Raw genomic sequence first — 57,671 nt, 5'->3', positions numbered from 1 at the left:
CGCCGCGGAGATCGCCAAGGCGGGCAAGCTTCCCGAGACCGCCGCCGCGGGCGCAGCAGAGGTCATCACCAAGCTGTGGGACGCCTTCGTGGGCAAGGACGCCACCCTCGTGGAGGTGAACCCGCTCATCCTCACCTCGGACGGCCGGGTGATCGCCCTCGACGGCAAGGTGACCCTCGACGCGAACGCCGAGTTCCGCCAGGACCTCGACAGTCTCGCCGTGGCCGAGGAGGGCGACCCCCTTGAGGTGAAGGCCAAGGAGAAGGGCCTCAACTACGTCAAGCTCGACGGCCAGGTCGGCATCATCGGCAACGGCGCGGGCCTGGTCATGTCCACACTGGACGTGGTCGCCTACGCCGGTGAGGAGCACGGCGGTGTCAAGCCTGCCAACTTCCTCGACATCGGTGGCGGTGCCTCCGCCGAGGTGATGGCCAACGGTCTGGAGATCATCCTCGGCGACCCGGCCGTCGAGAGCGTGTTCGTCAACGTCTTCGGCGGCATCACCGCCTGTGACGCCGTGGCCAACGGCATCGTCCAGGCCCTGGAGCTGCTTGAGGGCCGCGGCGACGACGTCAGCAAGCCGCTGGTCGTGCGCCTGGACGGCAACAACGCCGAACTGGGCCGCCAGATCCTCACCGAGCGCGCCCACCCGGCCGTTCGACAGGTCGACACGATGGACGGCGCCGCCGCACAGGCCGCCGAGCTCGCGGCGAAGTAGGGGACGAAGAAACCATGGCTATCTTCCTGAACAAGGACAGCAAGGTGCTGGTCCAGGGCATGACCGGCTCTGAGGGCACCAAGCACACCCGCCGCATGCTCGCGTCGGGCACCAACGTCGTCGGCGGTGTGAACCCGCGCAAGGCCGGCCAGAAGGTCGACTTCGACGGCACCGAGGTACCCGTGTTCGGTTCCGTGGCCGAGGGCATGGCGGCCACCGGCGCCGACGTCACCGTGATCTTCGTTCCGCCGAAGTTCACCAAGAGCGCCGTCGTCGAGGCGATTGACGCCGAGATCGCTCTGGCCGTCGTCATCACCGAGGGCATCCCGGTGCACGACACCGCCTACTTCTGGTCCTACGCCGGATCCAAGGGCAACAAGACCCGCATCGTCGGTCCGAACTGCCCCGGCCTCATCACCCCGGGACAGTCCAACGCCGGCATCATCCCGGCCGACATCACCAAGCCCGGCCGCATCGGTCTGGTGTCCAAGTCCGGCACCCTGACCTACCAGATGATGTACGAGCTGCGTGACATCGGCTTCTCCACCTGCGTGGGTATCGGCGGCGACCCGATCATCGGCACCACCCACATCGACGCGCTCAAGGCGTTCCAGGACGACCCCGACACCGACGTCATCGTGATGATCGGGGAGATCGGCGGCGACGCCGAGGAGCGTGCGGCGGACTTCATCAAGGAGAACGTCACCAAGCCGGTCGTCGGCTACGTCGCGGGCTTCACCGCCCCCGAGGGCAAGACCATGGGCCACGCGGGCGCCATCGTGTCCGGCTCCTCGGGCACCGCGGCCGCCAAGAAGGAGGCCCTGGAGGCCGTCGGCGTCAAGGTCGGCAAGACCCCCAGCGAGACCGCCGAGCTGGCGCGCGCGCTGTTCTAGGAACAAAGCGCCCGTCCGGGCTCCGTGCTTGCCGCGGCTCCGCCCCGCCACCTCCTCCGGTGGCGGGGCGGAGCCGTCTCTGCCCTCAGCCGCTTTCGACGGAGCCCCGACCGCCCTCCCGGCGGTTGTGCAGGTACTGGCCGACGGCCGGTCCCAGGACGAGCATGCAGAAGAAGCCGAGGAAGACCAGGAAGCCCGTGACGTTGCCGCCGATCAGCGTGGGCAGGCCCCACACGAAGAACAGGAACCCGCCCCAGCCGGCCAGTCCACCGATGTTCACACCGCGCCCCTTCGGGCCGGTGCGCCCGGCGGGGGCCTTCGCGCCCTTCTCGGCTACCGTCCCCCCGTGCGGAGCGGTGATCGAGGCGGGGCGCAGGTGTTCGGGCAGGTCGGAGAAGAGCGGGAGCAGGTCGGCGGACGTGACCGCCCTCAGCGCGGCGTCGGAGCGCGACTCGTGTTCGGCCAGGTCCAGCCGCCCCTCCTCAAGCGCCTTCCGCAGGCCCTCCAGCGCCTCGTCGCGCTCGTCGTCGGACAGGCGGTATCCGTGGTCGGAGCTGGGACCAGCCATCGGCCTTCCCTTCAGGGGATCAGTACAGAGAGCGGGCTTCGGTGTCTAGGACGGCGCGTACCGCGGCGGGGTTCCACCGGCGACACACCCGGCCGGGACTCGGCCGAGCAAACCGGGGCCTGGCAGCATAAGCCGGGTGAGTACGCCAGGATCTCCCCCCGACCGCGGCCGACCCCGGGCGGGCCGTACACGGGTCGACACGCCCCGGGCCCGGACCCACGCCCCCCGCCCGATTTACACGACCGGCGGTATCGCCGCGGCCACCGCCTCGGGTAGCGGGCTGGCCGTGATCGTCACGCTCACGATCGCCGGGTGGGTGGCCGCGCCGCACGCCACGTTCGTGGAGGAGATCGACGAACTCCTCCGCGGTGCCGTGACCGCCTGGCTGGTGGGCCACCGCGTGGGGTTCACGGTGGAGGAGGCGCGGTACGGGCTGCTGCCCATCGGTCTGGTGCTCATCCCCGGCCTGCTGCTGTACCGTTCGGGCCGGTGGCTGGCCCGCACGTGCGAGATCGGACGCCTGCGGCACGTGTACCGGGCCGCTCTGGCGATCGCCGGTCCCTACGCGGCGATCGCGGGCACGCTGGCCCTCCTGGTCCGTACCGAGACCCTGGAGTCCGGCATGGTGTCCGCTCTGGTCATGGGCTTTGCCATCGCTTTCCTCGCGGGAGGGCTGGGGGCGCTGCGGCAGATGATGCTGGAGCGCAGGGTCACCGTCCGCGCCCTGATGGACCTCATACCAGGCAGGGCGCGCTCACTCGCGGTGGGTACGGCGGCGGCGACGGGATCGCTGCTTCTGGGTGGCCTGCTGCTGTTCCTCCTCGCGTTCGCCGTGAACCTGCCGGACGCGGTGGAGGCCACCCGCACCCTCGCCCCGGGGGCGGTGGGCGGCACGCTGTTGCTGCTCATCCAGATCGCCTATCTGCCGAACGCCGCGGTGTTCTCGGTCTGCTACGCGCTCGGCCCGGGGTTCGCGGTGGGCGAGGGGACCGTCGTGGCACCGACGGGAGTGTCGGTGGGGGAGCTGCCGCTGCTGCCCATGCTGGTCGTCCTGCCGGAGAACGGGGCCGCCCCCGCGGTGTCGCTGGCCGCCCTGGCACTCCCCTTCGCCGCGGGGGCGTTCGGAGGGGTGCTGACCCAGCGCAGCGCCCCCGACGTGGTCAGTGAGGCGGCCCCGCTGTGGGGGTTCGTGTGCGGTGTGGCCACGGGTCTCCTATGCGCCGTGCTGGGCTGGCTCGCGGGCGGTCCCATGGGGGCGGAGCGGCTCACCGACATCGGCCCGTCGGCTTGGCAGGTGGGGTTGGTCGCAGCCTTGGAGGTGGGTGTGGCGGCGGCGATCGCCGCCTGGATCGCCAACTGGTGGTACGCGCGCAAGATGCGCCTGGCCGCCACCGGGGCCGGTGGCGGCCAGGAGTCGGCCGAGGCCGAGCAGGGGTCTCCGGGACACGAGCAGTTGAAGCTGTTGGAGGAGGTGCCGGTGGGTGAGGGGTTGGCGACGGTGACGCCGCTGCACCCGCTCGAGGAGGAGTCCGGATCCGGTGAGCCGGAGCAGTCGGAGGCGGAGCGCTTCACGGAGCGGCTGCGGGCGCGGGAGAGGGTCCGCGAGGACCGGGCGGCGGAGCGCGTCGCGCGCAGGGAGGCCCGAAAGGAGTTGCGCGCCCACCGAAAGGAGGAGCGTGCGGCCCGTCGCGTGGCGAAGACCGCCCGGAAGGCGAGGGCGGCCCGGCGCAGCCAGCCCCTGGAAGAGCCCGAGGAGATGTACGGCATCACCTACGAGGCCGACCCGGACGAGATCGACAGCCCGCAGAGATGAGCTCCCACTCCGCCCCTCCTGACCCGGGCAGGGGCCCGCCGCACGCGGCTGACCCCGGCCCGGGTCAGCCTCCGGACGCGCCCCTGCTGCCCGGGGCGAAAATCGCGTTGACCAGTTCGGTGCACCACGCCAGCAGTTCCAGGTCGCGCAGCGGCCTGCCACCGATACCGCCGGCCTTGGGCACCGGGACGAGCAGTGTCCTCGTGGTGTCCTTGAGCACCGACTTCGGGTACATCCGGCGCAGCCGCAGCTCCTGTGATTCGCGCAGCTCCACCGGGGAGAACCGGATCTGCTGGCCCTGGAGCACCACATCGGTCAGCCCCGCCGATTTGGCCAGCACCCGGAACCGCGCCACCGCCATGAGGTTGTCCACCGGTTCGGGCGGTGTGCCGTACCGGTCGGTGAGCTCCTCGTAGGCGGCGAGGATGTCCTGTTCGTCGCTGACGCTGGCGATGTGCTTGTAGGACTGGAGCCGCAGCCTCTCGCCCGGCACGTAGTCGTGCGGGATGTGCGCGTTGATGGGCAGTTCCACGCGTGTCTCGACCTCTTCGGCGGTCTCCGGTCCGCCCTTGAGCTCGGCCACGGCCTCACCGACCATGCGCACGTACAGGTCGAAGCCCACGCCCGCGATGGTTCCGGACTGCTCCGACCCCAGGATGTTGCCCGCGCCGCGGATCTCCAGGTCCTTCATCGCCACGTACATGCCCGCTCCGGTCTCGGTGTGCTGGGCGACCGTGGCCAGGCGTTCGTAGGCGGTCTCGGTGAGCGGCCGCTCCGGCGGGTACAGGAAGTAGGCGTAGGCCCGCTCCCGGCCCCGGCCCACCCGGCCGCGCAACTGGTGGAGCTGGGACAGACCGTAGGTGTCGGCGCGGTCGATGATGAGGGTGTTGGCGTTGGGCACGTCCAGACCCGACTCGACGATGGTCGTGGAGACCAGCACGTCGAAGTTCTTCTCCCAGAAGTCGACCATCACCCGTTCGAGCTGCTGCTCGTTCATCTGCCCGTGGGCGAAGGCCACCCGGGCCTCGGGAACCAGGCGCTTGAGTGAGGCGGCCACCCGGTCGATCGAGGCCACCCGGTTGTGCACGAAGAACACCTGGCCCTCGCGCATCAGTTCGCGGCGGATCGCGGCGGCGATCTGCTTGTCCTCGTAGGGCCCCACGAAGGTGAGCACCGGGTGGCGCTCCTCCGGCGGGGTGAGGATGGTGGTCATCTCCCGGATGCCGGTCATCCCCATCTCCAGGGTGCGCGGGATCGGCGTGGCCGACATGGCCAGCACGTCGACCTGGGTGCGCAGCCGCTTGAGCGCCTCCTTGTGCTCGACGCCGAAGCGCTGCTCCTCGTCGATGATGACCAGCCCCAGGTCCTTGAACCGGGTCTGGTCGGACAGCAGCCGGTGCGTGCCGATGACGATGTCGACCTCGCCCGCGCGCAGCCCCTCCCGGGTCAGCTCCACCTCGCCGTCGGTCTGGAACCGCGACATCGGTTTCACGGTCACGGGGAAGGACGCGTACCGCTCGGTGAACGTGGACATGTGCTGTTGCACCAGGAGGGTGGTGGGTACCAGGACGGCGACCTGTTTGCCGTCCTGCACCGCCTTGAACGCGGCGCGCACCGCCACCTCGGTCTTGCCGTAGCCGACGTCGCCGCAGATCAGCCGGTCCATCGGGACCGACCGGGACATGTCCTTCTTGACCTCTTCGATCGCGGCGAGCTGGTCGGGCGTCTCGACGTAGGGGAAGGCGTCCTCCAGCTCCCGTTGCCAGGGGGTGTCTGGTCCGAAGGGGTGGCCCGGGGAGGCCTGCCTGGCCGAGTAGAGCCGGATGAGGTCCCCGGCGATCTCGCGGACCACCTTGCGGGCGCGGCTCTTGGTCTTGCTCCACTCGGCACCGCCCATCTTGGACAGGGTCGGTGCCTCGCCGCCGACGTAGCGGGTGACCTCGCTGAGCTGCTCGGTGGGCACGAACAGCCGGTCGCCGGGCTGGCCGCGTTTGGAGGGGGCGTACTCGATGAGCAGGTAGTCGCGGGTGGCGCCCTGGATCTTCCTGCTGACCATCTCCAGGTAGCGGCCCACGCCGTGCTGCTCGTGCACGACGTAGTCGCCGGGCTTGAGCTGGAGCGGGTCCACGGTGCCCCGGCGCCGACTGGGCATGCGGCGCATGTCGCGGGTGGAGGACCTCTGCCCGGCCAGGTCGGTCTCGGTGAGCACCACCGTGCGCACCGACCTCAGCAGGAAGCCGTGTTCGACCAGCCCCGTGGTGACCGTGGCGACGGCCGGAGCGGGGGGCTCGGACAGGTCGGTGGAGAGCGTGGCGCCCAGCCCCGTGTCCCGCAGCATCGCCACGAGCCGTTCGGCGGGCCCGTGCCCCTGGGTGACCATCACGACGCTCCAACTGTCGTGGAGCCAGCCCTTGACGTCGGCCAGGGCGCGCTCGGTGTCGCCCCGGTAGGACTCGGCTGGTGAGGCACCCACGATCACGGAGTCGTCCTCCTCGGCCCGCGCGGGGTCCCCGGAGTCGAAGGGGGTCAGCCCCCACCAGGGGAGCCCCAGCCCGTCGGCCGTGGAGCGCAGGTCGGCGATGGACATGTAGGCCGACGCGCCCAGGTCGATGGGGGCCTCGCCGCCGGAGGCGGCGTTGATCCAGGAGGCGTCGAGGAATTCGGCGCTGGTCGCCTCCAGCTCCACCGCGCGGGTTCGGATGCGCTCGGGGTCGCAGCCCACGATGAGGGCGTTCCCGGGCAGGTAGGAGAAGAACGGCTCCATCCGCTCGGAGAGGACCGGAGCGAACGCCTCCATACCCTCCACCGTCACGCCGTCGGCGATCTTGCCGAGGATCTCGGCGAGAGAGGGGTGCTCCTCGGCCAGGGCGCGGGCGCGTTCGCGCACGGCGTCGGTGAGCAGCAGTTCCCGGCAGGGCGGCGCGAACAGGCCGGAGGCCGCGTCGGTCCCCGGGCTGTCCTCCCTGGGGTGGATGGAGCGCTGGTCGGCGACCTGGAAGTACCGGATGTCCTCGACGCTGTCGCCCCAGAACTCCAGTCGGAGCGGGTGCTCCTCTGTGGGTGGGAAGACGTCGAGGATGCCGCCGCGCACCGCCATGTCGCCGCGTTTCTCGACCAGGTCCACCCGGGCGTAGCCGGTGTCGGCCAGGGCGTCGACGACCCCTTCCAGGGACACCTCGTCGCCCGGGCGGACGCGCACGGGTTCGAGGTCGCCGAGCCCGGCGACCAGCGGTTGCAGGACGCTGCGCACCGGGGCCACGACCACGCGCAGCGGGGACGTGAGCGGGTCGGAGGGGTCGGGGCGGGCCAGGCGGCGCAGGACGGCCAGGCGCTGGCCGACGGTGTCCGAACGCGGGGAGAGGCGCTCGTGGGGCAGGGTCTCCCAGGCGGGGAACTGCGCGACCGAGTCGGCGGGCAGCAGTGACCCGAGTGCGTCGGTGAGGTCGGCGGCCTCTCGTTCGGTGGCGGTGATCGCCAGGACCGTCCGCTCGGCGCCCACGGGGGCGTCGGCGGCGAGTGCGCCCACCATGAAGGGGCGCAGCGCGGCCGGGGCGACGAGGTCGGTGTGGGGATCGCGGCCGCCGCGGGCGGCATTGATCGCGTTGTGCAGGGCCGGGTCCCGGGAGACGTCGGCGAGAAGTCCAGTGAGGCTCATGGCACCAAGCGGAAGAGAGTGGTCCGGCTGCAGGCGTAAGGGTCGCGGCCTGCGTGGCGGAGGGCGGTGATCGGCACGGCCGCCCGTCCCCCTCAGCCTAGCGACTCCGCCGTCGCTGTGCGGGGGGCTGTGGACGACGCCTCGGGGCGCGGCCACCGTCCCCTCCGCGCCGAGGTGGTCGGCGCCTACGGGTGCAAACCTGTGGCGACCTGCTCCTATTCCGTGTGGCCGGACACGGGGCGGGCAGGCCCCGGGCGCGGGCATACGCTGGGTGCGACGTGGACCGCGACAGGGGAGGAAACGCGTGGTGAGTGCCAACGGGCTCGTGAACACGCAGGTCGGTCGGCCGGAAGCGCGGGTCATCACCCCGTCCCGGGACGAGCTCGCGCACCTGGAACTGATCCTCAACGGTGCCTGTCCCCTGCCCGGGTTCATGACCCGGCAGGAGGCGGAGGAGGCGCGCGGGGACGGCCGCCGGTGGCCGGTTCCGGTCACGTTGCGCGTCCCCTCCGAACTCGCCGGCCAGGAGCGGCTGGTCTTGGCGGACCCGGAGGGCTTCCCGCTGGCGGAGCTGGAGGTCGGCGAGAGGTGGCAGTCCGGGGGCGGGCACCGTGTGTCCGGCGAGGTGCGCCTGGTCAACCTGCCCATGGGCGGCGTGCTGCGCAAACTGCGTGCCACCCCGGCCGAGGTGCGCGGCCGGCGTGAGCTCGGGACCTGCGCGGACCGGCCCGTCCTGGCCGTGGTCACCGACCGCCCCCTGCACCACCGTGCCCTCCACCAGATCCGTGCCGAGGCCGAGGCGCTGGGGCAGGCGGAGCTGCTGGTGCTCATCGACGCGCCGTTGGAGGAGGAGGGGCTGGCACCGGCGGCGCTCGCGGCCGAGCCCCTGCTGCCGGCCCACACCCGGTTCGTCGTGTGCACGCTGCCGCGCTCCGAGGCGCGGTCGCGGGGTGCGCTCGGCGGCCGGTGGGACGCCCGCGACGTGGCCTTGGCCGCGCACGTGGCCTCCGCCTACGGGGCGACGCACCTGCTGGTGGAGGCGGGGGCGGCCGGTGCCGACACCGACGGTGCCGCGGCGTTCGACCCGCCGGTGGTGCTGGTGTCCCCCCAGCCCTGGTGCTACGACACGGACACGGCCGCGTGGCGGCCCGAGGCGGAGGCGGCGGAGGGGTCCCGCCGGGCCGAGCCCGGCGACACCGAGGTGGAGGAGGAGTTGGCGCACGGGAGGGCGCTGCCCTCATGGTTCACACCCGCGAGGGTGGGAGCCGAGTTGGCCCGGCTGCGTCCGGCGCGGACCCGGCGGGGGCTGACCCTGCTGTTCACGGGTCTGTCGGGGTCGGGCAAGTCGACCATCGCCGGGATGGTGCGGCAGGGGATCCGCAGGGCCGGGCGCACCGTCACGCTCCTGGACGGGGACGTGGTGCGGCTCATGCTCTCCAAGGGGCTCACCTTCTCGCGGGAGGACCGCGAGATGAACGTCCGCCGCATCGGTTACGTGGCCTCGGAGATCACCCGGCACGGCGGTGTGGCCGTGTGCGCGCCGATCGCCCCCTACGCCGCGAGCCGGGCCGAGGTCCGGTCCATGGTGGAGGAGTTCGGCGACTTCTTCCTCGTGCACGTGGCGACGCCGCTGGAGGTGTGCGAGGCCCGCGACCGCAAGGGCCTGTACGCCAAGGCCAGGGCAGGGGAGATCCCGGAGTTCACCGGGGTGTCCGACCCCTACGAGGAGCCGGACGACGCCGACATGGTGCTCCACACGGTCGGCGAGGACCCGCACGAGTCAGCGGCCCGGGTACTGGCCGCGCTGCGCGAGGGCGGCTGGCTGCCGGAGCGGGAGTGAGGGCCGCGGGGAAGAGGGGTGCGCCACCCGGTGGCACGCGATCCTATGCTGGAGCCATGGACACCGGGTCGGAGACCATGCGGCGGGACCGGGACGAGGGGACGGCGGACACGGGCAGAGGTGGTCGGACCGCTGCCCCGCGGCGCGGGGCCGGGTTCGTCTCCCCCCAGGAGTTCGCTGCTGTGCCACGGACCGCTGCGGGCGTCGGCCCCGAGACCTTCCGTGCTGACCAAGAGGCCGCGGCCGATCCCCGTACGGAGTCCCCCTGTGCCCGCTGGCCCTTCGGGGCGGGGCCGGGAGGCGCCGGGCGGCGGCGTCGCGGTGGCACGGCGATCCTGTGAGGAGAACGGTTGACCACCACGGAAGAGCTCGGAAACGGCCAGGCACCCGGACAGCGGCTGCTGCGCCTGGTCGAGGTGATGGACACCCTGCGGCGGGAGTGCCCCTGGGACGGTGAGCAGACCCACGAGTCGCTGGCCAAGTACCTGATCCAGGAGGCCTACGAGACCCAGGAGACCATTGAGCGGGGCGAGGTGTCCCTCCTGGCCGAGGAGCTGGGCGACGTCCTGCTCCAGGTGGTCTTCCACGCCGCGATCGCCGCGGAGCGGCCCGAGGGCGACCCAGAGCGCTTCACCGTCGACGACGTGGCCGACGCCATCATCGACAAGATGGTCCGCCGTCACCCGCACGTGTTCGGCGGGGTGGAGGTGTCGGGGGCCGACGAGGTCAAGAGCAACTGGGAGGCCATCAAGGCCGCCGAGCGCGCCGCCAGGGCCAGGGCGGCCGGCGGTACCGGGGAGAACTCGGTCCTGGACGGTGTTCCCTTCGCCCAGCCCGCGGTGCTGCTGGCCGAGGAGCTCCAGCGGCGCGCGCTGCGCAACGGGGTGCCCGCCGACCTGGTCGCCGACGACGGTGGTGAGGGCGGCGGGCTGTTCGCGGCGGTGGCCGCCGAACGGGCCCGGGGCCGCGACACCGAGGCCGACCTGCGGGCGGCCTCGCGCAGGTTCGACGCCCGGGTGCGTCGGGCCGAGGAGGCGGCTCGGGCCCGGGGGCGCGACCCCCGCACGCTCTCCGAGGACGAGTGGCGGGGCTACTGGGAAGGCTGAGGCCGCGTGCGCAGCCGCGGGGCAAGCAGGTCTAGACCATTTCGGCCGGGTGGACGCGCGCCCCCGGGGCCGGATCGCTACGCTCGTGTGCGGATCCTGAACCTTCAGGTCCGACCGACCCCGAGAAGACGGAGAAAGACCTTGGCGTCCATCGAGTCAGTACAGGCACGGGAGATCCTCGACTCCCGCGGCAACCCGACGGTCGAGGTCGAGGTTCTGCTCGACGACGGCACCCTCGCCCGCGCCGGCGTCCCCAGCGGTGCCTCCACCGGCCAGTTCGAGGCTGTGGAGCTGCGCGACGGAGGGGACCGCTACGGAGGCAAGGGCGTGACCAAGGCGGTCCAGGCCGTCAACGGCGAGGTCCTCGACGTGCTGAGCGACCACGACGCCGACGAGCAGCGCCTCATCGACCAGGCGCTCATCGACCTGGACGGTACCCCCGACAAGTCCCGGATCGGCGCCAACGCCATCCTCGGTGTCTCCCTGGCGGTGGCGCGGGCCGCCGCCGACGAGGCCGGCCTGCCCCTGTACCGGTACGTCGGGGGCCCGAACGCGCACGTGCTGCCCGTGCCGATGATGAACATCCTCAACGGCGGTGCCCACGCCGACAGCAACGTCGACATCCAGGAGTTCATGGTCGCGCCGATCGGTGCGTCGACCTTCTCCGAGGCCGTCCGCTGGGGTGCCGAGGTATACCAGGCCCTCAAGGCGGTCCTGAAGTCGCACGGCCTGGGTACCGGCGTGGGCGACGAGGGCGGCTTCGCCCCCGACCTGGAGAGCAACCGCGCGGCGCTGGACCTCATCGTCGAGGCGATCCAGAAGGCCGGCTACACCCCGGGCCAGGACATCGCGCTCGCCCTGGACGTGGCGGCCACCGAGCTGTTCTCCGACGGCGTCTACACCTTCGAGGGTGAGAAGCGCTCCTCCGAGGCCATGGCCGCCTACTACGCCGAGCTGGTGGAGGCCTACCCGCTCGTGTCGATCGAGGACCCGCTCGACGAGGAGGACTGGGAGGGCTGGAAGCGGCTCACCGAGACCCTCGGCGACAAGGTCCAACTGGTCGGCGACGACCTGTTCGTCACCAACCCCGAGCGGCTCCAGCGCGGTATCGACGCCGACACCGCCAACTCGCTGCTGGTGAAGGTCAATCAGATCGGTACCCTCACCGAGACCCTGGACGCGGTCGGCCTCGCCCAGCGCAGCGGCTACACGGCGATGATCAGCCACCGCTCCGGCGAGACCGAGGACACCACGATCGCCGACATCGCGGTGGCCACCAACGCCGGGCAGATCAAGACCGGTGCTCCGGCGCGCAGCGAGCGTGTGGCCAAGTACAACCAGCTTCTGCGGATCGAGGAGGACCTCGGCGGCGCTGCCGTGTACGCGGGCGTGTCGGCCTTCCCGCGGTTCACCGCGCGCGGCTAGTCTGCCCCAGTGCCGCGCGAACCCAGCCAAAGACCTCCGAAGGCCCCCGAGGGTGCCCGAGCCGACGGTTCGGGCGGGAGGACTGCCTGGAGTCCGCGCGGCACCGCGGTCGAGAGGGGCCGCACCCGCCGGGTGCGGCCCATGCTCACCAGCCGGGCGGCGATCCTGGCGGTGGTGGTGTGCGTGATCGCCCTCAGCCTCGCCTATCCGCTGCGCGAGTTCATCCTCCAGCGCTCGCAGATCGCCGAACTCCGTGATCAGCAGGCCCGCATGGAGGAGAGCGTGGGCGAGCTCCAGATCAGGGAGGACGAGCTCGTCCGCGACGAGTACGTGGAGCGCGAGGCGCGTACTCGGCTGCACTACCAGTACCCCGGTGAGACCGCCTACATCGTCATCCGGCCCGACGGCGAGGAGGCGGGCCCGGGTGAGGCCGAGCCGGACACCCCGTGGTTCACGACCCTGTGGGACTCCGTGGAGGAGGCCGACGACCCCTCGCCTGACTTCGGCCCCTGACCGGCGCGGGGCGCGGCGGCGGTAGGCTTGGGCCGCCATGACTTCCGCAGACCAGCCCGCTCCCGGGCAGCACGAGAACGCCCAGGGCGGCACCGGTTCCCCGGGCCCGGTGGCGGGGCGCGACGCCGCCGCTGTCGAGCTCCAGTTGGGCCGCTCGCCGCGCGGCCTGCGCGGGGTTGCCCACCGGTGCCCTTGCGGCCTCCCCGACGTGGTGCGCACCGCGCCGCGCCTGGAGAGCGGTGAGCCGTTTCCGACGCTCTACTACCTGACCTGCCCGCGCGCGGCCTCCGCGATCGGGCGGCTGGAGAACGAGGGCCGGATGCGCCGGATGCAGGAGCGCCTGGGTGAGGACGCCGGGCTCCGGGACGCCTACACCGCGGCGCACGAGTCGTATCTGGCCCAGCGCGCCGAGCAGGCGCGTCTCGACGGCGTCGAACCGCTGCCCGAGGGCATGCAGAGCACCGGCGGCATGCCGACGCGGGTCAAGTGCCTGCACGCGCTGGTCGCCCACGAGCTGGCGGTTCCGGGTGTCAACCCCTTCGGGGCCCAGGCACTGGAGGAGCTGCCAAACTGGTGGGACCGGGGGCCGTGTGTGTGCGTGGAGGACGGAGCGCCCGCGGGCGACGGAGGGGACGTTTCATGAGCGGTGTCGCGGCCATCGACTGCGGAACCAACTCGATCAGGCTGCTGGTCTGCGAGGTCGTGCGCATCGGCGGAGACGAGGTCGAGGTGGTCGACGTCGACCGGAGGATGGAGATCGTCCGCTTGGGTGAGGGTGTCGACGAGACGGGGGTGTTCTCGCCCCAGGCCTTGGAGCGCACCTTCGAGGCGCTGCGCGGGTACGCCGAGGCGCTCCGGGCGCACGGCATCGAACCGGGTCCGGAGTCCGTGCGTATGGTGGCGACGAGCGCCACGCGCGACGCGGGCAACCGCCAGGAGTTCGTTGACGGTGTCCGAGAGATCATCGGGGTCGAGCCCGAGGTGGTCACCGGTCTGGACGAGGCGGAGCTGTCCTTCGTGGGGGCCACGGCCGAACTCGGGGGCGGCGACGAGTTGGAGACGGGTGTGTTCGCCCCGCCGTTTCTGGTGGTGGACATCGGTGGCGGCTCCACCGAGTTCGTCCTGGGCGGTACGGACGGCGAGCTCGTCCGCGCCGCGGTGTCGGTGGACATCGGTTGCGTGCGGATGACGGAGCGGCACCTGCGCTCCGACCCGCCCACGCCCGAGCAGGTCGCGGCGGCCACCGCCGACATCGACGCCGTGCTGGACGAGGTGGAGCGGACCGTTCCGCTGCGCGAGGCCGGTTCGGTGGTGTGTGTGGCGGGGACGGCGACCACCGTCGCGGGGATAGCGCTCGGGCTGCCCGAGTACGACGCGGAGCGGATCCACCATGCCAGGGTCGAGGTCGGTGACCTGGAGCGCATCACGGCCGACCTCCTCGCGTCGACGCACGGGGAGCGGGCGCAGATCGGGGTCATGCATCCGGGCCGTGTGGATGTGATCGGCGCGGGGGCCCTGGTGCTGTCCCGGCTGCTCGCCCGTACGGGCGCGGACCACTTCACCGCGAGTGAGCAGGACATCCTCGACGGTGTGGCCTGGAGCCTGGTGTGACGGCGGGGGGCTGAACCGGCTCTTCCCAGGGCCGGGGAGACCACGCTGGGTGAGACGTGTCACTTGAGGAACTGCTTGTGAAAGCATTCACAACCCTCTGACCTGCGGAGACTTCGCAGGTATGGGTCGGGTGGTGGTGAGAAGGTGATCGGATGTGAACCTTCTCGTCGGTAGTCGCTTGTGAAAGAATGCACAAGTAATACAGACGTAACGCACCAAGGGTTCGACACGAGTGCGATCCGGGCGAAGGGCTCGTAGCGCTCCTCGCGAACGTGGGCAAGGAAGTCGAAAGACACCGTTAGGGCGGATATGCGATGACCGAGAGCAGGAACTACCGGCTGGTACACGGCGGCGGGGACGAAGCGGAGATCCCGCACGTCCTCATCGTCGGCGGCGGTTACCTCGGGATGTACACCGCGAGGCGGCTGGAGAGGAAGCTCGGTGCCGGTGAGGCCCGTATCACCGTGATCGACCCGAACTCCTACATGACCTACCAGCCCTTCCTGCCCGAGACCGCGGCCGGCAGCATCTCCCCGCGCCACGTGGTCGTCCCCCTGCGCAAGGTGTTCGACCGGACCCGTGTCCTGGGCGGCCGCGTCGTGCGCATCGATCACGCCGAGCGCACGGTCCGCTACGAACCCAACGTGGGCGAGTCCGAGACCATCCGCTACGACTACATCGTGATGGCGGCCGGCGCGATCTCGCGCACGCTGCCCATCCCCGGCCTGGCCGAGTGCGGGATCGGGATCAAGACCGTGGAGGAGGCCGCCTACCTCCGCAACCACGTCTTGGACCAGCTCGCCATCGCCGACTCGACCGAGGACGAGGAGATCCGAGCCAAGGCGCTGAACTTCGTCTTCGTGGGCGGCGGGTTCGCCGGGGCCGAGGCCATCGCCGAACTGGAGGACCTCGTCCGCGACGCGGTCCGCATCTACAGCTCGATCGACCTCGAGGACGTCCACTTCTACCTCATCGAGGCCGCGGACAAGATCCTGCCCGAGGTCGGTCCGGAGGTCGGCACCAAGGCACTCAACCAGCTTCGGCGCCGCGGCATCGACGTCCGGCTCAAGACGTTCCTGGAGTCGGCCGAGAACCAGCGGATCAGGCTCAGCGACGGTACCGAGTTCGACGCGGGCACTCTGGTGTGGACCGCCGGTGTCAAGCCCAGCCCGGTCGTCGCCGCCAGCGACCTTCCCCTGGGGCCCAAGGGCCACATCGACACCAGCGAGTACCTCACTGTCAACGGCGTGGAGAACGCCTTCGCCGGAGGCGACAACGCCCAGGTGCCCGACGGCAACGGCGGCTACTACCCGCCCAACGCCCAGAACGCGGTCCGCCAGGCCCCGGTCCTCGCCGACAATGTGATCGCCGCGCTCCGGGGCGGCCAGGCCAAGGCCTACCGCCACAAGAACCTCGGTGCGGTCGCCGGGCTCGGCCTGCACAAGGGCGCCGCGCAGCTCTTCGGCGTGGTCAAGCTCAACGGCCGCCTCGCCTGGTACGCCCACCGCGCCTACCACCTGTACGCGGTTCCGACCTTCAACCGGAAGATGCGCGTCCTCGCCGACTGGACGCTCGCCTTCCTCCTGCGCCGTGACTTCGCCGCGCTTCCGGAAATGGTGGAGCCGCGCCAGGCGTTCGAGGAGGCCAGCCAGACGCAGGTCGAGGACGGCCGCCTCCGCAGGGTCAGCTGATCCGGGACAGCGTATACGCACGAAACAGCCGGCTTCCCCCGGGAGTCGGCGGTTTCGTGTCCTATTCCGGCCAACTTCCGGCAAAGTGGTCAATCGCCCCGGCCGGTATGATGGGCACGCCCTCGTAGCCCAATGGAAGAGGCAGGCCCCCTAAAAGGGTCACAAGTGTCGGTTCGAGTCCGACCGGGGGTACTGACTGTGTTCATGGTCCCTCGCGGGCCCGGAACGTCGCTCGCGGCGCGGAGAACCGGTCTCTTCGCCGCCCGCCAGCCCGCCGCCGCCCTCAACGGACGGCCTCCGGACGCAGCCCCTCCCGGCGCGTTCCTCGCTGCGGCAGCGACTCCTCCTGCAGGGACCGGTACACCGATCGCGCTGCTTCCGGCCGTCGCCTTGGGGGCAGACGGGGGGCCGCCCGGGGCCTGCTCGCGGGGTCAGGCGGGGCCGTGGAGTTCCAGGAGCAGTTGGAGCTGGGTGAAGAGCCGTTCACCCGGGTCGCCCAGGTCGATCCCGCTGATCGATGTCGCGCGGCGTACGCGGTAGCGCAGGGTGTTCGGGTGGATGTGCAGCCGTTCGGCCGCCACACGCGCGTCTCCGAAGGCCTCCAGATAGACGAGGAGCGAGTGCACCAGGTCCGCGCCTCCCGAGCGGTCGTGCTCGACCAGTCGGCTCACTCTCGGATCGCGCAGTGACGGATCGTCCCGCAGATAGGCGAGGGTCTCGCTGATCAGGACTTTGGAACGCACGTCGGAGATGGTCGCCACCTCCCACGACATTCCGCGCTCCAGGTCCCGGCCCATCGCGTCCAGCACCCGGTCCGCCTCCGCGCGTGAGGACGGTACGTCGGCCAGCCGCTCCACCAGTGATCCCACCGCCGCCTGGACCTCCAGGTCCAGTGTGGACCGGGCCGCGAGCACCGTTTTGCGGGTCAGGGCCAGCACGGACCGCTCCACCCCCAGCCACCCTTCCCGGCCGCGTACCAGGTCGGGCAGGAGTACGTACACCCGTCCGTTCAGTTCGGTGACCAAGGAGCTGCGGCGGTAGGCGGCCGTGTGCACCGACACCAGGTCGATGAGCTGCCGGAGCCGCAACTCGCGTTCGGGCCGGTCGCGCGGCCCGGGCCGCTCCTCCCCGGAGGGGTCGCCCTCGCTGTCCGCTGCGGCCTGGTTCGCCACGGAGAACCCGACCACCAGTGCCCCCCGGTCGGTGTGCACCTCCACCGTGTCGGCCAGAGCCGCGGCGTCGATCCGCTCCTCCAACAGACTCGACAGCAGGTCCTCGCGCAGCCGCAGCCCCGCGCTGGTCTGCGTGCGCTGCCGGATCATGTGGAGCGCGGTCGTGCGGGCGGCCCCCAGGAGGGCCTCCTCCGCGTGCTCGGACAGGGGCTCCGAGCCCTCCTGCACCCAGATCGCCCCGAGGGGCTGGCTCCCCGCGTGGATGCCGATGGCCAGCCTGCGGCGGATTCCCAGATCGGGGTGCTCGTCGATACGGACCACCTCCTCACCCGACCGCAGTTTGGTGAAGACCCCCCACTCGCGCAGCACGGAGAGGTAGGGCTCGGGGCCCCGGCGGCCCAGGACGGACAGGCGGCGCAGTTCGTCCACCTCCGAACCCGAGGAGTAGGCGAGGACCCTGCTGGCCGCGTCCTCGATGGACACGAGCCCGTTGGTCAGCCGGGCGATGGTCTGAGCCATGGAGAACAGGTCCCCGGAGGCCTCCCCCAGTTCGTCCGGGGCGGAGGGGCGGGTGTCGTGCACGATGTTCTGGCACACCGACTGCAACTGGTCCCAGCGCACCTCCGGACGGACCGCGAGCAGGGCGATCCCCGCATCCTGGGCCTCGGCGCGCAGCCCCGCCATCTCGTCCTTGCCCGCACGCCGGTGTGTTCGGGGGCTGGAGCCCGCGGGCAGTACCTCCTCCGGAGGGGCGTGTCCGCCGGTCTTGACGGCCACCGCCGTCGCGCCCTGGTCGGCGAGGGCGCGTACGAGTCTGCGGGCCGCGCCGCCGCGGGCGCCAATGAGCAGGACGAGGTCGCCCGTGTGGGCCTCAGCACGGTCCTCCGGGTCGAGGATGGTGACGTTGTCCACCCGCACATCCAGGCCGGCCGGGGCCGCCGCCACGTCCATCACGGGGTCGCCCACGACCAGCAGGAGGCGGCGCAGGGGGATTCCGATCTTGTGATGCCCTTTTTCCCCTTCGTGAACAGGCATGGTGTGCTTCCTCACAGGATCGGGGGGTACGGACCGTTCGCGTGCGGTGCGACGGTCCGCCGATGGGGAGTCAGAAAACATGTATGCCCTATTTTGTTCCATTAGACAAATAAGCCTGGCAAAGAGTGGCCTCGTCCACAAGGATGCGCGGCCCTGATTCTGAGAGCTTGGAATCAGCTCAACCCTGCCTCGAACAGGGACAGACTTCCAGGGAGGTGCCCCATGGACGCCGTGACCAACGTCCCGCTGCCGAAGAACGAACCCGTTCTGTCGTACGCGCCCGGCAGCGCGGAGCGCGACGAGCTCGTCGCCGCGCTCGCCGCGCTCGGCGGGGAGCGCATCGACCTGCCGATGCACATCGGCGGTGAGCGCCGTATGGGCGGGGGCGAGCGCATCGACGTCGTGCAGCCGCACCGACACTCCGCTGTCCTGGGAACCACGGCCAACGCCACCCACGACGACGCCCGTGACGCGATCGCCGCGGCCAAGGCCGCCGCACCGGCCTGGCGGGCGATGTCCTTCGACGACCGTGCCGCCATCATCCTGCGCGCGGCCGAACTCCTCGCCGGCCCGTGGCGTGCCACGGTCAACGCCGCCACGATGCTCGGCCAGTCCAAGACCGTGCAGCAGGCGGAGATCGACTCGGCGTGCGAGCTCATCGACTTCTGGCGCTTCAACGTCTCCTATGCCCGCGGCCTCATCGAACAGCAGCCGCTGAGCGTGCCCGGTGTATGGAACCGGATGGAGCAGCGCCCGCTGGAGGGGTTCGTCTACGCGATTACGCCCTTCAACTTCACCGCCATCGCCGGCAACCTGCCCACCGCCCCGGCCCTCATGGGCAACGTGGTGGTGTGGAAACCCTCCCCGACCCAGCAGTTCGCCGCCGAGTTCACGATGCGCCTGTTGGAGGAGGCCGGACTGCCCCCGGGCGTCATCAACATGGTGACCGGCGACGGCCTCGCCGTCTCCGACATCGCGCTCAACGACCCGGAGCTGGCCGGTGTGCACTTCACCGGTTCGACCCGCACCTTCCAGCACCTGTGGCGGACGGTCGGGGAGAACATCTCCCACTACCGCAGCTATCCGCGCATCGTCGGTGAGACCGGGGGCAAGGACTTCATCGTCGCCCACGCATCCGCCGACCCGGACGTCCTGCGCACCGCGATCGTCCGCGGGGCCTTCGAGTACCAGGGCCAGAAGTGCTCGGCCGTCTCGCGTGCCTTCGTTGCCCGCTCCGTCTGGGAGCGGGTCCGTGACGACCTCGTCGCCGAGACCGAGGCGGTGAAGATGGGCGACGTCACCGACCTGTCCAACTTCATCGGGGCGGTGATCGACCGCCGCGCTTTCGACAAGCTCGCCAAGGTCCTGAAGGACGCCGAGGCCGACCCGACCCTGTCCGTCATCGCGGGCGGTACCGCCGACGACTCCGTGGGCTACTTCGTGCGGCCGACCATCATCGAGGGCTCCGACCCGACCCACGACGTGTTCCGCACCGAGTACTTCGGTCCCGTCGTCGCCGTCCACGTCTACGAGGACGAGAAGTTCGAGGAGATCCTGGAGACCGTCGACCAGGGCTCCGCCTACGCCCTGACCGGCGCCATCCTGGCCAACGACCGCGCGGCGGTCGCCAGGGCGACCGAGGCCCTGCGCTTCACCGCGGGCAACTTCTACATCAACGACCGGCCGACCGGATCCATCGTGGGCCAGCAGCCCTTCGGCGGCGCCCGGGCCTCCGGCACCAACGACAAGGCCGGTTCGGCGCAGAACCTGTCGCGCTGGGCGAGCCCGCGTTCCATCAAGGAGACCTTCGTCGCTCCGACGGACTCCTCCTACCCGCACATGGGCTAGAGGCCTTCCTCACGGCGGGTCGCCGCTCTACCGCTTCCCCTTGAGGGAGCGGCGACCCGCCACTTCCGTCGGTCTCCTCCGGCGATACCCGCAGTCCGCGCGAGCCGAACGGCTCACACACGCTTCCCCGGAGGTCTCCATGCTCCGCAAACCCCTGCTGCTCGCCGGCAGATCCGCCAGTTGCCGGAAGATCGTCGAGCGCACACCCGTCACCCGTGGTCTCGTCCACCGCTTCGTCGCCGGATCCACACTCGGGGAGGCGCTGCCCGTCGTCTCCGGTCTGGCCCGGGACCGCTACGCCACACTCGACTTCCTGGGGGAGGACACCACCGACCGGGAGCAGGCCACCGCCACGGTGACCGCCTACCGGGACCTGCTGGCCGCGCTGGGGGAGGCCGGCCTGGGCGACCGCGTCGAGGTGTCGGTCAAACTGTCGGCTGTAGGGCAGTTCCTTGACCGGGACGGTGAGCGGATCGCCCTGGACAACGCACGCAGGATCGCCGAGGCCGCACAGGCGATCGGTACGACGGTGACCCTCGACATGGAGGACCACACCACCGTCGACTCCACACTGGGCATCCTGCGCGAGCTCCGCGCGGACTTCCCGTTCGTGGGCGCCGTGCTCCAGGCCTACCTGCACCGCACCGAGGCGGACTGCCGCGATCTCAGCGGCGCCGGGTCCCGCGTGCGCCTGTGCAAGGGGGCCTATGACGAGCCCGCGTCGGTGGCCTTCCGGGACAAGGCCGAGGTGGACAAGGCGTACGTGCGCGCGCTGGGCGTCCTCATGAAGGGCGAGGGCTACCCCATGGTGGCCTCGCACGACCCGCGGATGATCGCGATCGCCGGGGAGATGGCCGAGGCCAACGGGCGCTCGGACGACGACTACGAATACCAGATGCTCTACGGGATCCGCGACGTCGAGCAGGTGCGCCTGGCCGCGGAGGGCAAACGCATGCGCGTCTATGTGCCCTACGGCGACGAGTGGTACGGCTACTACATGCGCCGCCTCGCCGAGCGGCCGGCCAACGTCCTGTTCATGGCGCGTTCGCTGGTCACCCGGAACTGAGCCCGGTGGCGGGCGGGGCGTCCCGGCCCATTCCCTTCCCGCCCGCCACCGCCGCCGTCCGCGCTGCTCGGGGTGCCGGTATCCCAACGGTGACACGGGTGCGGAACCCGTGAGAGGGCCGATACGTTACCTTGTGGGCAGTTAACCACGCGCGAAAGGCCAAGACGAGACATGCGGATGCGGAGTTCCAACCCCGCGCTCAAGCGGGTGCTTCAGCAGTCCGGATCCGGCGGCTACGCTCAGCAGGGGTACGGGCAGCCGGGCTACGGACAGCCTCACCCCCAGCAGGGCTACCCCCAGCAGGGGTACGGGCAGCCGGGCTACGGACAGCCCTACCCGCAGCAGGGCTACCCGGCGGGGCCCGCCCAGGGTATGGGCGTCCAGCGGATGACCATCGACGACGTCGTCGTGCGCACCGGCATGACGCTCGGCACCGTGGTGCTGTTCGCCGTCGTCAACTACTTCCTCTTCACCTACGTCAGCCCGGGCATGGCCATGGGGCTGATGTTCGTCGGCATGATCGGCGCCCTGGTGCTGGGCCTGGTGATCGCGTTCAAGCAGATCACCAGCCCCGCGGCGATCCTGCCCTACGCCGCGCTGGAGGGTTTGCTCGTCGGCGGGCTCTCAGCGGTGCTGGCCTGGCAGCTGGAGCTGTCCACCGGTGATGCCGGTGCGGGCGGCTCCCTGGTCACCCAGGCGGTCGTCGGTACCGTCCTGGTCTTCGGCGTGATGCTGGCGCTGTACAAGTTCCGCGTGATCAAGGTGACCGACGGCTTCGTCAAGGCCGTGGCCTTCGCCGCACTCGGCGCCTTCGCGCTGATCCTGGTCAACTTCGCGCTGAGCTTCTTCGTCTCCGGCGGCCTGGGCCTGCGCGAGCCGACCTTCCTGGGACTGATCGTCAGCCTGGTGTTCGCGGTCATCGCCGCACTGACCCTGGCGATCGAGTTCCGCGGGATCGAGGAGGGCATCGCCGCCGGGATCCCCAGCAAGTACTCCTGGCAGTTCGCCTTCGGCCTGACCGTGTCGCTGGTGTGGCTCTACATCGAGATCCTGCGCATGCTCTGGATCATCAAGACGATGTTCTCCGAGTAGGACCCGAGCCCCGGAGGGGCCGCTCTCCGGGCCGTGGTCTGGTGGGCGGCCCCTCCGTCGTGTGCGGGCCGCGGCCCCGGAGCGGTTGTGCCTCAGCTCCGCCGGGGGGCCGGGATGGAGCGGTTGCGCCGCCGCCGATCATGCTCGGCGACGATCGCGTGGGCGTACCACCGGGGCAGGCCGTACTCGTCGGCGAGCCAGTTCGAGCGGTCCGAGCAGCGGACCAAGCCGGGGCCCTCGTCCAGGGCCTCGAACCACTCGTGGAGTCCTCGTCCTGTCACGTCCGGGATGCGTTCGATGAGCTTTGCGTGGATCTCCGGCGAGTGGGTCATCGGCATGGGCACCTCCGCGCGTTGGTCTGCGGCACTTACTGTGACCCTGCATCAGGATCACGTTTCGGACAAGCCCTGGACACCAGCTTTTACTCTGGGGGACCGACAGTGTTGGCCAGAACCCCCCCAAAAAAGGGGAAAGCCGACCGCCCTCGGGGCGGTCGGCTTGTGTGTTTCGGCCTTAGCTGAGCCGCTCGAAGACGGCCGCCATGCCCTGGCCGCCGCCCACACACATGGTCTCCAGACCGAAGGTCTTGTCGTGGGTCCGCAGGCCGTTGAGCAGGGTGCCGGTGATCCGGGCGCCCGTGCTGCCGAAGGGGTGGCCGATGGCGATGGCACCGCCGTTGACGTTGAGCCGCCCCTCGATGTCGATGCCCAGTCGGTCGGCGGAGGGCAGCACCTGGGCGGCGAAGGCCTCGTTGATCTCCACGAGGTCGATGTCGCCGATGGACATGTTGGCGCGGGCCAGGGCCTGCTTGGAGGCCTCGACCGGGCCCAGGCCCATGATCTCCGGGCTCAGGCCGGTCACGCCGGTGGAGACGATCCGGGCCAGCGGCGTGATGCCGAGCTGCTTGGCCCTGGTGTCGCTCATGACCACGACAGCGGAGGCACCGTCGTTGAGGGGGCAGGCGTTGCCCGCGGTGACGGTGCCGTCGGGGCGGAAGACCGGCTGGAGCTGGGAGACCTTGTCGTAGGTGGTGCCGCGGCGGATACCGTCGTCGGTGCTCGCCACGGTGCCGTCGGGGAGGGTCACCGGGGTGATCTCACGTTCCCAGAAGCCGTTGTCCAGGGACTTCTCGGCGAGGTTCTGCGAGCGGACGGCGAACTCGTCCTGACGCTGACGGGAGACGCCGGTGATCTGGGCGACGTTTTCCGCGGTCTGGCCCATGGCGATGTAGACGTCAGGCAGTCGGCCGTCCTCGCGTGGGTCGGTCCAGTCCGGGGCGCCGCCCTCGGCGCGCTTCTCCGTCCGGGCGGTCGCCTCCTGGAAGAGTGGGTTCTGGTTCTGCGGGTCGTCGCTGGTGCCGTTGGCGAAACGGCTGACCGTCTCCACCCCGGCGGAGACGAACACGTCCCCCTCGCCGGCCTTGATGGCGTGGTAGGCCATGCGGGTGGTCTGGAGGGAGGAGGAGCAGTACCGGGTGATCGTGGTGCCCGGCACCGTGTCGAGTCCGAGCTGGACCGCGATGACCCGGGCCAGGTTGTGGCCCTGCTCGCCGCCGGGCAGGCCGCAGCCGAGCATGAGGTCGTCGATGCTCTCCGGGGAGAGTTCGGGGACCTTGGCCAGGGCCGCACCGATGATCTGCGCGGCCAGGTCGTCTGGGCGGATGTCCTTCAGCGAACCCTTGAAGGCGCGGCCGATCGGCGAGCGCGCGGTGGCGACGATGACTGCTTCGGGCATGTGTCTGGTCCCATCCGGTGTGGTGGCACTACGGTGGCGCGTCTGGAGGTGGCCGGGCGGCACGGGCCTGCCTCGACTCTTGGGGCGCCTCTTGTTACTGACCAGTTAACCTGTCCGGTCCCCTCCGCCGCCACTCGGGGCCGGTCCTGGCGTGTCCGCCGGGGCGGATCCCGCGGGGCGCGGGGCGTCGGCGGAGCCCGAGCGCTCCCGGCCCGCACCGTTCAGACGCCCTTTGCGTGGACGGAAGGGGGCGCGTACGAGGGCGGACCAGCGTCCGCGGACGCTCGCGGGGGCCGGGGCGCCGGCGGCGCGGGAGACCTCCGTGCCCGGGGTCCGGGCCGCGACGACCGCGGCCCGGTCGACCGGCAGGATGTCCTCGGTGCGTGCGGGCTCCTCCAGTTCGGGCAGCAGCCCCAGTGCCGCGCAGACCGAGGGCAGGATGGCGGCGGTGGCCTGGGAGTACCCCAGGGCCGAGGGATGGAACCGGTCCGGACCGAACATGAGGTGGGGCTTGGAGCGGAAGTCGTCCGCGAGGAGGTCGCTCATGGACACCGTGAGCCCGCCGACCTCGGTGACGGCGATGGTCTGTGCCGCGGCGAGCTGCCGTGAGGCCTGCCGGGCCACCGACCTCAGCGGCCAGCCGATCGGCTGCACGGTGGACAGGTCCGGGCAGGTCGCCACGACCACGGCCGTCCCCGCGGCGACCAGTCCGCGGGTGGCCTCGCGCAGGCGGGCGACCGCGTCGCCCAAACGCATGCGGCGGATGATGTCGTTGGCGCCGATGAAGACCACCGCCACGTCGTAGCGCTCGGAATCGCGCAGCGCCTCGGCCCGCTCGATCTGGGCGTCCAGGTCCGCGGATGCCGCGCCGGGCGCGGCGGTGCAGCGCAGACGCACCGGTCGGTCGGCGGCCGCGGCCAGCCCCTCGGCCAGCAGGACACCGGGGGTCTGCGCGGCCTCGGCGACCGCGAAACCGGCCGCGGTGGAGTCCCCGGCCATGAGCATGCGCAGCGGGGGACCGCCGCCGTCGCCGTAGACGCCGTCGACCCGGGGCCGGTCCCACGCCGTGGTGCCGACCGCCCGTTTGGCGAGTCGGGCCTGCACGTAGAGGAGGGCGACGGTTCCCGCGCCCACGAGTGTCACCCCTCCGCCCCCGAACGCGGTGGCGGTGGCGATACGCCTTGCACGTGCGGCGCGCAGCATCGGACCACCTCCGAGGCTCGTCCCCCGCCCGCTCCGAGACGGGTGGTACCCATGTGAGGGTACCGAGGCGGTCGCGCCGCGTCACGTATCCCCGGGGGGAGACCGCTCTCCCCTCCCACAGGCCCCGGGCGTCGACCGGCCCGGGGACGGGGGACGGGAGTTTCCCAGGGTGACGGACTAGGGTCTGGGTGTGATGCGGGTCGCGCCTCGGCCCGCGGTCCCGGGCGGAACCGGCCGGGACGAGGTTCGGGCGGGCCGCGGACCCGGTCCCCAGACACCCAGGGAGCCTACAGTGCGGGTACACGATTCACTGATCGATCTGGTCGGCGGGACCCCGCTCGTCCGTCTGCGCAAGGTCACCGAGGGGCTCGCCCCGACCGTTCTCGCCAAGGTCGAGTACTTCAACCCCGGCGGCTCGGTCAAGGACCGCATCGCCCTGAGCATGGTCGAGGCCGCGGAGAAGAGCGGCGATCTCCGCCGGGGCGGCACCATCGTCGAACCGACCTCCGGCAACACCGGGATCGGTCTGGTGACGGTGGCACAGGAGAAGGGATACCGCTGCCTGTTCGTCTGCCCGGACAAGGTGGGGGCCGACAAGCTCGCCGTGCTGCGCGCCTACGGAGCCGAGGTCGTGGTCTGCCCCACCACCGTCGCCCCCGACCACCCCGAGTCCTACTACTCGGTCTCCGACCGGCTCGCCGCCGAGATCCCCGGCGCCTGGAAGCCCGACCAGTACGAGAACCCGGAGAACCCCCGGTCGCACTACCGCTCCACGGGGCCCGAGGTCTGGGAGCAGACGGAGGGGCGCGTCACGCACTTCGTCGCGGGCATCGGTACCGGCGGGACCATCACCGGTGTGGGGCGCTACCTCAAGGAGGTCTCCGGTGGGCGGGTGCGGATCGTGGGCGCCGATCCGGAGGGGTCGGTCTACTCCGGCGGCACCGGTCGCCCCTACCTGGTCGAGGGGGTCGGGGAGGACATCTGGCCGGGCACCTACGACACAGGCGTGTGCGACGAGGTGCTGGCCGTCAGCGACAAGGACTCGTTCCTCATGACGCGGCGGCTGGCGCGCGAGGAGGCGCTGCTGGTCGGCGGCTCCTGCGGCCTGGCGGTCGAGGCCGCGCTGCGTGTGGCCCGGGGCGCGGGCCCCGGCGACGTGATCGTCGTCCTGCTGCCTGACGGCGGCCGCGGCTACCTCGGCAAGATCTTCAACGACGAGTGGATGGCCGACTACGGGTTCCTGTCGGCCGAGACCGGAGAGGCCACCGCCGGACAGGTCCTGGACGCCAAAGGCGGGGAGATGCCCGACTTCGTGCACACCCACCCCCACGAGACGATGGGCACCGCCGTGGCGATCATGCGCGAGTACGGGGTCTCCCAGCTGCCGGTGATGAAGGAGGAGCCGCCGGTGGTGGCGGCGGAGGTGGTCGGCTCCATCGCCGAGCGCGACGTCCTGGACGCGCTCTTCGACGGCCGCGCCCAGTTGACCGATCCTGTGGAGGGCCACATGGGACGTCCCCTGGCCGGCGTGGGCACGGGGACGCCGGTGAGCGACTGCGTGCGCCTGCTGCGCGACTCCGGTGCCCTGGTCGTGTTGCGCGACGGCCGTCCGGCGGGCATCCTCACCCGGCAGGACCTGCTGGCGCACCTGTCCGGCTGAAGGGGAGGGCCTAGCGGACCGGCCGGTACCGGGGCACTGCTACCCTTCACGCCATCATTACTGGCAGGTAATAAAGGGGAGCGCGCGTGTCGCGGCTGTTGTCCTGGACCATCCGTTCCTTGTGGTCGTACGCGAGGAACAAGGCCGAGATCCGGGCGGACTCCAGAGCGGGGCGGAGGTTCCGCCGTTTCGGTGCGGGCTCGTCCATCGCCTTCCCCGTCGCCACCGTCTACGGGGAGCCGTGGATCGAAATCGGCGAGTGCACGGTGCTGGGCGCCGACATGACCCTCGCCGCGGGGATGGGCCCCGGCTACGATCTCGGCCCCGACCCCGTGGTCCGGATCGGGTCGGGCTGCGCGATCGGGCGCGGATCGCACATCGTCGCGCACAAGTCCGTAGACATCGGAGACCACGTCTACACCGGCCCCTACGTCTACATCACGGACCAGAACCACAGCTACACCGACACCGAGGCCCCCATCGGCCTCCAGTGGCCCGTCGACGACCCGGTGACCATCGGCCCGGGCACCTGGCTCGGCGCCAACGCCGTGGTCCTGCCCGGCGTCCACCTGGGCCGCAACTGCGTCGTCGCCGCCGGAACCGTGGTGCGTCCCGGCCGCTACCCCGACCACAGCGTGATTGCGGGTGTCCCCGGCAGGGTCGTGCGCACCCACGACCCCGAACTCGGCTGGGACCCCCCCATGCGCGGGAGCGGCACGCCCACGCGGGTGCCCACCCCCTCCACCGGTCTGCCCCCGGGGGTTCCCGAGGATCCGCCCGAACCCGGAACGCACAGCCACTTCCCGCCCTGCTGACCGGACGCTCCCCGCGCGTCCTTCCGAACGTCCGGTTGGACGGGGCCGTGATCGCTAGGCTTGGGGCATGACCTTCGACGGCTTCGAGACACTGGCCATCCACACGGGGCAGGAACCGGACGCGGGCACCGGGGCCGTGGCGGTGCCGATCTACCAGACCAGCACCTACGCCCAGGACGGTGTGGGCGGACTGCGGCAGGGCTACGAGTACTCCCGCACGGGCAACCCGACCCGAACCGCCCTGGAGGAGTGCCTGGCGGCCCTGGAGTCCGGTGCGCGCGCTCTGGCCTTCGCCTCCGGGATGGCGGCGGAGGACACCCTGCTGCGCACCGTGCTGGCCCCCGGCGATCACATCGTCATCCCCGGCGACGCCTACGGCGGCACCTTCCGCCTCGTCTCCGAGGTGCTCCAGAGGTGGGGCGTGGCCTGGGACGCCGTCGACCAGACCGACCCGGAGGCGGTACGCGCCGCGATGCGTCCCCGGACCCGTCTGGTGTGGACCGAGACGCCGACCAACCCGCTGCTCAACATCACCGACATCGAGGCGGTCGCGGCGATCGCCCACGACGCGGGCGCGCTCCACGTCGTCGACAACACCTTCGCCTCGCCCTACCTCCAGCGGCCGTTGGACCTGGGAGCCGACGTGGTGGTGCACTCCACCACCAAGTATCTGGGCGGGCACTCCGACGTGGTGGGCGGGGCGCTGGTGGCGGCCGACGCCGACCTGGGCGAGCGCCTGGCCTTCCACCAGAACACCATGGGCGCGGTCCCCGGACCGTTCGACTCCTGGCTCACGCTGCGCGGCATCAAGACCCTGGGTGTGCGCATGGACCGGCACAGCGCCAACGCCGAACGGGTCGTGGCGGCCCTGGAGGGGCACCCGGCGGTGCGCCGGGTGTACTACCCCGGTCTGGACGGGCACCCCGGCCACAAGGTCGCCGAGCGGCAGATGCGCTCCTTCGGCGGGATGGTCTCCTTCGCGCTCGCGGGCGGGGAGAAGGCGGCGCTGCGCGTGTGCGAGCGTACCCGGGTCTTCGTCCTGGGCGAGTCCCTGGGCGGGGTGGAGTCCCTGATCGAGCACCCCGGGCGGATGACCCACGCCTCGACCGCCGGGTCCGCCCTGGAGGTCCCGGCCGACCTGGTGCGGGTCTCCGTCGGCATCGAGTCCGCCGATGACCTGGTCGCCGACCTGCTGCAGGCCCTGAAGGACTAGGGCTCCCTGAGGTGGCGGGCGACCACGAGGGGGCCCAGTGCGGCGGCGTCGGCGCGCACCAGGCGCACCCCGCGCCGCCGGGCGGCGCGGGCGGCGAAGTGGCGCAGGCCCGGTTCGTCGGCGAGCAGGAAGAACACCGTCTCGGCGCCCTCGCGCACCAGGGCGTCCAACTCCGCGAGGGTGGCCTCGGCGGTGCGCGGATCGGGCGGCCACGCGAACTGGGGGAGCCCGCCCTCGTCGACATGGGCGGTGGGCTCCCCGTCGGTGACGACGAACACCCGCGTGGGCAGCCCTCGGTGGCGCCGGGCGTGCGCGCGTGCCAGGCGCAGCGCGTGGTGCAGGTTGGTGCCGGGGGAGTCCCGCCACCGATGAGCGACCAGCGCCTCCGGGGTCAGCACACGGGCGCTCTCCCCGAACCCGACGATCCGGAGGCGGTCCCCGGGGTGGTGGGCGCGTACCAGGGCGTCCAGTGCCAGTGCGGTGCGGGTGGCCGCGTCGTGCAGTCCGCGCACCACCATCGAGTGCGACAGGTCGACCAGCAGCGATACCGCCGCCGATCCGACCGGTTCGGTCTCGGCGGCACGCAGGTCCTCGGCCCGCAGGGGGACCGCGTGCTCGTCCGGGGCGCTGCGGCGCAGGGCCGCGGCCCGTACGGTGGCCACCGGTGCCAGGGGCCGGTCGTCGCCCTCCCACGGCAGGTCGGCGCCGGTCGGCTCGGTCCCGGGGGCCGTCCCCGCGCGGTGTCCGCCGGCGCGGCCGCGGGAGGAGCGTTCGAGGTCGCGCAGCGCGGTGTCGGCCAGACGGCGCAGCTCACGCGGGGTCAGGCCGGGCCGGTCCGCCCCCGGCGGGGTCAGGAGCCCGTCGGCGGCCTCGGACCCGGCGTCCGGGGCGGCCCCGCCCGGCGACGCGGTCTGCGCCTCGCGCAGCGGTACGCTCTCCCGTTGTTGCGCCAGAGGGTCCGCCAGCGGATCCGGGCCGCCGGCGAACGAGCGGTACCGGTACCTCATCTGTGCCTCCTCGCGGCCTCCGGTGTCAGAACCGGTAGCTCTCCCCGTCGGGGGCGGTGTCCTTGGACAGGCGCCGTTCCAGGTGGAGCCCCTCCAGCGCGAACTCCACCACGGCCGCCGCCAGGCCGGGGGTCGGCGGCCCGTCCTCGGCCTCCGGAGCGGCCGACTCGATCAGCGCGGCCAGGCCGGGCACCGTCCCGACGCGCCTCAGGAGTTCGGCCGCGGTGACCAGGTCGCCGGTCTCGACGGTGGCACCGCCGGAGAAGCGCTCCAGCAGCGGGTCCAGGTCGGCCCCGCCCAGACGGGCACGGAAGGTCTCAGCGACGGCCCGCCGCAGGAGCGCGTGCAGGACCTCCTCCTCACGGCCCTCCGCCTCCAGTTCGAACTCCACCTTGCCCAGCAGCGGGGCGACGGCGGAGGGCAGGTCGCAGACCCGGGCCACGGGGACCTCGCCGCCCGCTAGGGCGGCCCTGCGCAGGGCCGACGCGGCCACGGTCTCGGCCGCTGCCACGGAGAAGCGCACGGACACCCCGGAGTGCCCGTCGACCCGTTTGGAGCCGCGCACCAGGTGTGTGAAGCGGGCCAGGGCCTCCACCAGGTGGGCGGGGACGGCCGTGCTCTCGGGAAGCGCCGCCTCCTGTCGGATCAGGGCGGCCTCCTCCGCCGTGCCCAGCGGGTAGTGGGTGCGCACCTGGGAGCCGAAGCGGTCCTTGAGCGGGGTGACGATGCGCCCCCGGGCCGTGTAGTCTTCAGGGTTGGCGCTCGCGACGAGCAGCAGGTCCAGCGGTAGGCGCAGGGTGTACCCGCGTACCTGGAGGTCCCGCTCCTCCAGGACGTTGAAGAGCGCGACCTGGGCGCGGGCGGGCAGGTCGGGCAGTTCGTTGACGCAGAACACCCCCCGGTTGGCGCGTGGGACGAGACCGTAGTGAATGGTTGCGGGGTCGCCGAGGGAGCGGCCCTCCGCCAGCCGGGCGGGGTCCACGTCGCCGATGAGCTCGCCCACACCGGTGTCGGGGGTGGCGAGCTTCTCCCCGTAGCGCTCGGAACGGTGCCGCCAGAGCACGGGGAGGCCGTCCCCCTCGCGCTGTGCCCGTTCCCTGCACGGTGGGCAGGCCGGTGCGAAGGGGTGGTCGTTGACGGGGCACTCCGCGACCACGGGCGACCACTCGTCCAGGAGCCCGGCGAGGGTGCGGATGAGGCGGCTCTTGCCCTGGCCGCGCTCGCCCAGGAGCACGATGTCGTGCCCGGCGATCAGCGCCCGCTCCATCTGGGGGAGGACGGTGGTGTCGAACCCGTGCAGGCCGGGGAAGCGCGGCAGGCCCGAGCCCATGCGGTGCAGGAGGTTCTCGCGGATCTCCGCGGCCACGGGCCGGTGGAGGTGCCCGGAGTCACGCAGGGCCGCTCGGGTGTCGGGGAGGCCGTCGGGTTGTGCGGGGGGTGTGGCCGGCGTCATCGCAGAGAGTCTAGGGCTTGGAAAGCCGGGTGTCGCTCGGGGGCCGGAGTGGGACAATGGTCGGCAGACAGCGGGGTCGACGTCCGGCCGGGAGGGCCGGTGAAGGAGGGGTGGCGGCCGGTGGCACGGTTCGGCGATGCACTGACGACGGGGGCCGACCTCGTGAACGCGGCCGAACGCGCGGTCCTGAGCGCGTTGAACCAGGTCGGGGCGGTGCCCGATCTGGTGTGCTTCTTCATCAGCGGAGCCGATCCGGACGAGGTCGCGCTCGCGGGTCGGCACATCATGGAGTTCGTGCCGGGAGCGGTCACCCTGGGGTGCAGTTGCACCGGGGTGATCGGCGACGGCCGCGGTGTCGAGGGCCGGGGCGCGGTCAGTGTGTGGTGCGCCCGACTCCCCGGGGTCGACCTCACGCCCTTCCGGTTGGACACCGTCTTGGAGGAGGACCACCTCGCGGTCGTGGGGATGAGCGAACCCGGCCCGCGCGACAAGGCGGCGATCCTGCTCTCCAACCCCTACGAGTTCCCCACACCCGCCTTCGTCAGGGAGTCCACCCCGGCACTGGGCGGCCTGCCGCTGGTCGGAGGGCTGGCAGACGGGGCCCACGGGGAGGGGTCCGTGCGGCTCTTCCACGACGGCGAGGTCGTTGACAGCGGCGCGGTCGGTGTGATCATCGGTGGCCAGGGCGTGCTCGGAACCGTGGTCAGCCAGGGGTGCCGCCCGATCGGACCCGCCATGACCGTCACCAAGGCGGAGGGCAACCTGTTGTTGGAACTGGCGGGTGAGAGCGCCTACGCGAAGCTGGAGTCCCTGATGGAGTCGATGCCGGAGGAGGAGCAGGAGCTCGCCGCCCAGGGGCTGCACATCGGTATCGCCATGGACGAGTACTCCGAGCAGCACGAGCAGGGCGACTTCCTGATCCGGATGATCGTCGGAGCCGACCCCGAACCGGGGACGCTGACCGTGGGCGACATGGTCGAGGTCGGCCAGACCGTGCGCTTCCAGGTGCGGGACGCCGGGTCGGCGGACGAGGACCTGACCCGCAGGCTGACGGACTTCGGCACGCGCAACGATGTGGGCGGGGGGCTGCTGTTCTCCTGCAGCGGCCGGGGCGGTTCCCTGTTCCCGCGCCCGGACCACGACGTGCTGGCCGTCCGCCGCATCCTGGGTGCGGGTTCCGTGGCCGGGTTCTTCGCCGCCGGTGAGATCGGTCCGGTCGGCGGCGTCAACCACCTGCACGGGTTCACGGCCTGCCTGCTGGCCTTCGCCGACTGACGGGGCCGCCCAGACCGGACTTTTACCTTGCTGCCCCGACACCCCGGTGCGGGCTCCTTGAGTGTGGCCGCCTCAGAAAGCTTACTGAGAGTGTTCATATAGAACACTTCGGGGGGAAGAAGAGGCGATGTCGGACACACGGAGTCACCCTGCGGCCTTGCGGAGCCTGGTGTTGCTGAGCGCCGCCGCCCTGCTCGCCCCGGCGGCCCCGGCGCTCGCGGAGGCCGAATGGATCACCCAGAACCTGGCGTCCGCGGACCGTGTCGGACTGGTCCTGTCCTCCGGAGCGCTGCGCCTGGACGAGGACACCGCGGAGGAGGTCACCGCGGCCCGCTCCGGTGACGGCGGGACCGTCGGCGGGCTGGCGGTCTTCCCGGAGCAGCGCCTGGACGCGGCCGCCGACCGCCTGGAGGTGAGCGTCCGAGCTGAGGGCGACCTCCGGGACCTGCTGGTCGAGGCGCGGGGGCTGCGCGGGGACGGGATGTGGACGGAGTGGCACCCGGCCTCCCACGGCGACAGGGTGGCCCTGCCCGAACCGGTGTCCTGGGTGCAGTTGCGCGTGGAGGTGGAGAAGGAGGACGCCGCGCTCGCCGGGCTGCGGGTGCGCCCGCTGGAGGGCCCCGGTGAGCGGAGGGGGACCGGCTACGACGGCTACGGGACCGAGGGGGAGCCCGGGAGGGAGACGGACGCACCGTTCTCCGCACGGCTCTTCGCCACCCGGATCGGCCTGGTGGGGGCGACCACCGCCAACGGGCACACCGTCCGGGCCGACGACCACTTCGTGGCGCTGCCCTCGCGCCGGGCGCTGGCCTCACGGGACACGGGCGAGTACACCGTCCGGGTGTGCACCACCGGGGCCCTGGGTCCGCACCCGCCGGTCGGGGAGGTCGAGGGGCACGAGCGGCGCTGCGCCTACCTGCCGGTGTGGGACGTGGGCCCGTGGAACACCACCGACGACCACTGGAACGCGTCCCGGAGCTCCTGGCCGGACCTGGCCCGGGGCCGACCGCAGGCCCAGGCCGCCTACCACGACGGCCACAACGGAGGTCTCGACGGGTTCGGCCGCAGGGTCCGCAACCCGGCCGGCATCGACCTGGCCGACGGCGCGTTCCGGGAGGGGCTCGAACTGCCCACCAACGGATGGGTGGACGTCGACTACCTCTGGACAGCCGAGTACGGCTCCCGGGCCAGGATCACCACCGTCAGCCGGAAGGACCCCGTGATCGTGCGCGGCGGTCCCGGCCGGGAGCACGACGCGGTCGGGCTGGCCGCGCACAGCGCCGTCGTGGACGTGCGGTGCAGGACCGGCGGGGACGAGGTCAGCGGCCCGTTCGGCACGGGCGGCGTCTGGTACCGGATCGGGGAGGGCGACTACGTCCCGGCGGTGTTCGCGGACGGTGGCGCCGACGCCCGCGAGTGCTCACCCGAGCCGTGAGCCCGGCCCGGTCAGTGGCGGGTGCGCACGACGACGGTCCCGCACACCCGGTCGTGCAGGGCCAGGCGGTCCTCGCCGAGCGCGGCCATGGACTCGCCCAGTGCGGCGAGGTTGCCCACGACGGGCAGGGTCTGCGGCAGACCGAAGAAGGCGGAGCGGCCCACGGACTGGCCCTGAGTGAGCGGTCCGCCGTCGGTGCGCACCACCTTGACCCCCACCATCATCTTGCCGACGGTCGCGCCCCAGGCGGCGAGGAACAGCCAGTCGTAGAAGAACAGCAGGGTGCCCCAGCCGAAGAAGAACAGGAAGGCCCAGACGTCGCCCTGGGCGTCGCTCGTGGAGCCGTCGCCGCCGGTACCGGTGAGCAGGACCACGAGCAGCGCCATGAGGATGAACAGCGCCACCGCCGCCACCAGTGCCAGGACGTAGTCGATGCACCGGGCGCCCAGGCGGCGGGCGAACCCGGCGCGCCGCGGTCCTCCGGGCCACGGCGGGCGGTGCTGTGCAAGGCTGTTGGGGACGGCTCCGTAGCGGGGGCCCGGCGGATGCGGGTAGGGCATGGCCATCGGGAGTGTCCTCACGTCGCTTGCGTCGGTTGCGCGGTGCCGCCCGTGGGGGCCACCGAGTTCTCTGACGCTACCGATCCGGCGGTGGTTCGGGTGTGTCCCGTCCCACCGCCGGGGCCGCTCACATGCCGGTGTAGGGGACCGCGTCGATGATCTCCACCGCCAGGCTCTTGCCGTTGGGCAGCTTGTAGCTCACGCTGTCGCCGACGTTCTTGCCGTTGATGGACGAGCCCAGGGGCGATTTCGGCGAGTACACGTCGATGGGGGAGCCGCTCTCCTCGCGGGAGGCCAGGAGGAAGGTGACCTCCTCGTCGTCGCCGTCGAACCTGACGGTGACGGTCATGCCGGGGCCGACCACACCCTCGGTGCGGGGTGCCTCGCCGACGCGCGCGGTGCGCAGGATCTCGGTGAGCTGGAGGATGCGGGCCTCCATCTTGCCCTGCTCCTCCTTGGCGGCGTGGTAGCCGCCGTTCTCCCTCAGGTCGCCCTCTTCCCGGGCCGCCTCGATCTTCTCCGCGATCTCGATGCGCCCACGTCCCGTCAGGCGGCCCAGCTCTTCCTTGAGCCGGTCGTACGCCTCCTGGGTGAGCCAGGTGACGTTGTCGTCGCGGGTCTGGGTCACGGGAACTCCTTGTGTACTCGTAGCCATGGCCACCAGGCGGCCAGAGCTGAACTCACGAGAGTAGCACCGCACGCCCCCGGCGCACGGGTCCCTCGTCGGTCCGCTCCGGCCCGGGGCCGGAGGGGAGGGTCAGCGGATCAGCTTTCCGGGTCTTGTTCCCTGCAAGAGGCAACTTCTACCGCGGAAGCCTGTCGAACCGTGTCAACGCTCGTGGTCACCATCCGGTTCCCAGCCTCGACGGAGGCACGGGTCTGGCCCACCTCCACGTGTTGGGCGTCCAGCGCGGTGACCAGGCACTCGGCGCCGTCCTGGCTGTTGACCTCGAAGGTGATGCCCGCCTCGTCCTCCGCGCTGGTGTCATAGGACACCACCTGGTGGTACACGCTCCCGGAGAGTCCGCTGTAGCTCATCACGGAGAAGCCCCAGCCGACCGCGGTGAGGACGGCGAAGACCGTCCCGAAGACGAAGAAGAGAGGGCCGTTACCGTGGCGCTTGCGGAGCGCTGGCGAGGCGTCGGCACTGTTCACGGCTGCTTCTTCCGGGTCGCTGACATTGCGGGAATCTCCGAACGAGGGGTCGGCGTTGTCTAAGATATCCCCGACCCCACCCACCCCCTACCCGGCCCGCGCCTGAGCCGCTCGTGCCGCGGGGGGCCAGAGCGGCACCGGGCACGCCGCTCACAGAAACCAAGGAGAAGCCTTCATTGTCTGAGCGCCTGCGCCTCATGGCCGTGCACGCCCATCCCGACGACGAGTCCAGCAAGGGCGCGGCCACCATGGCGCGCTACGTGAACGAGGGTGCCGATGTGCTGGTCGTCACCATGACCGGTGGCGAACGCGGCGACATCCTCAACCCGGCCATGGAGCGCCCCGAGGTCCGGGAGAACATCGCCCGGGTCCGCCGGGAGGAGATGGAGCGCGCCAGGGAGATCCTCGGCGTGCAGCAGGAGTTCGCCGGGTTCGTCGACTCCGGCCTGCCCGAGGGCGACCCCCTGCCGCCCCTGCCGGAGGGCTCCTTCGCCACCCTGCCCGTGGAGGAGGCCGCCGAACCGCTGGTGGCCTCGGTGCGCCGGTTCCGCCCGCACGTCATCCTCACCTACGACGAGAACGGCGGTTACCCGCACCCGGACCACATCATGACCCACAAGGTGTCGATGCACGCCTTCGACACCGCGGGCGACCCGGACGCCTACCCCGGCTCCGGTGACCCGTGGCAGCCCCTCAAGCTCTACTACTTCGTGTCCTTCCCACCCGAGCGCTTCGAGGCCGTGGCCGCGGCACTCGCCGCGCGGGGCATGGAGAACCCGTTCGAGGAGTGGATGAAGCGCATCAAGGAGCGCGGCAGGGACTTCCCGCAGTGGGAGATCACCACCCGCGTGCACGTGAGCGACTACTTCGACACCGCCGACGAGGCGCTCAAGGCCCACGCCACCCAGGTGGACCCGAACGGGTTCTGGTTCGCCGTGCCCAACGAGATCAAGGCCGAGGCCTGGCCGACGGAGGAGTACCACCTGGTCCGGTCCCTGGTGGACACCGAGGTCCCCGAGAAGGACCTCTTCGCGGGTGTCGCGGAGACGGTGAGAGCATAGGGACATGAACACGCTTCCCACGTCCGCGGTGGTGCTGGCCGGCACCGTCGACCTGGACACCGACACCGTCACACCCGGTGTGCTCGGCTTCCTCGCGATCTTCGCGGTCGGCCTCGCGCTGTACTACCTGATGCGCAACATGACCGGCAAGCTGCGGGCTCTGAACGCCGACACGGAGCGGGAGGGCGCGGGCCCCGCGGCCGCGTCGTCCGAGGAGGAGAGCCGGTCCTGACGGCGGGCCTTCCCTGGCCGCCACCCGCCCGGCCCCGGGTGGCACAGTGGGAGGCATGAGCAACCGTCTGAGCGACGCGACCAGCCCGTACCTGCTACAGCACGCCGAGAACCCCGTGGAGTGGTGGCCCTGGGGTGAGGAGGCGTTCACGGAGGCGCGCCGCCGTGACGTGCCCGTGCTCATCTCCGTGGGCTACGCCGCCTGCCACTGGTGCCACGTGATGGCGCACGAGTCCTTCGAGGACGCCGAGACCGCGCGGCTGATGAACGCGCTGTTCGTCAACGTCAAGGTGGACCGCGAGGAGCGACCCGACGTCGACGCCGTCTACATGGAGGCCACCCAGGCCATGACCGGCCAGGGCGGGTGGCCCATGACGGTGTTGGCCACCCCCGACGGCGCCCCGTTCTACTGTGGGACCTACTTCCCCCGGGACCACTTCCGGCGGCTGCTGGAGGGGGTGGCCACCGCCTGGCGCGACCAGCGCGGCGAACTCACCGACCAGGGGCAGCGGGTGGTCGACGCCCTCGGCGGGCCGCGCACGCTCAAGAGCGCGCCGCCGCCCACCGCGGAGCGGCTCGACGCGGCGGTCCGGGCGCTCGTGCGCGAGTACGACCACGTCAACGGCGGCTTTGGCACCGAACCCAAGTTCCCGCCGTCGATGCTGCTGTCCTTCCTCACCGCCCAGCACGAGCGGACCCTCCCGCTCCGGGGCGGGGACGGGACCACCCCCGCCGGACGTATGGCCGGGGGAACCGCGCTTGCGATGGCCCGTGGCGGCATGTACGACCAGCTCGGCGGCGGTTTCGCCCGCTACTCGGTGGACCGGGCGTGGGTGGTGCCCCACTTCGAGAAGATGCTCTACGACAACGCCCTGCTAGTGCGCGCCTACGCGCGGATGGCGCGGCGCCCGCTCGGGCCGGGGGAGGAGGGCCCCGCCGAGGCCGCCGACCGGGCGTTCCTGTCACGGGTCGCGCAGGAGACGGCGGAGTGGATGGTGCGCGACCTGCGCACCCCCGAGGGAGGGTTCGCCTCGTCCCTGGACGCGGACAGCGAGGGCGAGGAGGGCACCTACTACGTGTGGACGCCCGAGCGCCTGCGCGAGGTCCTGGGCCCCGACGACGCCGGCTTCGCCGCGCGCGTGTTCGGCGTCACCGAGGAGGGCACGTTCGAACGCGGAGCCTCCGTACTCCAGTTGCGCGAGCCCTCGGCCGACACCGCACGTTACGAACGGGTCCGCCGGGCCCTGCTGAGCGCCCGCGGTGCGAGGGAGGCCCCGGCCCGGGACGACAAGGTGGTCGCCTCGTGGAACGGCCTGGCCGTCTCGGGGCTCGCCGAAGCGGGTGCCCTGCTGGGTCGGCCCGACCTGGTGGCGGCGGCCCGGAACGCGGCCGACCTGCTCCTGGACCTGCACGTGCGCGACGGCCGCCTCGTCCGCGTCTCACGCGACGGGCGTGCCGGGCCGGGCACGGGCGTGCTGGAGGACTACGCGAACGTGGCGGAGGGACTGCTCGTCCTGCACGGTGTCACGGGGCGGGCCGCCTACGTGTACGAGGCCGGGCGGCTGCTGGAGACGGTCCTGGACCGCTTCGGTGACGGGGAGGGCGGGTTCTACGACACGGCAGACGACGCCGAGCGGTTGTTCAGCCGCCCACAGGACCCCACGGACAACGTCACCCCCTCGGGTCGGTCAGCGGCGGCCTCGGCCCTGCTGGCGTACGCGGCCCTGACAGGTTCTGAGCGCCACCGCGCCGCGGCTGAGGGCGCCCTGGCCCTCGTCCCGGTCCTGGCGCAGAAGGCTCCCCGGTTCGCCGGGTGGGGCCTGGCGGTGGGCGAGGCCCTGCTGAGCGGGCCCCGCGCCGTCGCCGTGGTCGGGGAGCCCGGTGATCCGGCGGCGGAGGAGCTCGTCCGCACGGCGCTGTGCTCGGCTCCGCTGGGGACCGTGCTCTCGCGCGGGGACGGGCGGGAGGACGGCGGTGTGCCACTGCTGCGCGGCCGTGCCGCGATCGGGGGGAGGGCTACCGCCTATGTCTGCGAGGGGTTCGTCTGCAAGCTGCCCGTGACCTCTCCGGAGGAGCTGGCGGAGCAGCTCACCCGCTCCTGAGCGCCCCGATGATCTCGTTGACCAGGCCGGGCCGGTAGTCGGGTTGGCGGATCTCCAGGTAGACGGACGTGTCGGTGTCCGGTGCGCGCACCGACGCTCTCGTGAAGGCGCCGACGCCGCACTCGGGCCACTCCCAGACGGTGCCCTGCCATCGGGTGTCGCCGAAGTCGCGTTCGTTCGGCGTGCCCGAACACGGGGCGGCGTCGGCGAGCCTCTCCGGGGAGAGGGGTTCCTGGAGCACGGCCGCGTAGACGCCGTAGGCGGACCGGTCGGCGGAGCGCCAGGCGTCGGCGTCGGTCGCCACGAGCAGGCCCGCCGCGACGCGGCCGCCGTCCCCGGCGACGAGGGCCTCCAGGTCGGTGTGGATCTCCTCGGCCCAGGCCGAGGGCACGCCCATGCGTAAGCCGTGGGCCCGGGAGTGCACGGCGGTGAGGTCCGCCCCCGGGTGGCCCACCGCGGCGGTGGTGCCCGCCAGCACCAGCGTGCAGGAGGCGACCAGGCCGCCGACCCTGTGCCACGGCATCCGGTAGCGGCGCCACCACTGCTCGGCCTGGGGGAGGTCGGGGGCCATACGGATGGCCCTGACCCGGTCGGTGAAGGTTTTGGCGTCCGCTGGACGACTTTCCCTGTCCACCGAAAGCGCGGAGAGGATGAGGTCGTCCAGGGCCGGGGGCAGTCCTGGCCGGATCCGGCCAGGGGCGGTCCTGACCGGGGGGCGGGAGGGCGGACGCCCGGTGATGAGTTCGTAGGCGACCGCGCCCAGCGAGTACACGTCGGACCGGACGTCCAGGTCACCGCCGGGGATGCTCTGCTCGGGGGACATGTACCCGGGGGTGCCCGCCGCGGCCGTGAACCCGGAGGCCTCGTCGATCGACTTGGCGAAACCCAGGTCCGCTACGAGGACGCGCTGGCCCACGGGGGAGGACTGGAGCAGGACGTTGGACGGTTTGATGTCGCGGTGGATCGTGCCGTGGTTGTGCAGCACGGTGATGCCCTGGCCGATCTCGGTCAGCAGCCGCAGGGCCTCGTCCAACGGCAGTTGGCCGCGTTGGACCAGGTCGGCGACGCTTCCCTGGTCGGCGTAGGTCATCACCATGTAGGGCCGCCCGTCGGGGAGGACGTCCACATCGTGGACGGCGACCAACCACGTGGAGTCGGTCTGGCGCAGAATGCGCGCCTCCTCCAGGAACCGGTGCTGGATATCCATCTGGTGCGCCCAGTTCTCGGCGAGTACCTTGATGGCTACCGGGTAATTCAGCAAGTCGTCCTGGGCCAACCACACCGTCGCGAAGGAGCCGGAGCCCAGGCGCCGGATCACACGGTAACGTCCGAATGCCTCCGGTTGGCTCATGCTCGCCTCGGTACTGTCGGGGGATACGCGGTCGTTGCCCACTAATACACCATCTTCACCCGCGTGCTGTCTTCCGTCGATATGATCCCCCTCCCCCCCGAGGGCGCCGACCGTCTCAGAGCATGGAACCCGCTGGACCCCGGAGACATCGGCGGTGCACCATGCCTGTGGTGCCGACGGACGACCGCTTCCCGTGTTCGAGGACGTGCCTGAGAACCCCCGGGTACGTGCATTCAGGGAGAGAGCAGAGTATGGCTATGAGTGACCGACCGGGCCGCGAAGCGAAGCCCGCGCCTAGACGCCGGGTCGCCGGCAACGTCGACGAGGAGCTCGAGGAGCTGGCGCTGCGGGCCAGGGACGGCGACGCCGCGGCCCTGGACGACCTCCTCCGCCGTATCCAGCCCGAGGTGATGCGACGCTGCTCCCGGTTCCTGCCCTACCGCCAGGACGCTGAGGAGGCCTGTCAGGACGCCCTGCTGCGCGTGGCCCGCAAGATCGACAGCTTCAAGGGCGACTCCCTGTTCACCACCTGGCTGTACACGGTGGTGTCCAACTCCGCCCGCCAGACCTACCGCTCCATGAAGCGCCGCTCGGTCGAGTTCCCCACTGAGGCCGAGCGCATGCCCCACCAGCGCGACCCCCGGACTACGAGCGTGATCGCCGGATCCCGTATCGACCTGCTGGAGGCCCTCGACCAGCTGGAGAAGGACCGCCCCAACTTGGTGGCGCCCCTGGTTCTGCGCGACCTGTGCCAGATGGACTACAACGAGATCGCCTCCGAGCTCAACCTCGCGCTGGGAACGGTCAAGTCCCGCATCCACCAGGGACGCAAACACGTGCGCAAGTCCCTGACCGTGACGTAGCTTCCGCGGGCGAACTACTCTGGGAGCATCCCCACCGGCCCCGCCGCAGGCGCGCCGTTCCCGATTCAGCTCTGAGAGGTTTCGCCCATGGGGCTACGCGACCCCCTGTACTGGCTCTACGAGCGGCGTCTCGAACGCGATCTGAGTAGCCGGGAGATGCCGCGCCACGTCGGAGTCGTCCTCGACGGAAACCGGCGCTGGGCACGCAGCAGCGGCAAGCAGGCCGCCGAGGAAGGACACCGCGCCGGCGCCGACAAGATCTTCGAACTGCTGCGCTGGTGCGACGAGCTCGGCGTGCAGGTCGTCACGATCTGGATGCTGTCCACCGACAACATGAGCCGTGACGAGTCCGAGCTGGGCCCGCTGCTGCGCATCATCGAGCGCACCGTGGAGCGGCTGCGCTCGGAGGGCTGGAACACCCGCCCGGTCGGTGCCCTGGACGTGCTGCCCGACTCCACCGCGCGCGCCCTGAAGGAGACGGAGGCGGCCACGTTCGGAAACCCGGGCCTGGTGGTCAACGTCGCCGTCGGATACGGGGGCAGGCGCGAGATCGCCGACGCGGTGCGCTCCCTCCTGCACGAGGAGGCGGCCAAGGGGACCGGAGTCCGCGAGCTGGCCGAGCGCCTGGACATCGAGGACATCGCCCGGCACCTGTACACGCGTGGCCAGCCGGACCCGGATCTGCTCATCCGCACCTCGGGCGAGCAGCGCCTGTCCGGGTTCATGCTGTGGCAGAGCGTGCACTCGGAGTTCTACTTCTGCGAGGTCCACTGGCCCGCCTTCCGCAGGGTGGACTTCCTGCGCGCGCTGCGCTCCTACGGCGCACGCAACCGGCGTTTCGGTTCTTGACCCGGGTTTCCCCGGTGGGAAGCCGCCCACCAGGGAGCCGTCGCGTCAACCGCTGTTCACGCATATGTGGGTCGAGACTCTGGAAAACCGGACGACGAGCGCGTAGCGTCGGATCGGACGGGTGGTGCGCATCCACCCGTACGGGAGGCCCCGACTCATTGCACTCCTCCGTCGCCGCGGAAAGTCAACGAGGGGGGCCGGGTCCGGCCCCCTGGGGCCAGGTCCCGGTCCTCCATGATCCCGTGACACAAGGGTGCCCCAGGGGCACCCAAGGGGAGAACGAGTGGCTAGTTCCTCGACCGATCGCCGTGACACACAGTCCCCCATCGCCTCGGAGGTGACGGCGGGCACGCGCGTCTACGTGCTCGACACCAGTGTCCTGCTCGCCGATCCGCTGGCCATGAGCCGGTTCGCTGAGCACGAGGTCGTCATTCCCGTGGTGGTGATCACCGAGCTGGAGAGCAAGCGTCACCACCCGGAACTCGGGTACTTCGCCCGCCAGGCCCTGCGTCTGCTGGACGACCTCCGGGTCGCCCACGGCCGCCTGGACCACCCGGTACCGGTGAACGAGCACGGTGGAACCCTCCGTGTGGAGCTCAACCACAGCGATCCGAGCGTCCTCCCCGCCGGCTTCCGGCTCGGTGACAACGACACCCGCATCCTCACGGTGGCGCGTAACCTCCAGCTCTCCCCGCACGGCACCGATCCGGGGAAGGCGCGGGACGAGGCGGCCGAGGGCGACGTCGTCCTGGTGAGCAAGGACCTGCCGATGCGGATCAAGGCCTCCTCGATCGGTCTGCGGGCCGACGAGTACCGGGCCGAGCTCGCCATCGAGCACGGGTGGACCGGCATGGCCGAGCTGGACGTCCCCGCGCACCGGATCAGCGAACTGTTCGAGGACGGCGGCAGCGACATCGAGGAGGCCCGCGACCTGCCCTGCCACACCGGGCTGGTCCTGGTCTCGGAACGCGGCAAGGCGCTGGGGCGCGTGCGCCCCGACAAGTCGGTGGCCCTGGTGCGCGGCGACCGCGACGTGTTCGGCCTGCACGGGCGCAGCGCAGAGCAGCGGATCGCCCTGGACCTGCTCACCGACCCCGACGTCGGCATCGTCTCCCTGGGCGGGCGGGCCGGCACCGGCAAGTCCGCGCTGGCCCTGTGCGCGGGCTTGGACTCGGTCCTGGAGCGCCGCAGGCACCGCAAGGTCATGGTGTTCCGTCCGCTGTACGCGGTGGGCGGGCAGGAACTGGGCTACCTGCCCGGGACCGAGAACGACAAGATGAACCCGTGGGGCCAGGCGGTCCACGACACCTTGTCCGCGGTGACCAGCGAGGACGTCATCGAGGAGATCACCGACCGCGGCATGCTGGAGGTCCTGCCGCTCACCCACATCCGCGGCCGGTCCCTGCACGACGCCTTCGTGATCGTGGACGAGGCCCAGTCGCTGGAGCGCGGCGTCCTGCTCACCGTGCTCTCCCGCCTGGGGGAGAACTCGCGGGTGGTGCTCACCCACGACATCGCCCAGCGCGACAACCTGCGCGTGGGCCGCCACGACGGCGTGGTCGCGGTGATCGAGAAACTCAAGGGGCACCCGCTGTTCGCCCATGTCACCCTGACCCGCTCGGAGCGGTCCCCGATCGCTGCTCTGGTCACGGAGATGCTGGAGAACTGACCGGGGGCGGGGGCGCGGCCACGGAGTCCGCGCCCCCGCTCACCTCAGACCGGACAGGGCCGAACCCCAGCGGCGCAGCCGGGCCAGGTGCGCCTCGTAGCGCGCGCCCACGGCCAATAGCACCATGCCGACGGCGGCGAACGGCACCCAGTTGGGCAGCAGCACCACCAGGTCCCACAGGGGCGGTCCGAAGGCCCGCAGGGAGGCCGTGGTCAGGGCCAGCGATCCCAGGAGCAGCGGAGCCTGCAGGCGCGCGCGCAGCCCCCACACCATCACGGCCAGCCCCGCCGACACCACGGCTGCCAGACGCCAGGCGAGCCCGGTGTCGGTGGACAGGAACACGGCCACGGTCGGCAGGAGCAGCAGGGCGAGCCCGCCCCCGTAGGCCGCCCAACTGGATGGCGGGGACGCCGCGCGGTGGCTCCACAGCCCGCCCGCGACCAGCGCGGTGGCGGCGGGCGCCGCGGTGTAGGCCTCGGGAACGTCCACGTCCCACGCGGTGAGCACCGTCCACAGCGAGGCGAACATGAGCAGAGCGCCCACCACGGCGAGCCACCCTCGCCGGGGCCGGGGGGCGCTCGCCAGGGCGGCCACGCCGACCACCGCCAGTGCCGAGGCGATGAGTTCGGCCCGTGTACCGGCGGCCACCGCGGACAGCAGGGCCGCCACCGCCCACAGGGCCGCCGCCGCCTCGGCGCACTCCAGCCGGGGGGAGGGCATCCGGTAGGCCGCCGCGGCCACCGCCACCGCCGCCGCGATCGGGGCCAGGGCGGCGTACTGGACGGACACCTCCAGGGACAGCGGCAGGACCAGCGCGAAGGCGCCCGCGGACACCGTCGCCGTCGCGGAGGTGACCGCGGCCACGAGCCGGGTGCGGGCCAGGGCACAGACCGCCGCGCACACCGCGGCGCAGGCCAGGGCGGCGGTGGCGGTGAGGGCGTCCGTGTCGGGCAGCGCCCACACCAGCCCCGTCAGCAGGGCGAGGTGCCCGGTCGCCGTCGGCACCCACGCGGTCCACGGGTCCCGGAGGAGGGCCGCCCACACCACCAGTGCCGAACCGGCCGCGAGCGCGCAGGCGACGGAGACGGGGGGCTCCGTCTCCAGGAGCGGGGGCAGGCTGAGCAGGGCCGAGGGTGCGACCACGGCGACGGCGCGGTTCAGCAGCCGGGGTACGAGCAGGGCGATCAGGCCCACGGCCAGGGCCGCCGCCGCGAGGACCGCGGCCACGTGCGGTGCGAGGGGCCCCGGGGACCCGGTGGCTCCGGTGAGCGGCGCTACCGCAGCCAGGACCGTCAGTCCGGCGGTCGCCGACACCGCCGTCCACGGGCCGCGCCCGCCCTCCGGGCGGCGCGCGTGGAACAGGAACATCCCCCCGGCCAGGAACAGGGCGCATGTCGCGGCCCACCACCCCGTGGAGAGGACCTGTGGGGAGTCGACGAGCAGGAAGAGCAGGGCGAGGGCGAGGGCGCCGACCGCCAGGACCGGGGAGGCGGCTCCGAGGGTGCGGACGGGGACGCCGGAACGCGGCGGGCCGAGCACGCGGGCCAGTACCGCGTCGACCAGGGCGGTCGCGGCGAGGGCGGGGACGAACCAGGCCTCCCCGCCGCCGTCCGTGGCCGAGAGGACCGCGAGCACGGCGACCGGCTGGGCGCACAGGACCGCGAGGATCCGGGGTACCGCCAGCGGGACGGCCAAGGTGTACAGCAGCATCAGCGTGCTGACCAGGGCCAGGGCGGCGGACCAGTAGGCGAGGCCGTCGAAGGCCCCGTCGGAGAGCAGGTACAGCGCCAGGGCGTCGACGAACAGCAGCCCCGAGGCCAGGGCACCGAAGGTCTCGGCGGTGGCCTTCAGCCCCCGTCCGAGCAGGAGGCGGGCGGTCCCGGCGAAGGCCAGGGTGGTGAGGACGAGCACGGCGGCGCGTGCTCCGGTACCCATGTCGCTCCACGTCCAGACCGCGAAGACCAGGGCGGCGATACCGACGAGGAGGCCGCCCGCGCCGAGGATCGCGTTCTGGGCCGAGCGCCCGGTGACCTCCGGGGGCGGCCGGTGGGCGCCCGCCGTCGCGGGCGAGGGAGCGCGCATCCGGTGGAGCAGGGCGGAGCGCTCGTCGAGCAGCGCGCCCCGCCGTGCGTCGAGCCCGGCCATTTCCGTGTCGATACGCCACAGCTCCTGGGCGTCGGCCCCCACGAGGGGAAGGCGGCAGCGCGGGCAGGCGGGCGGGGGTCCGGCCGCCGGTAGCGGGACGCGGCAGTCGGGGCACCAGTGCGCCGGTCGCGGTGGCGGGGTCTCTGGTCGGTCCATGGGCCTCATCCTGGCCGGTTCGGGGGGCGGCGGCATCGGTACGCGTACTCATGCCGCTCGGGCGGCGGTGCCTCTCCTCGCGCACGGAGAAGCAAATGGTCACTTTTCGTGCTCAATTCCAGGTCAAGGCCGCGTATGGCACTCACCATCCGTATTGTGATTCAAGTTACAGTAAAACCGGGGTTTGTTCCCTGCAAGGATGATGCACTCTGAAGGTTCCGCAGGACCATCCCCTTGCGCGAGGGAACCGAGCGCGTACCCCGGTCCCGGTGGGAACGGCTCCCCCGTTCCCGTCGCGGGTCCTCGGACGGGCCGCGACGGCCCCCATCCCCGGTGCCCGGCCCCGCGTGAGCGGCTCATGGAGCGCCTCACCGCCCCACCACCCCTCTCGGGAAAGGCAACCGTGCTACTCAACCGCATGTCGCTGCGCAGTACCGCGGCCGTCGGCGCGGCCGCCCTGGTCGCCGGCGCGACCTTCGCCGTCTCCGCGTTCTCCGGCGGCGAGATCGGCCCGGAGCAGGCGGCCGATACCGCTCTGGCCCCCGAAACCCCCGGAGAGGCGGCCGACGCGGCGGACGGGGACGGCTTCTTCACCGCCCCGGCGCCCTCGGCGGCGCAGCTCCAGGAGTCGCGTGCCGAGGCCCGGCTGGAACGCGACACGGCCCTGGGCGCGGCCGCCGCCTCCGCGCAGGCCCAGGGCACCGCCCTCGCGCCCGCTGAGCCCGATGAGCCCGAAGCACCCGTCTTCACGGGTGACGCCAGGGGCCTGGCACTGCAGATGGTCCTGGACCAGGGCTGGCCCGCCAGCGAGTTCACCGACTGCCTCGAACCGCTGTGGCAGAAGGAGAGCAACTGGAACCACCTGGCGGAGAACCCGAGCTCGGGGGCCTACGGCATCCCCCAGTCCCTGCCCGGGTCCAAGATGGCCAGCCACGGTGCCGACTGGCGGACCAACCCCGCCACACAGATCGCGTGGGGCCTCGACTACATCAAGGGCCGCTACGGCACCCCGTGCGGTGCCTGGTCGACCTCCCAGTCCCAGGGCTGGTACTGACAGCGGGTCCGGTAGCGGCCCGCATGGGTGAGGGCTCCGCGGGCTCAGCATGACCTAGCGAGGAACCCGGGCTCTTTAGATCCGGGAGGAATCGCTTCCGTCGATTGCGCGGCGCTGGAGGACCCCGTCGGTGAACGGGCCGCGCCGGTACCCGGGTGTGCAGACCACGCGGGCCGGGAGGGCGCGGATGACCGTGTGGTCCCCGCGTATACCGGGATTCGGCCCCCACCGGGGCGACATGAGGCACACCAACCACACCATCGCCACGAGGATCGTGGCCCAGGCTGAACGCACCCCGTCGGGGATCGCCCTGGAAGAGCTGGGCGGCATCCGGCAGAGGGCACGGCTCCGCAAGCCCCAACGGGTCGCGCTCCGCTCCCGGGCCTTCGCCCAGCTCGGACGGTTCTTTGAGTGCAAGGCCAGGCGGGCCGGGGTCCCGCTCGTGTTCGCGGACCCCGCGCACCCCTGCCGCGGGTGCGCCGAGTGCGGCCGCACCGAGAAGAGGAACCGCATCTCCCAGGCCGAGTGCGTATGCCGGTCGCGCGGCGTCGTCGCGCACGCCGGCCGGAACGTCTCCCGCGTCCCGGCCCGCGGGGCCAGGACGCGGGGCGCGCGTCACGCGTCCCTGCCGCCCGTAGGGGTGTCCGGACGGAGGGGCCCACCCGGCGGCCGGTCGGGCGCTCCCTCCAGGCCCGGTCCTTCAGGACCGGGTCAGGTTGATATGTGCGGGACGAAGGTCTCGGTGACCTCGTCCAGGAGGTCCTCGTAGTCGTCGGCCTGGCCGCGCGGCACGTTGACGCTGATGAGGTAGAAGACGTGGCCGTCGACGTGGTCCAGGCTGACCACGTACGCCCAGAACCGGCGCTCGGGGGTGGGCCAGCCGTCGTGTTCGAGGTCGGCCGCCACCACGGCGGCGTCCCACGACTCGTTCCAGCCGTCGGGGTAGTCGTCGCTGTCGACCTCCCTCAGCCACAGTTGCTCGTAGCCGCGGGTGCCCTCCTCCCAGGCGGTCCCGGCGTTGCTCTGCTCCAGGTACTCCGCGCTGGTGGGGTCGTCGCCCTCCTCCTGGGTCCAGCCGGTGACCCACACCTGGTGGTCGCCGCCCTGGGCCTGGAAGGCGACGAGGGTGTCGCTGATGTTGTCGTCGTTGACGGTCCACCCCTGCGGGTAGCCGACGTCGAACCACTGGGAGTTGAAGGTCGCCCACGCGTCGTAGGAGGGCGGTTCGCCCTCGGCGCCGTAGGGGTCGGCCTCACCCGTGGGCCGCGCGCCCCCGGGGCCCGCGGCGGCGGTCTCCTCCGGGGCGGGGGAGGGGGTGACCGCCTGTTCGACCGTGGGGGAGACGTTTGCTGCGGGGCCCGCACCGTTGCCGCCGGCCTGGCTCCTCCAGAGAACGATCCCGACCACCGCGATGAGCAGGACGGCGACCATGCCCGCACCGAAGCCGAGCAGGATCTTGCCGGTCGCCCCCGAGCCCCCGCCGCTGTTGCCGCCGGAGGGGGAGGCCACGGGCACGCCCGGGTGCGTGGGAGGCGGCGGGCCGGGGAGCGGACCGGTGCCGTACGCGGGGCCGGGGGGAGGCACCGGCGGCCGGCCGTGCGCCGGGTACCCGCCGCTGGGGGCGTGGTGGAACGGCTGCGGGGTGACCGGTCCGGTGCCGAACCCGCCGCTGTGCGCCTGGTGGGGTCCGCTGGGCTGCATGGCGGGGGAACCGCCCGTGTGCGCCTGGTGGGGTCCGCTGGGCTGTGTGGTGGCGGGGCCCGTGTGGGTGGTGGCCGGTCCGCCCGTCTGCGTGGTGTCGGAGCCGCCGGTGTAGGCCGGTGCGGGGCCGCCGGGCTCCTTCCCGCCGCCGTCGGTCCGGCGTTCGCGCAGCAGAGCCAGGGCGGCGTCCGCGCTCAGCCGCCGGTCCGGGTCCCGCTCCAGGAGCCCGGAGATGACCGGCTCCAGCCACCCGGCGCGGTTCATCGGGGGCAGCGGGGCCGAGATGACGGCGGCGATCGCGCTGGTGATGGTGTCCCGGCGGAACGGGGAGGTGCCCTCCACCGCCGCGAACAGGGTCACGCCGATGCTCCACAGGTCGCCCCGGTGCTCGGGCGGGGCGCCCTCCAGGCGCTCGGGCGGCATGTACTCCGGTGAGCCGATGATCGCCCCGGTGCGGGTGATGTTCGGTCCGCCCTCGATCGTGGCGATACCGAAGTCGGTGAGGATGACCCGCCCGTCCTCGGACATCATGATGTTGCCGGGCTTGATGTCGCGGTGCAGGACCCCGGCCCGGTCGGCCGACCGCACGGCCTCCAGGAGCGCCTCGGCGACGGTCCCGGCGGTGTCCGGGTCGATGGCGCCCCGTGCCTTGAGGCGGTCCTGGAGCGATCCGCCGTCGATGAGTTCCATGACCACCCAGGGGCTGCCCTCGAAGTCGAAGACGTCGTGGATGGTGATCACGGCGGGGTGCCTGACGCGTGCCGCCGACTGGGCCTCCCGGCGTACCCGGGCGAGTGCGTCCGTGCGTTCGGAATCGGTGAAGTGGTCGGGTAGGAGGACCTGCTTGATGGCGACGGCGCGGTCCAGGGAGGGGTCGAAGGCCTCCCAGACCACGCCCATTCCGCCCCGACCCAGTTCGCGACGGAGGACGTAGCGGTCCGCGACGACGCGTTCGCTGTTGCTCGACATGTACTGCCCTCTCGGCGGGCTCTAGGGTGCTTCGGCAAGAATGTCAGATACCGGACAGAGCCTAACGGTTCCCCGCGCCGGGAGCCGGAACCGAACCGAGATACTGCAGCGCACGTGTGAGGGCCCCGCACCTGCGGGGCGCCCTCACACGGGTACGCGGCGGACTACAGCCGTGCGTTGGTCATCTTGAGAACGTCGAGAGCGGTGTCGAGCTGCTCCTCGGTGAGCTTGCCGTCGGCGACGTAGCCGCGCTCGATGACCACCTGCCGGATGGTCTTGCGCTCGGCCAGAGACTGCTTGGCGACCTTGGCGGCCTCCTCGTAGCCGATGTAGCGGTTGAGCGGCGTGACGATCGAGGGGGAGGACTCCGCGTAGGTGCGGCACTGCTCCTCGTTGGCCCTGATCCCCGCCACACAGCGGTCGGCGAACACCCGGGAGACGTTGGCCAGCAGGCGGATCGACTCCAGCACGTTGCGGGCGATCACCGGCAGTTGGACGTTCAGCTCGAAGTTGCCGCTGGCGCCTCCGAAGGCCACCGCGGCGTCGTTGCCCACGACCTGGGAGGACACCTGGAGCATGGCCTCGCACAGCACCGGGTTGACCTTGCCCGGCATGATCGACGAACCGGGCTGGAGGTCGGGCAGGAAGATCTCGGTCAGGCCGGTGGTGGGGCCCGACCCCATCCAGCGGATGTCGTTGGCGATCTTGGCGAAGCCCACCGCGATGGTCCGCAGCTGGCCGGACAGCTCGACGAGGCCGTCGCGGGCGCCCTGCGCCTCGAAGTGGTCCCGGGCCTCGGTCAGCGGCAGACCGGTGTTCGAAGCGATCTCGGCGATGACCCGGGCGGCGAAGCCGTCCGGGGTGTTGATGCCGGTCCCCACCGCGGTACCGCCCAGCGGAAGCTCGGCCACGCGGGGCAGGACGGCCTCCAGCCGCTCGACGCCGTAGCGCACCTGGGCGGCGAACCCGGCGAACTCCTGGCCGAGGGTGACCGGCGTGGCGTCCATCAGGTGGGTGCGCCCGCTCTTGACCACGGTCGCGAACTCGACCGACTTGCGGGTGAGCTCGCCCTCCAGGTGCCGCAGGGCCGGGACCAGGTCGTTCTGCACGGCGGAGGTGGCGGCGATGTGGATCGAGGACGGGAAGACGTCGTTGGAGGACTGCGACGCGTTCACGTGGTCGTTGGGGTGCACGTCCAGCCCGGTGCGCTCCTTGGCGACCGTCGCCACGACCTCGTTCGTGTTCATGTTGCTGGAGGTCCCGGACCCTGTCTGGAACACGTCGATGGGGAACTCGTCGTTCCACGTGCCCTCGGCGACCTCCAGGGCCGCCTCGCGGATGGCCTTGCCGAGGTCGTCGCCGATGACGCCGAGCTCCGCGTTGACCTTGGCCGCGGCGGCCTTGATCTGGCCCAGGGCCGCGACGTGGGCGTTCTCCAGGCCCTGGCCGGAGATCGGGAAGTTCTCGACGGCACGCTGCGTCTGGGCACGCCACTTGGCCTCGGCCGGGACCTTGACCTCGCCCATCGAGTCGTGCTCGATGCGGAACTCACTCATGTTGGGACCCATCCCTCCTGGGAAAACTCGTGAACCACAGCTTGCCAGACCCACATCCGCACACGATCACTCCGCCTCGTGTTCGCGGTGTTGCCCAGGTCATGATCAGGTCCCGATACCGCGTCGGCGTGTGCGACCGCGCCAGGAGAGGAACCGGCGGAGCCTGGGGGCGCGGACCCGGACCCCGCCCAGGAGGCTGAAACCGTCGATCTCCAGGACCGGCGGGTCGGACAGCCGGGACGGCCGGGCGGTACTGGTGCGCCGGCCCAGGAACGACCAGCCGCGCATGCGTACCTCGACCCCCTCCGGGACGGTGATCTCCACGCGCCCGAGGACGGCGGTCACCGTCATCCGGTGATGGCTGCGCGGGAGCACGGCCTGGCGCATGTCGACCTCCACCCTCCCGGCCAGGGCGGCGACGTGCTCGCCCGGGGAGGCCACCCAGCGGCCGCGGCGCGCGACGGTGGAGAACAGGGCGACGGCGGGCCGCAGGGTCAGGCGCACGGGCTGGAGCTCCTCGGGCACGAGATCGCCGGTGAGGGCGGGGAGCTCTCCCAGGGTCCGGGCCGTGTGCGCCCGTTCGCTGCGCTCCTCGAACTCCGCGAGGTCCAGGCGGCCGTCGGCGGCGGCCTCGCTGAGCAGCCTCAGAACCCGCTCCCGGTCCCTGTGGGAGGCGCGAATCCGCGCGGGCGGTGTTTCCTCACTCACAGGGTCACTCTAGGGCGTCGATGGCGGGGCAGGGCTTCCCGTCCGGTCGCGGCGGAGGGCGGGCCGCCCTCCGGTCTTCGTTCACAGGTTCGGAAAAGCGGTGGAAATCTGCGGCGGGAAAAGCCTACGGTTGAGCCCATGAGCTCACCTTCACCCGGTCGGCGCGTGCCCGGAAGCGCCGCCATGAGTGCGTCCCGCGGCCAGGCGCCGCCGGACCCAGCCCTGCTCCTGAGAGGGGTCGTCAAGCGGTTCGGCCCCCTCACCGCCGTCGACGGACTCGAATTGGAGGTGCCCCGGGGCGTCGTCATGGGGCTGCTCGGCCCCAACGGCGCGGGCAAGTCCACCACCATGCGGATGCTCACCGCCCAGTCCCTGGCGGACGAGGGGGAGATCCGCATCCTCGGCCACACGGTCCCCGACGAGTCCAAGTGGGCGCGCGCCCGCATGGGTGTCGTCCCTCAGCACGACAACCTCGACGAGGAACTCACCGTCGAGCAGAACCTGCGCATGTTCTCGTACCTGTACCGGGTCCCGCGCGGGAGCAGGAAGGAGGCCATCGGCCGGGCCATGCGGCTCGCCCAGCTCCAGGGGCGCGGCGACACCCGGGTCGACGCCCTGTCCGGCGGTATGCGCCGCCGTCTGCTCATTGTCCGGGCCCTGCTGCACCGTCCCGAACTCGTCCTCATGGACGAACCCACCGTCGGCCTCGACCCCCAGGTGCGCCAGGACTTGTGGGGCGTCATCTCCGCCCTGCGCGACGAGGGCGTCACCGTCCTGATGTCCACGCACTACATCGAGGAGGCCGAGCGCCTCTCCGACGAGGTCGCCCTCATGGCCCGGGGCCGTGTCGTCGAACGCGGCACCCCCGCCGACCTCGTCGCCAAGTACGCCGGTGCGACCGTGGAGGAGTACCTCCCGGGGGAGGAGGGCGTCGACACGCTCGAACGCCTCCTCGGAGACCAGGGGTTCACCACCCGGCGCACCGGTACGACCCTGTCCGTCCTGCGGGCCGAGGAGCTGCCTGACTCCCTGCGTGAGAGGCTCGGTTCCCCGCAGCGCCGCGACAGCAACCTGGAGGACGTGTTCGTGACCCTGACCGGAGAGAGTTTCGACTGATGTCACTGGAACAGACCCGCGAGGACGCGCGCCCGGAGGCCCACCAGCGGCCCGGACGGTTCGAGCCGAGCGCGGTCCTGGGCGTGATCGCCCGGGAGTGGATCCTCTACGGGCAGTCGTGGCGGTCGACCACCTTCGCCGCCGTCGTCGAACCCACCGTGTACCTGCTCGCCTTCGGGTTCGGCATGGGCGCCCTCATCGGGACGCTGGCCGGGTTCGACTACATCGACTTCCTCGGCACCGGCATCGTGGCGGTGTCGGTCATGTTCCAGTCGATGATGCCCGCGGTGATCAACACCTTCATCAAACGCCGCTTCCTGCACACCTACGAGGGGATCCTCGCCGCACCGGTGGACGTGCGCGAACTGGTCACGGGTGAGGCCCTGTGGCTGGCCCTGCGGTCGGGCGTGTACGGCTGCGTTCCACTGCTGGTGGCGGTCGGCTTCGGGCTGAGGCCGGGCCCCGGCGTGGTGCTGGTGCCACTCATCGCCTTCATCGCCGGGTTCGCGTTCGCGCTCTTCGGGATCTGGATCTCGGCGGTGATCAGCTCGGTCCGCTCCATGGACTACGTGTTCAGCGGACTGTTCACACCGCTGTTCCTCATGGCGGGCACCTTCTTCCCGCTCACCGAACTGCCGTCGTGGGCGCAGACGGCCGCCATGGCCAATCCGCTCTACCACGCTGTGGAGCTCATCCGTGGGGCGGTGTTCGGCGGCCTCACCACGGACACCGCACTCCTGCACACGGGTGTACTGGTGCTCTTCATCGCCGTGATCTGGTGGGCCGCGGTGCGACGGATGAGCCGCCGTGTCGTGAGCTGAACCGAACGGGCGGGGCGTGCGGTCCGGGCGCCCCGCCCGGGCCTACTCGCCGCCGCTGGGTGCCCAGCGCAGCTCCAGGCTGCTGTGCCGGCCGTCCTCGACGACACTCACGGCCAGGCCCAGGGCTCCCCACTGGGAGGCGTCGGCCACGTCGGTCCCCTCCAGCGCCTGGCGCAGGTCGAAGAACCCGGCGATCACCGCGTCGTCCATGTCCTGCATCGTCTGTTGGAACACCGGGTCGTCTCCCAGGCTCCCCGAGGCGGAGGCTCCCCGGGAGACCACCACGGTGTCGCCCTCGGCGGTCACGCTCGGCGAGTCGGAGTAGGGGCCCGTCGCGCTCTGCTCCACGAACGTGCCCAGCACCTGCTCGTCGGCGCCCACGGCCCGATACACGAAGGAGAACGCCTCGTCTGAGGGGCTCACGAAGCCGCCGTGGTAGGTGCTCCGGCTGAACAGGCCGTTCAGGTCGATGTTCGTGATGCCCAGGGTGCTGGAGGAGCCGAGCAGGGAGGTGAAGCCGCCCGGGAGCGGGGCGCCCCAAGCATCGAACATGGCCTCCACGTCCGCCCGCTCCGCACCGCCGAGCGCAAGCTCACCGCTGTTGTAGGCGTCGGTCAGTGCCCGGTCCAGGCCGACGGCGCCCACGGCCGCGATCGTGCTCTCCGGAAGGGAGGACATCGCGTCCACGCCGGACCCGGGGGAACCGGACAGCCAGCTCACATCGGTGCCCTCCACCTGGAGGGCGAAGGCGTCCATACGCGCCTCCAGGTAGTCGCCGTCCACGCGCACCGACGCGGTCATCCGGCCGTCGAAGTCGCCGACGCCGTCCAGTTCGAGTTCGGCGGCCAGTTCCTCGACAGCCAGGGCCCCAGACACGTCTGCCCAGGCCACGGCGAGGCTGCTGCCGGGAACATCGGCCAGGTCCCCGGAGAAGACGCTGTCGGCGGCCAGGGCCCCATGGGCCTCCATCTGCCTGGTCCGCTCGGTGAGGGCGGCGTCGTTGTCCGTCATGACGGCGAACCCGTCCACCATCTCGTAGGCTAGGTCGTCCCGGGCCGCCGCCACACCGGAAAGGGTCTCCTCCGCCAGGGGCTCGTCGGTCACGGCCACCGCCACCGCGAAGGTCGCGCCGATCCCGAGGGAGGCCTCCTCGTCGGTGCTCGGCCACACGGAGAAGCCGACGCGCTCACCGATCCATTCCTCGACCTCGCTCTGGCTCGCCTCCGGGAAGACCTCGACGAACCCCTCGGCGAAGGTGGCCGTCATGTCGTCGGAGGGTTCGCCCATCCCCTCGGTGAGTTCGTCTGGCAGCCGGTCCACGAAGCCCAGCAGGTCGATCGCCTGCGAGCCGTCGATGGACAGGTCGATCCTGCCGAAGGCGATTGAGCTCGCGGGCAGGACCGACTCGGGCTGGGGGCCGCCGAAGTCGATGAGGGAGACCGAGGCCCACACCGTGCTCGCCATGACCACCACCGCGACCCCGACCGCGGAGGGGATCAACCACATGTTGCGGCGCTCCCCGCCGCCCGGGGGCGGAGGCTGTCCGGGGCCGTAGGGGGGAACGGGCGGCGGACCGCCCCACGGGGGACCGCCGGTCGGCGGACCCATCGGGGCACCGCCGCGGGGAGGTTGCCCGTGCGCTCCGCCCGGAGGGGGTGGGAGGCCCTGGGCAGGCGGTCCGGGCTGCCACGGGGGTTGCTGGGGGGACTGCGGGGAAGACATCGGACCTCCGGGGCAGAGAGACGGGGCATGGTGTGCGCACCTGTGGACATGAACTGGGACGTCGGTGCGGTGTGCCCGGGTTCCCACCTCTTCCGCATGGGTGCGTCTCGCGGGTCCGGCCCGGCGCGCACCCGTGCCGGACCCGCGGAGACTCAGGGGGCGGAGGTGAGGTCGACGCCGCTGTAGGCCGACAGCTTGCTCAACCGGTGTTCGCTGCGCACCTCGCGGACGGTGCCGCTGCGCCCGCGCATGACCAGGGAGTCGGTGATGACCCGGGACGCCTCGTAGCGCACACCCCCGACGAGTTCGCCGTCGGTGATGCCGGTCGCCGCGAAGAACACGTCCTCGGAAGCGACCAGGTCGTCGGTGAGCAGGACCCGGTCCAGGTCGTGGCCGGCCTCGAGGGCACCGCGCCGCTCGGCGTCGTCCTTCGGCCACAGGCGGCCCTGGATGACGCCGCCCAGACACTTCATCGCGCAGGCGGTGATGATGCCCTCGGGGGTGCCGCCGATGCCCAGCAGCAGATCCACGCCGGTCCCCTCACGGGCCGCCATGATCGCGCCCGCGACGTCGCCGTCGCTGATGAACTTGATACGCGCGCCCGCGTCCCGCACGTCCTGCACGATCTGCTTGTGGCGGGGCCGGTCCAGGATGACGACCGTGACGTCCTGGGGGCTCTTGCCCTTGGCCCGGGCCACCGCGCGGACGTTGTCGGTGACCGGCGCGGCGATGTCGACACTGTCGGCGGCCTCCGGCCCGGTCGCGAGCTTCTCCATGTAGAACACCGCGGACGGGTCGAACATGGTGTGGCGTGGGCTCACAGCGATCACGGAGACGGCGTTGGGCATGCCCATGGCGGTGAGTGTGGTGCCGTCGATCGGGTCGACCGCCACGTCCCACTCCTGGCCGCCGCCGTCGCCGACGCGCTCACCGTTGTAGAGCATGGGGGCGTTGTCCTTCTCCCCCTCGCCGATGACCACGGTGCCGTTCATGGACACCGTGCTGATCATGTGCCGCATCCCGCGCACCGCCGCACCGTCGGCACCGATCTTGTCGCCCTTGCCCACCCAGCGGGCGGCGGCCAGCGAGGCCGTCTCGGTGACCCGAACCAGTTCCAGGGCGAGGTTGCGGTCGGGAGCCGGCTGAGAGGGCGGGGTACTGGCCTGCGACATGGGGCGACACCTTCCGTCAGGGAATCAGAGCGGGCGCTTTGCCCCAGAGTAGTCACCCGATGTGACTCCGGGCCGTCGAGGGTGCGGACGGGCGGTTCCGCGGGGCCCTGCGGCGACCATGTGACGGATGTACCGTCTAGGCTGGCGGGATTCGGAGTGGAGTGAGGCAGACAGTGGAAAGAACGGACAAACCTACACGGATGTCCTCGCGTGGCGCGGCCACCCGCAGTGCCTTGCTCAAGGCGGCTGCCCAGGTGTTCCGCACCGTCGGTTTCGCGAAGGCCGGCGTGAGCGAGGTCGTCACCGTCGCCGGGGCCAGTGTGGGAAGCCTCTACCACCACTTCACGGGCAAGGCCGACCTGTACTTCGCCCTGTACGAGGAGTTCCAGCGGCACCAGCAGCAGCGCACCCACCACGCGGTGCTCCAGGCGCGCGCCGAGGGCGAGAGCGACCCCACCCGGCTGATGAACATCGCCGCGCACGCCTACCTGCTGGGATGCATCGATGAGCGGGACACCGCGCGCCTGTTCTTCAGCGGAGACGGCCCTCCCGGCTTCGACTACCAGTTGCGAGTCCGGCTCACCCAGTGGACCGACCGCAATGTGGCGCTGTACCGCAAGGCGGACGAACCCGTGGACGAGGCGCTCCTGACCGTGGTGAGCGGCGGTATGCTGCTCGCCGTCGCCGAGGTGCTGGGCCGGGAGGACGCCGACGCCCGTGCGTTCGCCGACGATATCGCCCGGGTACTCAGCACCCTGGAGCCCGGTCATTGACCGTGCTGGTGGTTCTTCGCCGGCCCGCCCGTCGCCCGCCACCACCCTCAACGGACGCCTGGTGGCGCTGTTTTCCGTCTGTCGCCCGCCACCACC

The 57,671-nt window shown here is 71.7% G+C and carries 47 protein-coding genes and 1 tRNA gene (1 of these 48 running past the window's edge); 30 read left to right on the top strand and 18 right to left on the bottom strand.

The annotated features are described in order from the left end of the window. On the top strand, window positions 1-718 hold the 3' portion of the coding sequence (gene sucC, locus B042_RS0114810; RefSeq protein ID WP_028648965.1) for an ADP-forming succinate--CoA ligase subunit beta. It extends 464 nt beyond the left edge of the window; only the last 718 of its 1,182 coding nucleotides appear in the window; the start codon falls outside the window, past its left edge; its stop codon occupies window positions 716-718. Window positions 719-732: 14 nt separating this feature from the next. Further along, window positions 733-1,611, top strand: a complete 879-nt coding sequence (gene sucD, locus B042_RS0114805; RefSeq protein ID WP_028648964.1) for a succinate--CoA ligase subunit alpha — start codon at window positions 733-735, stop codon at window positions 1,609-1,611. A gap of 85 nt (window positions 1,612-1,696) precedes the next feature. Here the strand turns inward: sucD and B042_RS0114800 are convergent, their stop codons facing one another. After that, entirely contained in the window at window positions 1,697-2,179 is a 483-nt protein-coding gene (locus tag B042_RS0114800) for a DUF1707 domain-containing protein (RefSeq protein ID WP_028648963.1), read from the bottom strand. A 136-nt stretch (window positions 2,180-2,315) separates the two neighbouring features. On the opposite strand from B042_RS0114800, the gene B042_RS0114795 reads away from it, so the two are divergent. Continuing rightward, on the top strand, window positions 2,316-3,992 hold the full coding sequence (locus B042_RS0114795; RefSeq protein ID WP_028648962.1) for a DUF6350 family protein: 1,677 nt from the start codon (window positions 2,316-2,318) through the stop codon (window positions 3,990-3,992). A 64-nt stretch (window positions 3,993-4,056) separates the two neighbouring features. On the opposite strand, the gene mfd is transcribed toward B042_RS0114795, so the two are convergent. Next, window positions 4,057-7,647: a transcription-repair coupling factor gene (gene mfd, locus B042_RS0114790; protein WP_028648961.1), complete on the bottom strand. Its 3,591-nt coding sequence runs from the start codon at window positions 7,645-7,647 to the stop codon at window positions 4,057-4,059. A 304-nt stretch (window positions 7,648-7,951) separates the two neighbouring features. On the opposite strand from mfd, the gene cysC reads away from it, so the two are divergent. The 8 genes from cysC (at window position 7,952) to B042_RS0114750 (ending at window position 16,025) form a co-directional block, all read left to right on the top strand. Further along, window positions 7,952-9,487 carry an adenylyl-sulfate kinase gene (cysC, locus tag B042_RS0114785; protein WP_028648960.1) on the top strand — a complete coding sequence of 512 codons (1,536 nt, stop codon included), beginning with the start codon at window positions 7,952-7,954 and terminating at the stop codon, window positions 9,485-9,487. Between the two features lie 419 nt (window positions 9,488-9,906). After that, window positions 9,907-10,593 (top strand): MazG family protein, encoded by a 687-nt coding sequence (locus B042_RS0114780; RefSeq protein WP_081748802.1) that lies wholly within the window; start codon window positions 9,907-9,909, stop codon window positions 10,591-10,593. A 141-nt stretch (window positions 10,594-10,734) separates the two neighbouring features. Beyond that, on the top strand, window positions 10,735-12,018 hold the full coding sequence (gene eno, locus B042_RS0114775) for a phosphopyruvate hydratase (RefSeq protein ID WP_028648958.1): 1,284 nt from the start codon (window positions 10,735-10,737) through the stop codon (window positions 12,016-12,018). 141 nt (window positions 12,019-12,159) lie between these two features. Then, window positions 12,160-12,531, top strand: coding sequence for a septum formation initiator family protein (locus tag B042_RS0114770; RefSeq protein WP_028648957.1), 372 nt, complete (start codon window positions 12,160-12,162; stop codon window positions 12,529-12,531). Between the two features lie 37 nt (window positions 12,532-12,568). After that, complete coding sequence (locus B042_RS23310) at window positions 12,569-13,174, top strand: DUF501 domain-containing protein (RefSeq protein WP_036555145.1); 606 nt, start codon at window positions 12,569-12,571, stop codon at window positions 13,172-13,174. Beyond that, entirely contained in the window at window positions 13,171-14,142 is a 972-nt protein-coding gene (locus B042_RS0114760) for a Ppx/GppA phosphatase family protein (protein WP_028648956.1), read from the top strand. Before B042_RS23310 ends, B042_RS0114760 begins: the two co-directional genes overlap by 4 nt. Window positions 14,143-14,456: 314 nt before the next feature. After that, window positions 14,457-15,833 carry an NAD(P)/FAD-dependent oxidoreductase gene (locus B042_RS0114755; protein WP_028648955.1) on the top strand — a complete coding sequence of 459 codons (1,377 nt, stop codon included), beginning with the start codon at window positions 14,457-14,459 and terminating at the stop codon, window positions 15,831-15,833. A 118-nt stretch (window positions 15,834-15,951) separates the two neighbouring features. After that, window positions 15,952-16,025, top strand: a tRNA-Leu gene (locus tag B042_RS0114750). 239 nt (window positions 16,026-16,264) lie between these two features. Here B042_RS0114750 and B042_RS0114745 read toward each other — a convergent pair. Then, window positions 16,265-18,040, bottom strand: a complete 1,776-nt coding sequence (locus B042_RS0114745) for a PucR family transcriptional regulator (RefSeq protein WP_036555142.1) — start codon at window positions 18,038-18,040, stop codon at window positions 16,265-16,267. A gap of 222 nt (window positions 18,041-18,262) precedes the next feature. Here B042_RS0114745 and pruA point away from each other — a divergent pair, with 222 nt between their 5' ends. From pruA to B042_RS0114730, 3 genes are all read left to right on the top strand, one after another. Beyond that, window positions 18,263-19,888 (top strand): L-glutamate gamma-semialdehyde dehydrogenase, encoded by a 1,626-nt coding sequence (pruA, locus tag B042_RS0114740; RefSeq protein ID WP_028648953.1) that lies wholly within the window; start codon window positions 18,263-18,265, stop codon window positions 19,886-19,888. Window positions 19,889-20,027: 139 nt separating this feature from the next. Next, complete coding sequence (locus B042_RS0114735; protein WP_028648952.1) at window positions 20,028-20,954, top strand: proline dehydrogenase family protein; 927 nt, start codon at window positions 20,028-20,030, stop codon at window positions 20,952-20,954. A gap of 171 nt (window positions 20,955-21,125) precedes the next feature. Then, window positions 21,126-22,046, top strand: coding sequence for a Bax inhibitor-1/YccA family protein (locus B042_RS0114730; protein ID WP_028648951.1), 921 nt, complete (start codon window positions 21,126-21,128; stop codon window positions 22,044-22,046). 92 nt (window positions 22,047-22,138) lie between these two features. Here B042_RS0114730 and B042_RS0114725 read toward each other — a convergent pair whose 3' ends face one another. The 3 genes from B042_RS0114725 to B042_RS23305 form a co-directional block, all read right to left on the bottom strand. Beyond that, complete coding sequence (locus B042_RS0114725) at window positions 22,139-22,384, bottom strand: DUF4287 domain-containing protein (RefSeq protein WP_028648950.1); 246 nt, start codon at window positions 22,382-22,384, stop codon at window positions 22,139-22,141. Window positions 22,385-22,559: 175 nt separating this feature from the next. Next, window positions 22,560-23,780: an acetyl-CoA C-acetyltransferase gene (locus tag B042_RS0114720; RefSeq protein WP_028648949.1), complete on the bottom strand. Its 1,221-nt coding sequence runs from the start codon at window positions 23,778-23,780 to the stop codon at window positions 22,560-22,562. 105 nt (window positions 23,781-23,885) lie between these two features. Beyond that, window positions 23,886-24,983: a GDSL-type esterase/lipase family protein gene (locus tag B042_RS23305; protein WP_036555139.1), complete on the bottom strand. Its 1,098-nt coding sequence runs from the start codon at window positions 24,981-24,983 to the stop codon at window positions 23,886-23,888. 292 nt (window positions 24,984-25,275) lie between these two features. Here B042_RS23305 and B042_RS0114710 point away from each other — a divergent pair, with 292 nt between their 5' ends. The 3 genes from B042_RS0114710 (at window position 25,276) to B042_RS0114700 (ending at window position 28,671) form a co-directional block, all read left to right on the top strand. Then, a complete protein-coding gene (locus tag B042_RS0114710) occupies window positions 25,276-26,643 on the top strand; it encodes a cystathionine beta-synthase (RefSeq protein WP_028648948.1) in 1,368 nt (455 codons plus the stop codon). Window positions 26,644-26,729: 86 nt separating this feature from the next. Continuing rightward, a complete protein-coding gene (locus B042_RS0114705; RefSeq protein ID WP_028648947.1) occupies window positions 26,730-27,458 on the top strand; it encodes an acyltransferase in 729 nt (242 codons plus the stop codon). Window positions 27,459-27,525: 67 nt separating this feature from the next. After that, window positions 27,526-28,671: a cystathionine gamma-synthase gene (locus B042_RS0114700; RefSeq protein ID WP_028648946.1), complete on the top strand. Its 1,146-nt coding sequence runs from the start codon at window positions 27,526-27,528 to the stop codon at window positions 28,669-28,671. Here the strand turns inward: B042_RS0114700 and B042_RS0114695 are convergent. Together B042_RS0114695 and B042_RS0114690 are read right to left on the bottom strand one after the other, a co-directional pair. After that, entirely contained in the window at window positions 28,668-29,678 is a 1,011-nt protein-coding gene (locus tag B042_RS0114695; protein ID WP_028648945.1) for a VWA domain-containing protein, read from the bottom strand. The genes B042_RS0114700 and B042_RS0114695 overlap by 4 nt on opposite strands. 25 nt (window positions 29,679-29,703) lie before the next feature. Further along, window positions 29,704-31,131: a sigma 54-interacting transcriptional regulator gene (locus B042_RS0114690; protein ID WP_028648944.1), complete on the bottom strand. Its 1,428-nt coding sequence runs from the start codon at window positions 31,129-31,131 to the stop codon at window positions 29,704-29,706. 120 nt (window positions 31,132-31,251) lie between these two features. Here B042_RS0114690 and B042_RS0114685 point away from each other — a divergent pair, with 120 nt between their 5' ends. Both B042_RS0114685 and B042_RS0114680 read left to right on the top strand, forming a co-directional pair. Further along, on the top strand, window positions 31,252-32,406 hold the full coding sequence (locus B042_RS0114685; protein ID WP_036555136.1) for an FIST N-terminal domain-containing protein: 1,155 nt from the start codon (window positions 31,252-31,254) through the stop codon (window positions 32,404-32,406). A 127-nt stretch (window positions 32,407-32,533) separates the two neighbouring features. Beyond that, entirely contained in the window at window positions 32,534-33,841 is a 1,308-nt protein-coding gene (locus tag B042_RS0114680) for a hypothetical protein (protein WP_028648942.1), read from the top strand. A gap of 11 nt (window positions 33,842-33,852) precedes the next feature. On the opposite strand, the gene B042_RS23300 is transcribed toward B042_RS0114680, so the two are convergent. The 3 genes from B042_RS23300 to B042_RS0114665 all read right to left on the bottom strand — a co-directional run bounded on the left by B042_RS23300 (window position 33,853) and on the right by B042_RS0114665 (window position 35,556). Next, window positions 33,853-34,407 carry an RDD family protein gene (locus tag B042_RS23300; protein WP_028648941.1) on the bottom strand — a complete coding sequence of 185 codons (555 nt, stop codon included), beginning with the start codon at window positions 34,405-34,407 and terminating at the stop codon, window positions 33,853-33,855. A gap of 121 nt (window positions 34,408-34,528) precedes the next feature. Next, window positions 34,529-35,029 carry a transcription elongation factor GreA gene (gene greA, locus B042_RS0114670; protein ID WP_028648940.1) on the bottom strand — a complete coding sequence of 167 codons (501 nt, stop codon included), beginning with the start codon at window positions 35,027-35,029 and terminating at the stop codon, window positions 34,529-34,531. Between the two features lie 137 nt (window positions 35,030-35,166). Further along, window positions 35,167-35,556: a DUF4307 domain-containing protein gene (locus B042_RS0114665; RefSeq protein WP_028648939.1), complete on the bottom strand. Its 390-nt coding sequence runs from the start codon at window positions 35,554-35,556 to the stop codon at window positions 35,167-35,169. Between the two features lie 176 nt (window positions 35,557-35,732). Here B042_RS0114665 and mca point away from each other — a divergent pair, with 176 nt between their 5' ends. From mca to B042_RS0114650, 3 genes are read left to right on the top strand one after another with little or no spacing between them, the layout of a single operon-like run. Then, a complete protein-coding gene (gene mca, locus B042_RS0114660) occupies window positions 35,733-36,617 on the top strand; it encodes a mycothiol conjugate amidase Mca (RefSeq protein WP_028648938.1) in 885 nt (294 codons plus the stop codon). A gap of 4 nt (window positions 36,618-36,621) precedes the next feature. Continuing rightward, window positions 36,622-36,849 (top strand): hypothetical protein, encoded by a 228-nt coding sequence (locus B042_RS0114655; RefSeq protein ID WP_028648937.1) that lies wholly within the window; start codon window positions 36,622-36,624, stop codon window positions 36,847-36,849. Window positions 36,850-36,904: 55 nt separating this feature from the next. Next, window positions 36,905-38,950: a thioredoxin domain-containing protein gene (locus B042_RS0114650; RefSeq protein ID WP_028648936.1), complete on the top strand. Its 2,046-nt coding sequence runs from the start codon at window positions 36,905-36,907 to the stop codon at window positions 38,948-38,950. Here the strand turns inward: B042_RS0114650 and B042_RS0114645 are convergent. Then, window positions 38,937-40,301, bottom strand: coding sequence for a serine/threonine-protein kinase (locus B042_RS0114645; protein ID WP_028648935.1), 1,365 nt, complete (start codon window positions 40,299-40,301; stop codon window positions 38,937-38,939). The genes B042_RS0114650 and B042_RS0114645 overlap by 14 nt on opposite strands. A 257-nt stretch (window positions 40,302-40,558) precedes the next feature. Here B042_RS0114645 and B042_RS0114640 point away from each other — a divergent pair, with 257 nt between their 5' ends. From B042_RS0114640 to B042_RS0114630, 3 genes are all read left to right on the top strand, one after another. Then, the gene (locus B042_RS0114640) at window positions 40,559-41,164 is read left to right on the top strand and encodes an RNA polymerase sigma factor (protein ID WP_155989108.1); all 606 of its coding nucleotides are present in this window, start codon (window positions 40,559-40,561) and stop codon (window positions 41,162-41,164) included. A gap of 87 nt (window positions 41,165-41,251) precedes the next feature. Beyond that, window positions 41,252-42,013, top strand: coding sequence for an isoprenyl transferase (locus tag B042_RS0114635; RefSeq protein WP_028648933.1), 762 nt, complete (start codon window positions 41,252-41,254; stop codon window positions 42,011-42,013). A 283-nt stretch (window positions 42,014-42,296) separates the two neighbouring features. Continuing rightward, window positions 42,297-43,682, top strand: coding sequence for a PhoH family protein (locus tag B042_RS0114630; RefSeq protein ID WP_036555132.1), 1,386 nt, complete (start codon window positions 42,297-42,299; stop codon window positions 43,680-43,682). Window positions 43,683-43,721: 39 nt separating this feature from the next. On the opposite strand, the gene B042_RS0114625 is transcribed toward B042_RS0114630, so the two are convergent. Further along, on the bottom strand, window positions 43,722-45,983 hold the full coding sequence (locus tag B042_RS0114625) for an SCO7613 C-terminal domain-containing membrane protein (protein ID WP_081748799.1): 2,262 nt from the start codon (window positions 45,981-45,983) through the stop codon (window positions 43,722-43,724). Window positions 45,984-46,401: 418 nt separating this feature from the next. Between B042_RS0114625 and B042_RS0114620 the strand changes: the two genes are divergently transcribed. Then, window positions 46,402-47,037 carry a lytic transglycosylase domain-containing protein gene (locus B042_RS0114620; protein WP_197024321.1) on the top strand — a complete coding sequence of 212 codons (636 nt, stop codon included), beginning with the start codon at window positions 46,402-46,404 and terminating at the stop codon, window positions 47,035-47,037. A gap of 187 nt (window positions 47,038-47,224) precedes the next feature. Continuing rightward, the gene (locus B042_RS25105; protein WP_155989105.1) at window positions 47,225-47,806 is read left to right on the top strand and encodes a zinc ribbon domain-containing protein; all 582 of its coding nucleotides are present in this window, start codon (window positions 47,225-47,227) and stop codon (window positions 47,804-47,806) included. On the opposite strand, the gene B042_RS0114610 is transcribed toward B042_RS25105, so the two are convergent. The 3 genes from B042_RS0114610 to B042_RS0114600 all read right to left on the bottom strand — a co-directional run bounded on the left by B042_RS0114610 (window position 47,749) and on the right by B042_RS0114600 (window position 51,971). Further along, window positions 47,749-49,707, bottom strand: a complete 1,959-nt coding sequence (locus B042_RS0114610) for a serine/threonine-protein kinase (protein ID WP_028648929.1) — start codon at window positions 49,705-49,707, stop codon at window positions 47,749-47,751. The two genes, B042_RS25105 and B042_RS0114610, sit on opposite strands and share 58 nt — an antisense overlap. A 164-nt stretch (window positions 49,708-49,871) precedes the next feature. Continuing rightward, complete coding sequence (locus tag B042_RS0114605) at window positions 49,872-51,263, bottom strand: class II fumarate hydratase (RefSeq protein WP_028648928.1); 1,392 nt, start codon at window positions 51,261-51,263, stop codon at window positions 49,872-49,874. Window positions 51,264-51,368: 105 nt separating this feature from the next. Beyond that, window positions 51,369-51,971 carry a DUF1707 domain-containing protein gene (locus tag B042_RS0114600; RefSeq protein WP_036555130.1) on the bottom strand — a complete coding sequence of 201 codons (603 nt, stop codon included), beginning with the start codon at window positions 51,969-51,971 and terminating at the stop codon, window positions 51,369-51,371. A 183-nt stretch (window positions 51,972-52,154) separates the two neighbouring features. Between B042_RS0114600 and B042_RS0114595 the strand changes: the two genes are divergently transcribed. Both B042_RS0114595 and B042_RS0114590 read left to right on the top strand, forming a co-directional pair. Continuing rightward, window positions 52,155-53,087, top strand: a complete 933-nt coding sequence (locus B042_RS0114595; protein ID WP_028648926.1) for an ABC transporter ATP-binding protein — start codon at window positions 52,155-52,157, stop codon at window positions 53,085-53,087. Continuing rightward, complete coding sequence (locus tag B042_RS0114590; protein ID WP_028648925.1) at window positions 53,087-53,908, top strand: ABC transporter permease; 822 nt, start codon at window positions 53,087-53,089, stop codon at window positions 53,906-53,908. Before B042_RS0114595 ends, B042_RS0114590 begins: the two co-directional genes overlap by 1 nt. A gap of 42 nt (window positions 53,909-53,950) precedes the next feature. Here B042_RS0114590 and B042_RS0114585 read toward each other — a convergent pair whose 3' ends face one another. Both B042_RS0114585 and glpX read right to left on the bottom strand, forming a co-directional pair. Further along, complete coding sequence (locus tag B042_RS0114585) at window positions 53,951-55,414, bottom strand: hypothetical protein (protein WP_231494099.1); 1,464 nt, start codon at window positions 55,412-55,414, stop codon at window positions 53,951-53,953. Between the two features lie 368 nt (window positions 55,415-55,782). Further along, a complete protein-coding gene (glpX, locus tag B042_RS0114580; RefSeq protein ID WP_028648923.1) occupies window positions 55,783-56,802 on the bottom strand; it encodes a class II fructose-bisphosphatase in 1,020 nt (339 codons plus the stop codon). Between the two features lie 173 nt (window positions 56,803-56,975). Between glpX and B042_RS0114575 the strand changes: the two genes are divergently transcribed. After that, entirely contained in the window at window positions 56,976-57,575 is a 600-nt protein-coding gene (locus B042_RS0114575; protein WP_028648922.1) for a TetR/AcrR family transcriptional regulator, read from the top strand. Window positions 57,576-57,671 lie beyond the last annotated feature (96 nt).

Origin of the sequence: Nocardiopsis sp. CNT312, from assembly GCF_000515115.1 — a bacterium.
Taxonomy (GTDB): Bacteria; Actinomycetota; Actinomycetes; order Streptosporangiales; family Streptosporangiaceae; genus Nocardiopsis.
This window is presented reverse-complemented; position numbering and strand designations above follow the sequence as displayed.

Bases quoted from the DNA above. Each gene is read 5' to 3' on its own strand.
- B042_RS0114585 (WP_231494099.1), bottom strand. From the start codon at position 55,414: ATGTGGTTGATCCCCTCCGCGGTCGGGGTCGCGGTGGTGGTCATGGCG.
- B042_RS0114725 (WP_028648950.1), bottom strand. From the start codon at position 22,384: ATGCCGATGACCCACTCGCCGGAGATCCACGCAAAGCTCATCGAACGC.
- pruA (WP_028648953.1), top strand. From the start codon at position 18,263: ATGGACGCCGTGACCAACGTCCCGCTGCCGAAGAACGAACCCGTTCTG.
- B042_RS0114745 (WP_036555142.1), bottom strand. From the start codon at position 18,040: ATGCCTGTTCACGAAGGGGAAAAAGGGCATCACAAGATCGGAATCCCC.
- B042_RS23310 (WP_036555145.1), top strand. From the start codon at position 12,569: ATGACTTCCGCAGACCAGCCCGCTCCCGGGCAGCACGAGAACGCCCAG.
- B042_RS0114625 (WP_081748799.1), bottom strand. From the start codon at position 45,983: ATGGACCGACCAGAGACCCCGCCACCGCGACCGGCGCACTGGTGCCCC.
- B042_RS0114760 (WP_028648956.1), top strand. From the start codon at position 13,171: ATGAGCGGTGTCGCGGCCATCGACTGCGGAACCAACTCGATCAGGCTG.
- mfd (WP_028648961.1), bottom strand. From the start codon at position 7,647: ATGAGCCTCACTGGACTTCTCGCCGACGTCTCCCGGGACCCGGCCCTG.
- B042_RS0114655 (WP_028648937.1), top strand. From the start codon at position 36,622: ATGAACACGCTTCCCACGTCCGCGGTGGTGCTGGCCGGCACCGTCGAC.
- B042_RS0114595 (WP_028648926.1), top strand. From the start codon at position 52,155: ATGAGTGCGTCCCGCGGCCAGGCGCCGCCGGACCCAGCCCTGCTCCTG.
- B042_RS0114800 (WP_028648963.1), bottom strand. From the start codon at position 2,179: ATGGCTGGTCCCAGCTCCGACCACGGATACCGCCTGTCCGACGACGAG.
- B042_RS0114610 (WP_028648929.1), bottom strand. From the start codon at position 49,707: ATGTCGAGCAACAGCGAACGCGTCGTCGCGGACCGCTACGTCCTCCGT.
- B042_RS0114680 (WP_028648942.1), top strand. From the start codon at position 32,534: ATGTCGGACACACGGAGTCACCCTGCGGCCTTGCGGAGCCTGGTGTTG.
- B042_RS0114755 (WP_028648955.1), top strand. From the start codon at position 14,457: ATGACCGAGAGCAGGAACTACCGGCTGGTACACGGCGGCGGGGACGAA.
- B042_RS0114700 (WP_028648946.1), top strand. From the start codon at position 27,526: ATGACCTTCGACGGCTTCGAGACACTGGCCATCCACACGGGGCAGGAA.
- B042_RS0114770 (WP_028648957.1), top strand. From the start codon at position 12,160: ATGCTCACCAGCCGGGCGGCGATCCTGGCGGTGGTGGTGTGCGTGATC.
- B042_RS0114605 (WP_028648928.1), bottom strand. From the start codon at position 51,263: ATGAGTGAGTTCCGCATCGAGCACGACTCGATGGGCGAGGTCAAGGTC.
- B042_RS0114695 (WP_028648945.1), bottom strand. From the start codon at position 29,678: ATGAGGTACCGGTACCGCTCGTTCGCCGGCGGCCCGGATCCGCTGGCG.
- B042_RS0114730 (WP_028648951.1), top strand. From the start codon at position 21,126: ATGCGGATGCGGAGTTCCAACCCCGCGCTCAAGCGGGTGCTTCAGCAG.
- sucD (WP_028648964.1), top strand. From the start codon at position 733: ATGGCTATCTTCCTGAACAAGGACAGCAAGGTGCTGGTCCAGGGCATG.
- B042_RS0114645 (WP_028648935.1), bottom strand. From the start codon at position 40,301: ATGAGCCAACCGGAGGCATTCGGACGTTACCGTGTGATCCGGCGCCTG.
- B042_RS0114690 (WP_028648944.1), bottom strand. From the start codon at position 31,131: ATGACGCCGGCCACACCCCCCGCACAACCCGACGGCCTCCCCGACACC.
- B042_RS0114735 (WP_028648952.1), top strand. From the start codon at position 20,028: ATGCTCCGCAAACCCCTGCTGCTCGCCGGCAGATCCGCCAGTTGCCGG.
- B042_RS0114590 (WP_028648925.1), top strand. From the start codon at position 53,087: ATGTCACTGGAACAGACCCGCGAGGACGCGCGCCCGGAGGCCCACCAG.
- B042_RS0114650 (WP_028648936.1), top strand. From the start codon at position 36,905: ATGAGCAACCGTCTGAGCGACGCGACCAGCCCGTACCTGCTACAGCAC.
- B042_RS23305 (WP_036555139.1), bottom strand. From the start codon at position 24,983: ATGCTGCGCGCCGCACGTGCAAGGCGTATCGCCACCGCCACCGCGTTC.
- B042_RS0114635 (WP_028648933.1), top strand. From the start codon at position 41,252: ATGGGGCTACGCGACCCCCTGTACTGGCTCTACGAGCGGCGTCTCGAA.
- B042_RS0114620 (WP_197024321.1), top strand. From the start codon at position 46,402: ATGTCGCTGCGCAGTACCGCGGCCGTCGGCGCGGCCGCCCTGGTCGCC.
- glpX (WP_028648923.1), bottom strand. From the start codon at position 56,802: ATGTCGCAGGCCAGTACCCCGCCCTCTCAGCCGGCTCCCGACCGCAAC.
- B042_RS0114780 (WP_081748802.1), top strand. From the start codon at position 9,907: ATGGACACCCTGCGGCGGGAGTGCCCCTGGGACGGTGAGCAGACCCAC.
- B042_RS25105 (WP_155989105.1), top strand. From the start codon at position 47,225: ATGACCGTGTGGTCCCCGCGTATACCGGGATTCGGCCCCCACCGGGGC.
- B042_RS0114720 (WP_028648949.1), bottom strand. From the start codon at position 23,780: ATGCCCGAAGCAGTCATCGTCGCCACCGCGCGCTCGCCGATCGGCCGC.
- B042_RS23300 (WP_028648941.1), bottom strand. From the start codon at position 34,407: ATGGCCATGCCCTACCCGCATCCGCCGGGCCCCCGCTACGGAGCCGTC.
- B042_RS0114640 (WP_155989108.1), top strand. From the start codon at position 40,559: ATGAGTGACCGACCGGGCCGCGAAGCGAAGCCCGCGCCTAGACGCCGG.